General features: G+C 73.6%; 37 protein-coding genes, 1 pseudogene and 1 riboswitch (1 of these 39 running past the window's edge). Of the genes and pseudogenes, 23 read left to right on the top strand and 15 right to left on the bottom strand.

The window, feature by feature from the left end:
* The 3 genes from ACFVS6_RS34160 to rsgA all read left to right on the top strand — a co-directional run.
* Nucleotides 1-1,010: the end of a flotillin family protein gene (locus tag ACFVS6_RS34160; RefSeq protein ID WP_389710137.1), read on the top strand. The gene continues 1,090 nt to the left of window position 1, outside the view; only the last 1,010 of its 2,100 coding nucleotides appear in the window; its start codon lies off the left edge, out of view; it ends in the stop codon at nt 1,008-1,010.
* 254 nt (nt 1,011-1,264) lie between these two features.
* Nucleotides 1,265-6,085, top strand: a complete 4,821-nt coding sequence (locus tag ACFVS6_RS34155; protein WP_389710135.1) for a DNA repair ATPase — start codon at nt 1,265-1,267, stop codon at nt 6,083-6,085.
* Between the two features lie 292 nt (nt 6,086-6,377).
* Nucleotides 6,378-7,484, top strand: coding sequence for a ribosome small subunit-dependent GTPase A (rsgA, locus tag ACFVS6_RS34150; protein ID WP_389710133.1), 1,107 nt, complete (start codon nt 6,378-6,380; stop codon nt 7,482-7,484).
* A gap of 112 nt (nt 7,485-7,596) precedes the next feature.
* Here the strand turns inward: rsgA and ACFVS6_RS34145 are convergent, their stop codons facing one another.
* Nucleotides 7,597-8,076: a DUF456 domain-containing protein gene (locus ACFVS6_RS34145; RefSeq protein ID WP_389710131.1), complete on the bottom strand. Its 480-nt coding sequence runs from the start codon at nt 8,074-8,076 to the stop codon at nt 7,597-7,599.
* A 24-nt stretch (nt 8,077-8,100) separates the two neighbouring features.
* Nucleotides 8,101-9,078 (bottom strand): helix-turn-helix domain-containing protein, encoded by a 978-nt coding sequence (locus ACFVS6_RS34140; RefSeq protein WP_389710129.1) that lies wholly within the window; start codon nt 9,076-9,078, stop codon nt 8,101-8,103.
* 199 nt (nt 9,079-9,277) lie between these two features.
* Here ACFVS6_RS34140 and ACFVS6_RS34135 point away from each other — a divergent pair, with 199 nt between their 5' ends.
* From ACFVS6_RS34135 to ACFVS6_RS34120, 4 genes are all read left to right on the top strand, one after another.
* Nucleotides 9,278-13,036, top strand: coding sequence for a S8 family serine peptidase (locus ACFVS6_RS34135; protein ID WP_389710127.1), 3,759 nt, complete (start codon nt 9,278-9,280; stop codon nt 13,034-13,036).
* Between the two features lie 1,686 nt (nt 13,037-14,722).
* Nucleotides 14,723-16,228 carry a protein phosphatase 2C domain-containing protein gene (locus ACFVS6_RS34130; protein WP_389710125.1) on the top strand — a complete coding sequence of 502 codons (1,506 nt, stop codon included), beginning with the start codon at nt 14,723-14,725 and terminating at the stop codon, nt 16,226-16,228.
* A gap of 66 nt (nt 16,229-16,294) precedes the next feature.
* A complete protein-coding gene (locus ACFVS6_RS34125) occupies nt 16,295-18,037 on the top strand; it encodes a pyruvate dehydrogenase (RefSeq protein ID WP_389710123.1) in 1,743 nt (580 codons plus the stop codon).
* Nucleotides 18,038-18,169: 132 nt separating this feature from the next.
* Nucleotides 18,170-18,598 carry an ATP-binding protein gene (locus ACFVS6_RS34120; protein WP_389710122.1) on the top strand — a complete coding sequence of 143 codons (429 nt, stop codon included), beginning with the start codon at nt 18,170-18,172 and terminating at the stop codon, nt 18,596-18,598.
* A gap of 140 nt (nt 18,599-18,738) precedes the next feature.
* Here ACFVS6_RS34120 and ACFVS6_RS34115 read toward each other — a convergent pair whose 3' ends face one another.
* Nucleotides 18,739-19,797: a DUF2637 domain-containing protein gene (locus tag ACFVS6_RS34115; RefSeq protein ID WP_389710120.1), complete on the bottom strand. Its 1,059-nt coding sequence runs from the start codon at nt 19,795-19,797 to the stop codon at nt 18,739-18,741.
* A 192-nt stretch (nt 19,798-19,989) separates the two neighbouring features.
* Entirely contained in the window at nt 19,990-20,865 is an 876-nt protein-coding gene (locus ACFVS6_RS34110) for a (2Fe-2S)-binding protein (RefSeq protein ID WP_389710119.1), read from the bottom strand.
* A gap of 185 nt (nt 20,866-21,050) precedes the next feature.
* On the opposite strand from ACFVS6_RS34110, the gene ACFVS6_RS34105 reads away from it, so the two are divergent.
* Entirely contained in the window at nt 21,051-21,734 is a 684-nt protein-coding gene (locus tag ACFVS6_RS34105; RefSeq protein ID WP_389710117.1) for a GntR family transcriptional regulator, read from the top strand.
* A gap of 11 nt (nt 21,735-21,745) precedes the next feature.
* On the opposite strand, the gene ACFVS6_RS34100 is transcribed toward ACFVS6_RS34105, so the two are convergent.
* Both ACFVS6_RS34100 and ACFVS6_RS34095 read right to left on the bottom strand, forming a co-directional pair.
* On the bottom strand, nt 21,746-22,519 hold the full coding sequence (locus ACFVS6_RS34100) for a hypothetical protein (RefSeq protein WP_389710116.1): 774 nt from the start codon (nt 22,517-22,519) through the stop codon (nt 21,746-21,748).
* Between the two features lie 189 nt (nt 22,520-22,708).
* The gene (locus tag ACFVS6_RS34095; RefSeq protein WP_389710114.1) at nt 22,709-24,388 is read right to left on the bottom strand and encodes a PucR family transcriptional regulator; all 1,680 of its coding nucleotides are present in this window, start codon (nt 24,386-24,388) and stop codon (nt 22,709-22,711) included.
* A 254-nt stretch (nt 24,389-24,642) separates the two neighbouring features.
* Between ACFVS6_RS34095 and ACFVS6_RS34090 the strand changes: the two genes are divergently transcribed.
* The 7 genes from ACFVS6_RS34090 (at nt 24,643) to ACFVS6_RS34060 (ending at nt 34,393) form a co-directional block, all read left to right on the top strand.
* Nucleotides 24,643-25,536, top strand: coding sequence for an FAD binding domain-containing protein (locus ACFVS6_RS34090; protein WP_389710112.1), 894 nt, complete (start codon nt 24,643-24,645; stop codon nt 25,534-25,536).
* A 2-nt stretch (nt 25,537-25,538) separates the two neighbouring features.
* The gene (locus ACFVS6_RS34085) at nt 25,539-26,144 is read left to right on the top strand and encodes a (2Fe-2S)-binding protein (protein WP_281207619.1); all 606 of its coding nucleotides are present in this window, start codon (nt 25,539-25,541) and stop codon (nt 26,142-26,144) included.
* Between the two features lie 2 nt (nt 26,145-26,146).
* Complete coding sequence (locus ACFVS6_RS34080; RefSeq protein ID WP_389710110.1) at nt 26,147-28,552, top strand: xanthine dehydrogenase family protein molybdopterin-binding subunit; 2,406 nt, start codon at nt 26,147-26,149, stop codon at nt 28,550-28,552.
* Nucleotides 28,553-28,870: 318 nt separating this feature from the next.
* Nucleotides 28,871-30,331 (top strand): NCS2 family permease, encoded by a 1,461-nt coding sequence (locus tag ACFVS6_RS34075; RefSeq protein WP_389710108.1) that lies wholly within the window; start codon nt 28,871-28,873, stop codon nt 30,329-30,331.
* Nucleotides 30,332-30,409: 78 nt separating this feature from the next.
* Entirely contained in the window at nt 30,410-31,573 is a 1,164-nt protein-coding gene (locus ACFVS6_RS34070) for an XdhC family protein (protein ID WP_389710106.1), read from the top strand.
* Nucleotides 31,574-31,723: 150 nt separating this feature from the next.
* On the top strand, nt 31,724-33,013 hold the full coding sequence (locus ACFVS6_RS34065; RefSeq protein ID WP_389710104.1) for a YncE family protein: 1,290 nt from the start codon (nt 31,724-31,726) through the stop codon (nt 33,011-33,013).
* Nucleotides 33,014-33,157: 144 nt separating this feature from the next.
* On the top strand, nt 33,158-34,393 hold the full coding sequence (locus ACFVS6_RS34060; protein ID WP_389710102.1) for a GNAT family N-acetyltransferase: 1,236 nt from the start codon (nt 33,158-33,160) through the stop codon (nt 34,391-34,393).
* Nucleotides 34,394-34,497: 104 nt separating this feature from the next.
* Here the strand turns inward: ACFVS6_RS34060 and ACFVS6_RS34055 are convergent, their stop codons facing one another.
* A complete protein-coding gene (locus ACFVS6_RS34055) occupies nt 34,498-36,714 on the bottom strand; it encodes a germacradienol/geosmin synthase (protein WP_389710100.1) in 2,217 nt (738 codons plus the stop codon).
* A 287-nt stretch (nt 36,715-37,001) separates the two neighbouring features.
* Here ACFVS6_RS34055 and ACFVS6_RS34050 point away from each other — a divergent pair, with 287 nt between their 5' ends.
* Both ACFVS6_RS34050 and ACFVS6_RS34045 read left to right on the top strand, forming a co-directional pair.
* A complete protein-coding gene (locus tag ACFVS6_RS34050; protein ID WP_389710098.1) occupies nt 37,002-38,240 on the top strand; it encodes a hypothetical protein in 1,239 nt (412 codons plus the stop codon).
* Nucleotides 38,224-38,994, top strand: a complete 771-nt coding sequence (locus ACFVS6_RS34045) for a hypothetical protein (RefSeq protein ID WP_389710096.1) — start codon at nt 38,224-38,226, stop codon at nt 38,992-38,994. The genes ACFVS6_RS34050 and ACFVS6_RS34045 overlap by 17 nt, the downstream gene beginning before the upstream one ends.
* 62 nt (nt 38,995-39,056) lie before the next feature.
* Here the strand turns inward: ACFVS6_RS34045 and cobN are convergent, their stop codons facing one another.
* The gene (cobN, locus tag ACFVS6_RS34040; RefSeq protein ID WP_389710094.1) at nt 39,057-42,674 is read right to left on the bottom strand and encodes a cobaltochelatase subunit CobN; all 3,618 of its coding nucleotides are present in this window, start codon (nt 42,672-42,674) and stop codon (nt 39,057-39,059) included.
* Nucleotides 42,675-42,727: 53 nt separating this feature from the next.
* Nucleotides 42,728-42,806, bottom strand: a riboswitch (cobalamin riboswitch).
* A 386-nt stretch (nt 42,807-43,192) separates the two neighbouring features.
* On the opposite strand from cobN, the gene ACFVS6_RS34035 reads away from it, so the two are divergent.
* The 3 genes from ACFVS6_RS34035 to ACFVS6_RS34025 are packed head-to-tail and all read left to right on the top strand — an operon-like array spanning nt 43,193 to nt 46,690.
* Nucleotides 43,193-44,533, top strand: coding sequence for a cobalamin biosynthesis protein CobG (locus ACFVS6_RS34035; protein WP_389710092.1), 1,341 nt, complete (start codon nt 43,193-43,195; stop codon nt 44,531-44,533).
* Nucleotides 44,534-44,546: 13 nt separating this feature from the next.
* Complete coding sequence (locus ACFVS6_RS34030) at nt 44,547-45,194, top strand: precorrin-8X methylmutase (protein WP_362878441.1); 648 nt, start codon at nt 44,547-44,549, stop codon at nt 45,192-45,194.
* Nucleotides 45,191-46,690, top strand: a complete 1,500-nt coding sequence (locus ACFVS6_RS34025; RefSeq protein ID WP_389710090.1) for a precorrin-2 C(20)-methyltransferase — start codon at nt 45,191-45,193, stop codon at nt 46,688-46,690. Before ACFVS6_RS34030 ends, ACFVS6_RS34025 begins: the two co-directional genes overlap by 4 nt.
* An 88-nt stretch (nt 46,691-46,778) precedes the next feature.
* Here ACFVS6_RS34025 and ACFVS6_RS34020 read toward each other — a convergent pair whose 3' ends face one another.
* From ACFVS6_RS34020 to ACFVS6_RS34005, 4 genes are read right to left on the bottom strand one after another with little or no spacing between them, the layout of a single operon-like run.
* Nucleotides 46,779-47,627, bottom strand: a complete 849-nt coding sequence (locus ACFVS6_RS34020; RefSeq protein ID WP_389710089.1) for a cobalt-precorrin-6A reductase — start codon at nt 47,625-47,627, stop codon at nt 46,779-46,781.
* A complete protein-coding gene (gene cobM / locus ACFVS6_RS34015; RefSeq protein ID WP_389710087.1) occupies nt 47,617-48,366 on the bottom strand; it encodes a precorrin-4 C(11)-methyltransferase in 750 nt (249 codons plus the stop codon). The genes ACFVS6_RS34020 and cobM overlap by 11 nt, the downstream gene beginning before the upstream one ends.
* Complete coding sequence (gene cbiE / locus ACFVS6_RS34010; protein ID WP_389710085.1) at nt 48,363-49,682, bottom strand: precorrin-6y C5,15-methyltransferase (decarboxylating) subunit CbiE; 1,320 nt, start codon at nt 49,680-49,682, stop codon at nt 48,363-48,365. Before cbiE ends, cobM begins: the two co-directional genes overlap by 4 nt.
* On the bottom strand, nt 49,679-50,896 hold the full coding sequence (locus tag ACFVS6_RS34005) for an MFS transporter (RefSeq protein ID WP_389710083.1): 1,218 nt from the start codon (nt 50,894-50,896) through the stop codon (nt 49,679-49,681). Before ACFVS6_RS34005 ends, cbiE begins: the two co-directional genes overlap by 4 nt.
* 289 nt (nt 50,897-51,185) lie before the next feature.
* Here ACFVS6_RS34005 and ACFVS6_RS34000 point away from each other — a divergent pair.
* Both ACFVS6_RS34000 and ACFVS6_RS33995 read left to right on the top strand, forming a co-directional pair.
* Nucleotides 51,186-52,153 (top strand): annotated as a pseudogene (locus ACFVS6_RS34000) (transcriptional regulator).
* A 121-nt stretch (nt 52,154-52,274) separates the two neighbouring features.
* Entirely contained in the window at nt 52,275-53,678 is a 1,404-nt protein-coding gene (locus tag ACFVS6_RS33995) for an FAD-dependent oxidoreductase (protein ID WP_389710081.1), read from the top strand.
* Between the two features lie 58 nt (nt 53,679-53,736).
* On the opposite strand, the gene ACFVS6_RS33990 is transcribed toward ACFVS6_RS33995, so the two are convergent.
* Entirely contained in the window at nt 53,737-54,684 is a 948-nt protein-coding gene (locus ACFVS6_RS33990; protein ID WP_389710079.1) for a trypsin-like serine peptidase, read from the bottom strand.
* A 214-nt stretch (nt 54,685-54,898) separates the two neighbouring features.
* On the opposite strand from ACFVS6_RS33990, the gene ACFVS6_RS33985 reads away from it, so the two are divergent.
* Nucleotides 54,899-55,375 (top strand): hypothetical protein, encoded by a 477-nt coding sequence (locus tag ACFVS6_RS33985; RefSeq protein WP_389710077.1) that lies wholly within the window; start codon nt 54,899-54,901, stop codon nt 55,373-55,375.
* A gap of 70 nt (nt 55,376-55,445) precedes the next feature.
* Here the strand turns inward: ACFVS6_RS33985 and ACFVS6_RS33980 are convergent, their stop codons facing one another.
* Nucleotides 55,446-56,159, bottom strand: coding sequence for a 4'-phosphopantetheinyl transferase family protein (locus ACFVS6_RS33980; RefSeq protein ID WP_389710075.1), 714 nt, complete (start codon nt 56,157-56,159; stop codon nt 55,446-55,448).
* A 10-nt stretch (nt 56,160-56,169) separates the two neighbouring features.
* Complete coding sequence (locus tag ACFVS6_RS33975) at nt 56,170-57,441, bottom strand: MFS transporter (RefSeq protein WP_389710073.1); 1,272 nt, start codon at nt 57,439-57,441, stop codon at nt 56,170-56,172.
* Between the last annotated feature and the right edge of the window lie 230 nt (nt 57,442-57,671).

Raw genomic sequence — 57,671 nt, 5'->3', positions numbered from 1 at the left:
TCGCGGAGCAGGAGGAGTCCATCAAGCGGCTCCGCACGGTCGAGGAGGCCGAACGCACCCGGCAGGCCGTCGTCATCGCCGCCGAGGCCGAGGCCCAGGAACGCCTCGTCAAGGACATCAAGGCGGCGGAGGCCGCCGAGGCCGCGGCGGTGCACCGGGCCGCCGAGCAGCTGACGCTGGCCGAGGCGCGCGTCAAGGCGGCCGAACTCGACGCCCGGGCCGCCCTGCGGCACGCCGAAGGGGCGCAGGCCGAGGCGGCGGCGGCCGGACTGGCGGCCGTACAGGTCCGCGAGAAGGAGGCCGACGCGATCGAGAAGTCGGGGCTCGCGGAGGCGAACGCCACCGAGGCCAGGCTTCGGGCGCAGGCCGAGGGCACCCGGGCGCAGGCCCTGGCCGACGCGGAGGCCATCGGCGAGAAGCTGAAGGCGGAGGCGGCCGGACTGACCGAGAAGGCCGCCGCGCTGGCCGCGCTGGACGAGGCCTCCCGGGAGCACGAGGAGTACCGGCTGCGGCTGGCGGCCGACAAGGAGGTCCGCCTCGCCGGGCTGGAGGTGCAGCGGCAGGTCGCCGAGGCACAGGCCATGGTCGTCGCGGCCGGCCTGGAGAAGGCGGACATCAGCATCGTCGGCGGGGAGTCGGTCTTCTTCGACCGGCTCGTCTCCTCCATCTCGCTGGGCAAGGGCATCGACGGGTTCGTCGACCACTCGCGGACCGCACGGACCCTGGCGAAGCCGTGGCTGGACGGCTCGGCCGGCTTCACCGAGGACCTGACGCGGGTGCTCGGCGGCGTGTCGACGGCGGACGTACGGAACCTGACGGTGTCGGCCCTGCTGACGAAGCTGATGAAGGGCGCGGGGACCTCGGCCGCCCCGCTCGGTGAACTCCTCGCCCAAGCACAGCGGATGGGGCTGGCCGACCTGCCGCTGGCCGCCGTGACCGGCGGCGCGGTGAACGGGGCGCACCCGGTCAACGGGGCCGGCGCGGCCCCGGTGCCGCCGAACGGCGCCTAGGGCCTGTTCGAAGGTGGCGCCGGGCGCCCGAAGGGCGCGCCCCGCGTCGTCCGGCGCCGCGCCGCCTCGCCGCACTGCCGGTACACCCGAGTGCGTCCGGTGCGCGGGAGCCGCGACAGCGCGCCGAGCCGCGGCGCCGGACGACGCGGAACCGACCGACCCGATCCGAGAGAGCGACCCGGGCCCGGCCCGGCCCGCGTCGGGCCCCTCCCCCCAGGGCCCGCCGGTATTCGACACGACGTACAGGAGTGCAGGTGGCCACCGACATCGAGGCGGGGACCTACGAGGTCCTGCGGGACCGGCTCGCCGGCCAGGCGGCGGAGTTGGCGCGGCGCGCCTCGGCGCTCAACGCGCGGCGGGTCGAGGCCTTCGGGTCCACCGGCCTGTCCCTCACCGGCACGGCCCCGGCCCGCACGGACGGCCCCTGCGTGGCCCGGGACCTCGCCGCCGTGGGGGAGTGGCTGCTGCTCGGCCACGAGGTGCCCGTCGGCCACGCCGGTGAGGTCCGGCCCGGCGAGGTCTTCACGCTGTACGACCGGGACCTGGAGCCGGCCCCGCCGGGCTCGGTGCCCGGTCTGCTCGACGACCCCGACTTCGTCCGCGAGTTCGGCGCGCTGTTCCGCTACTACCGTCAGGCCCGGCTGCTGCGGCTGCGCCACGTCGACGGCAAGCTCCTCGCCGTCTTCCGCACCGGCGAGACGGAGGGCGACATCCGCGTCCTGCGCTGGCGCGTCGCCGGCGGCGGCGCCGAGTTCCTCGACGCGCAGGGCGAACGGGACCACCTGCGGCCCACCGCGCCGGACGACGTGCGGTGGACGCGGACCACCCGCGAGGACCAGGTCCCGGGCCGGCACCCGCACCTGGCGGTGGCCGGGGAACTGTACGTGTCCACCGTCGGCGGCAGCCTCACCGTCAAGACGGACGACGACACCGAGACCGCCGACGGCATCCACTCCGAGCCCGTCACCGACCCCCTCCAGGCCCTCGCCGACGCCGAGGTCGCGCACGCCCGCGTCGGGCCGCTGATCCTGCTGCGGGTCCGCCCGTACAAGGAGCCGCACGACCGGCACCTGGTCTTCAACACCATCACCCGGGACGTCGTGCGCCTCGACGGCATCGGCGGCGGCGTCCGCCGACTGCCCGGCGACCAGGGCATCGTCTTCCCCGGCGGTTACTGCCTGGCCGGCGGCGCCCACAAGACCTTCGACATCGACACCCGGGGCCTCCGTCACGAACGGACCGTGCGCTCCCCGAACGGCGAGGACGTCCTCCACGTCTTCTCTGGCACCGGCCGCACCCTGCTGCTGCCCTACAACCTGATCCGCAAGGAGGCGGCCACCCCGATCACCTGCCACGGCCACGCCCTCTTCGACGACGGCACGCTGACCGTGCTGCGCGGAGCGGACGGCGCCACCCGCGCCCACCCGCTCCAGGTCTGGCGGTCCCCCTACCGGTCCGACGCCCACGCCGCCGCCGAGACCGCGGCCGGCGACGGCGGCCCGCTCGCCCGGATCGGCAACGCCGACCTCGTCCGCGGCATCGCCGACTGCCTCGAACTGGCCGCCTCCGTACGGGACGTGACCGAGCCGACCAGCGAACTGCACACCGCGCTCAGCGCCGCCTGCGGACGCGCGGGCGACCGCTACCACTGGCTCGGCGACCCGGAGGTCGGCGACCTGCTGACCCCGCTGGCCGCCCTGCGCGAAACGGCCGAACAGGTCCTCGTCGAGTTCGAGACCGTACGGGAGCTCACCCTGCGGGCCGCCGGCGCCCTGGAGGAGGCCACGGCATCGGCCACCGGCCTGATCCGCCGGGCCCGGGGAGAGGCCCCGCGCAGCGCCGGAGACTGGGTGGACCTGCTCACCGCACTGCGCCGGGCCCGCGGCAGGATCCTCGCCCTGACCGAGCTGAGCCACGCCGACACGGCCGCCATCGCGGCGGCGGCCGACCGGGTCGCCGGCGAGCTCGACGCGGCCGGCCGGCGGGCCGTCGGCTTCCTGAGCCGCGAGGACGCCTTCGCCGACCACGGAGCGGCGATCGCCGCCCTGGCCGCCGAAGCCGCCCGGATCACCACCGCGGCCGAGGCCGTTCCGCTGGCCGAGCAGCTCGCGGACCGGGTCGAGGGGCTGCGTACGGTCACCGAGGTCGTCACGGGCCTCGACATCGCCGACGCGACCGTGCGCACCGGCGTCCTGGAGCGGGTCGCGGACGTCCTCGGCGCCTCCAACCGGGCCCGGGCCGTCCTCGACTCCCGGCGCCGCGAACTCGTCGAGGCGGAGGGTCGCTCCGCCTTCGCCGCCGAGTTCACCCTGCTCGGCCAGGCCGTCACGGCGGGCCTGGCCGCGGCAGCCACCCCGCAGGACTGCGAGGAGGAACTGGCCGGGCTGCTGTTGCGGGTCGAGGACCTGGAGGCCCGCTTCGGCGAGTCCGAGGAGTTCCTCACCAGGCTGGAGACCCGCCGCACCGAGGTGTACGAGGCCTTCACCAGTCGCAAGCAGACCCTCCAGGACGCCCGCGCCCGACACGCGGAACGCCTCGCCGCCTCCGCCGGCCGGATCCTGGACACCGTCGCCCGACGCCTGGTCGCCCTGCCCGACACCGGCGCCGTCCATACCTTCCTCACCTCCGACCCGATGGTCGCCAAGGTCCGACGGACCGTGGAGGAACTGCGGGGCCTCGGCGACCGGGTACGGGCCGAGGAACTCGACGGACGGCTCGCCGGCGCCCGTGAGGAAGCCGGGCGGGCCCTGCGCGACCGCCGCGACCTCTACACCGACGGCGGGGCCGTCGTCCGCCTCGGCCGGCACGCCTTCGCCGTCAACGCCCGGCCGCCCGAGCTCGGGCTCGTCCCGCACGGCGACGGGCTCGCCCTCGCCCTGTCCGGCACCGACCTCCGCTCCCCGGTCACCGACCCGGCCTTCGCGGCCACCCGGCCCTACTGGAACCAGTCGCTGCCCTCGGAGAACACCGAGGTCTACCGGGCCGAGTACCTGGCCGTGCGGCTCCTGGCCGAGCACGGCCCGGACGCCCGGCCGGAGGCCGAACTGCGGGCCCTCGTGCGGGCGGCGGCGGAAGCCGCCCACGACGAGGGGTACGAGCGCGGAGTCCACGACCACGACGCCGCGCTCCTGCTCGCCGCACTGCGCCGGCTGCACGCGAGCGCCGGCCTGCTGCGCCACCCGGCGTCCGCCCGGGCCGCAGCCCAACTGTTCTGGGCGTACGGGACGAGCGAGGAGGCCCGTACGGCCTGGACCCGGCGGGCCCGGTCGACCGCGCGGGCCCGCCGGGCCTTCGGGAACGCACCCGCGATCGGCGAGTTCCTGGCCGAACTGGCCTCGGAGATGGAGGTGTTCGGCGGCGACGGGGTGTCCGCCGAGTACCTCTTCGAGGAGCTGGCCGCCGACCCGGAGGGCTTCGTCGTCGACCCGGCCGTACGGGGCCTGCTCGACAAATTCAGCGCATGGGAAGGGAGTTCGGGCTGCCGGGAGGACCTGGCGGCACTCGGTGAGGACCTGCCCGCCCGGCGCCGGCTGGCCGCGACCTGGCTGGCCGGCTTCGCGGCGGCGCACGGCGAACCGGTCGGCGAGGGACAACTCGCCGAGGCGGTCGCCGTGGAACTGTGCGGGACCCTGACCCACCGCGACCCGGAGGCCGACGGCGCGACCACCGCCACGGTCACCGGTCTCCTCGGCGCGCACCCGCGCACCGGGGGCGGCAGCCTCCACCTCGATCTACCCGAACTGCTCTCCAGGGTCGGCGCGTTCGCGGAGACCGTGGCGCCGGGCCACCGGGCCTACCGCAGGCGGGCCGCCGAGCTGGTCGCCGCCGAACACGCCCGGCTGCGGTTGGACGAGTACCGACCCCGGCCACTGCCGGGCTTCGTCCGGGGCCGGCTCGTCGACGAGGTGTACCTGCCGCTGATTGGCGACAACCTGGCCCGCCAACTCGGCACGACCGGCGCCGACCGGCGGACCGACAGCAGCGGACTGCTGCTGCTCGTCTCCCCGCCGGGCTACGGCAAGACCACGCTCATGGAGTACGTCGCCGACCGCCTCGGCCTGATGCTGGTCAAGGTCGGCGGGCCCGCCCTCGGCCGGAACGTGACCTCGCTCGACCCCGCGCAGGCCCCGGACGCCACCTCCCGACAGGAGGTGGAGAAGATCAACTTCGCGTTGGCGGCGGGCAGCAACGTCCTCCTGCACCTCGACGACATCCAGCACACCTCCCCGGAACTCCTGCAGAAGTTCATCCCCCTCTGCGACGCCACCCGCCGCATCGAGGGCGTCCGTGACGGCGTCGCCCGCACCTACGACCTGCGGGGCAAACGCTTCGCCGTCTCCATGGCCGCGAACCCGTACACCGAGACCGGCGAACGCTTCCGCATCCCCGACATGCTCGCCAGCCGCGCCGACGTCCGGAACCTCGGTGACGTGCTGACCGGCAAGGAGGAGGCCTTCGCCTTCAGCTTCGTCGAGAACGCCCTCACCTCCCACCCCCTCCTCGCCCCGCTCGCGGGCCGCGACGGCGCCGACCTCGACCTGCTGGTCCGGCTCGCCGAGGGCGACACGAACGCCCGCCCCGACCGGTTGGCCCACCCGTACGCCCCCGCGGAACGCGAGCGGATCGTCGCGGTGCTGCGCCACCTGCTGACCGCCCGCGACACCGTGATCACCGTCAACCGGGCCTACGTCGCCTCGGCGGCCCGGACCGACGCCACCCGGACCGAACCGCCCTTCCGGCTGCAGGGCTCGTACCGCGACATGAACAAGATCGCCACGCGGATCGACCCCGTGATGAACGCCGCCGAACTCGACGCCCTCGTCGACGACCACTACCGGGCCGAAGCGCAGACGCTCACCAGCGCAGCGGAGGCCAATCTCCTCAAACTCGCCGAATTGAGAGGAGTTATGACGGCAGGTCAGGCAGTCCGTTGGGGTGAGGTGAAGGCCGCGTACGTACGCTCCCTGACGCCCGGCGGACCGGACGCCGAGCAGATGGCGCGCGCCGTCGGCGCCCTCGACCTCCTCGCGGAGCGGCTGGCCGCCGTGGAGACGGCGATCCGGGGGCGGGGCTGAGGGCGCCGACGGGCGGGCGGCGGGGGAGGCGGGAGGGGTGGGAGCGGTCCGCGGAAAAAGAGGTGGCGGGGTCGGAGGGACGCTTGTTACCGTGAACCCGTTCCCGCCGACCGGTGCGGAACCGCAGCGTGTGCACGATCCGGAGGTGAGTTCATTGATGACTGTCATTGCGCAGGGCCCTGCCCGCACTCAGAAGACCATCAATGTCACCTCCGTGGTCTCCGGCTGACCCCACACCACTTCACGCGCCGACGAGCGCACGCTGCCGGGACCACCCTGTGAAGGGTTCCCCTTGACTTCCTCTTCTTTCCCGCAGGCCTCCCTCGCGCACGCCCTCACCCCCTTCGGGTGGGACGACGCCTGGGCCGCCGCCTTCGCCCCGTACGCCGCCCAGGGACTCGTCCCCGGCCGCGTCGTCCGGGTCGACCGCGGCCAGTGCGACGTCGTCACGGCGGACGGCACCGTCCGCGCCGACACCGCCTTCGTCACCCCCCACGACCCGCTCCGGGTCATCTGCACCGGCGACTGGGCCGCCGTCGAGGCGGCCGGAAACCCGCGCTACGTGAAGGCGTACCTGCCGCGTCGGACCGCGTTCGTACGCTCCACCTCCTCACAGCGCTCCGAGGGCCAGATCCTCGCGGCCAACGTCGACCACGCGATCATCGCGGTGTCGCTCGCCGTCGAACTCGACCTGGGCCGCATCGAGCGGTTCCTCGCGCTCGCCTGGGAATCCGGCGCCCAGCCGTTGGTCGTCCTCACCAAGGCCGACCTCGTCCCGGACCCGGCCACCCTCGGTCACCTGGTCGAGGACGTGGAGACCACCGCCCCGGGCGTCCAGGTGCTCACCGTCTCCTCCCACACCGGGGACGGCACCGACGTCCTCGGCGCGATCGTCGCCGACGGCACGAGCGTGCTGCTCGGCGTCTCCGGCGCGGGCAAGTCCACGCTGGCGAACGCGCTGCTCGGCACGGACGTCATGGAGGTCCAGGCCACCCGTGACATCGACGGCAAGGGCCGACACACCACCACCACCCGCAACCTCCTCGCCCTGCCGGGAGGGGGCGTCCTCATCGACACCCCGGGGCTGCGCGGCGTCGGGCTCTTCGACGCGGAGGTTGGGGTCGGGCAGGTGTTCTCGGAGATCGAGGACTACGCCGCCGAATGCCGCTTCCACGACTGCGCGCACGAGGCGGAGCCCGGGTGCGGGGTGTTGGCCGCGCTGGAATCGGGGGCGCTGTCGGAGCGGCGGCTGGAGAGCTACCGCAAGCTGCTCCGCGAGAACCAGCGCATCGTCGCGAAGACGGACGCCCGTCTGCGCTCGGAGATCCGTCGGGACTGGCGGCTGAAGTCGGCCGAAGGCCGCGCCAACCACGCGGCGAAGCGGAACGGGCGCGCCTGACCCTCCCCCGGCCGGGGTTTCACGTGTGGGCCCCGGCCGGTGGGTTCGGGGTCGGGGGTGGGGGTGCGGGGGCTGCGGGTGGGTCGGGGCCGGTGCCGGGGTGGGGTGTGGGTTACGTCAGGGTGGTGGTCAGCCAGGCGGCTGTGATCAGGAGGCAGGCGAGGAGTTCCACCAGGACGCTCGTCCCCACCCCCCGCATCACGGTCCGGGTCGCCGCCCACGCCGCCCCATGCGTCCCGAGGCGGCGGCGCTCGCACAGGTAGATCCCGCCCATGAAACCCGGTACCGCTCCCACCACCGGGACGAGGACGAAGCCCAGGACCGCGCCGCCGCCCGCGGACGCCGCCATCCGGGGCGTGACGCCCAGCCCCTTGATCCGTCTCGGCGGCAGCAGCAACTTCACGGCCTGCACCAGCAGGAGCAGGCCCGTCGCGGAGGCCAGCAGCACCCACGAGACCCCCGACCGCACGTGCAGCGCCCACCACAGCACGCCCGCCCAGACCAGCCAGGTCCCCGGGACGCCCGGCACCATCACCCCCAGCACCCCGAGCAGGAGCACCAGCCCCACCAGGACCAGCTGAGGCAGCTCCATCTGCTCAGGGTGACCGACCTGGGGCTATCGGGCCACCCAGCCGCGTTCGTGGGCGTGCCAGCCGAGCTGGAGGCGGGTCGTGACGCCCGCCAGTTCCATGAGGCCCTTCACCCGCCGCTGCACGGTCCGCAGTCCCAGTTCCAGGTGCTTGGCGACGCTCGCGTCGGTCATCCCCGCCAGCAGCAGGGAGAGGATCTCCAGGTCGGTGGTGTCGGGGCCGCCGTCCCCCTCCTCCGCGAGCCCCGTCGACCCCAGCCGCAGCGGCAGCGACTCCCGCCACACCGCCTCGAACAGGCCGAGCAGGGACTCCAGCAACCCCGACGCGTGGACGACGAGGGCCGCCGGCTCCGCGCCCCGCGCGGTCAGCGGGACCATCGCCAGCGTCCGGTCGGCGATCACCAGTTTCGTCGGGACCTCGCCCGTCACCCGGATCCGCTCGCCGCGGGCCAGGGCCGTCGACGCCTCGCGGATCCCCGTCGGCAGCGTCAGCACCTGCCGCTCGATCACCACCCGGTACTCCACCCCGCGGACGGAGGCCCGTTCCTCGGCCTCGTTCTCCGTGCCCGTCACCACCTGCGGGCGGCCGCTGACGAGCGCGCACACCTCCTCCGTCGCCCCCAGCTGGAGCTGGTGGAAGCGGTGCGCCACCGCGCCGGCCCCCGTCACCACCTCCACCAGGTCGTGGACGGCCATCTCGCCGGCCTCGGCCCGGTACTCCTCCGCGAGGAGCACAGCCGCCAGCTCCGCCTGCTCCAGCTCGTGCCGCTGCTGGGTCAGGAGCGCGCCCAACGCGACCCCGGGCGGTGCGGCCACCCACCGTCCGGGCCGCGCCGAGGACTGGGCCGCGAGCCCCTGCTGCTCCAGATGCCGCAGCGCCCGCTCGGTCTGCGGCACCGGAAGCGTCAGCCGGTGCGCGAGGTCGGGCACCTCCGCCGCGCCCAGCGCCACCAGCGCGCGGTACGCCGACTCCTGCCCCTCGTCCAGACCTATCGCACCCAGCAACCCGTCCACCCCACTCTCAGTGCCGTTCCTGGCGGGAAGCGGCCACGGCGCGAACCCGCCGCCGACATCATCGCTGCACCTCCCGCCTCTCTGCCAAGGTGTCGCCACCGCAGCACCACCATCCACCGGCCAGAAGCCACGTGTACGTCAGCTATGCCGTGCAAGAGAGCAGTTGGCCGGAAATCACCTGGGGAGAGCGATGCGCCCGATATCGCGAACGGCAGTCGGGGCGGCCACAGCGGCCGTCCTCGCCGTCACCGCAGTCGGCCCGTCCGCGGCACAGCCGAGCGACGGACAGCCGGGACCGAGACCACTCGTCGGGAGCGGGGCGGCGGGCGCGCGGCCCGCGGCGCCCGTCACCGTCACCCTCGTCACCGGAGACCGCGTCCTGGTCTCCACGGACGCCGCCGGCCGCACCGCCGCCACCGCGATGCCCCGGGACGACGGCAGCCTGCCGGTCGTCCAGACCCGGCAGAGCGGCGAGGACGTCTACGTCTACCCCGAGAGCGCGGTCAAGGCGCTCGCCGCGGGCCGGGTCGACGAGGAACTCTTCAACGTCACCGGCCTGATCCGGCAGGGCTACGACGACGCCCACAGCAAGAAGCTGCCGCTGATCGCCGTGTACGACGGCTCCGTGAGCGTGGCGCGCAACACCCCGCCCGCGCCCCGCGGCGCCGACCGGTCGCTCGTCCTCGGCTCCATCGGGGCCGTCGCGCTCGCCGCCGACAAGCAACGGGCCGCCGACTTCTGGGCCGACGTCTCCGCCGGTGGCACCTCGCGCGCCGCGGGCGGACTGAAGAAGCTGTGGCTCGACGGCAAGGTCCGGGCGAACCTCGAACGCTCGACCCGACAGGTGAACGCCACCGCGGCCTGGGCCGCCGGACTCGACGGCGCCGGCACCAAGGTCGCCGTCCTCGACACGGGCACCGACCTCGAACACCCCGACCTCAAGGGCCGCGTCGCCGCGTCGAAGAACTTCACCGACTCCGACACGGACGCCGACCGGCAGGGCCACGGCACCCACACCATCTCCACCGTCGGCGGCTCCGGGGCCGAGAGCGGCGGCGCCAAGAAGGGCGTCGCGCCCGGCGCCGAACTCCTCAGCGGCAAAGTGCTCAACGACCAGGGCTACGGCCTCGACTCGTGGATCATCGCCGGGATGGAATGGGCCGCGGCGAGCAAGGCCGACGTGGTGTCCATGAGCCTCGGCGACCCCTCACGGACCGCATGCGACGACCCGCTCGCAGCGGCGGCCGAGCGACTCTCACAACAGGGACCCCTGTTCGTCGTGGCCGCCGGCAACGCAGGGCCCGGCAACAACACGGTCTCCTCGCCCGGTTGCGCCCCCAGCGTGCTGACCGTCGGCGCCGTCGACCGCGACGACACCACCGCCGGCTTCTCCAGCCGCGGCCCCGCGGGCCTCGCCCACACCCTCAAGCCCGAGATCGCCGCCCCCGGCGTCGGGATCTCCGCCGCCGCCGCGGGCGGCCGCGGCGTGTACGCGTACCAGTCGATGTCCGGCACCTCGATGGCCACCCCGCACGTCGCCGGAGCCGCCGCCATCGTCAAGCAACGCCACCCCGACTGGAACGCGCAGCAGCTCAAGGCCGCCCTCGTCGGCTCCGCGAACACCGCCGTCCCCGGGGACGTACGCGAGGTGGGAGGCGGTCGCCTCGACGTGAAGGCCGCCCTCGACGCCACCGTCACCGGCGCCCCCGCCGTACAGGGCGGAACGTACAACTGGCCGCAGGACCGCAGCGACCGCACCAACGTCGAGGTCCCGTACACCAACACCGGCAGCCGACCCGTCACCTTGACCCTCGGAGTCGAGAAGGTCACCGGCAACGACGGCTCCGCCGTCCGCTCCCGGGTCGCCCGCCTCGACCGGCGCACGGTCACCGTCCCCGCCGGCGCCACCGTCAAGGTGCCGCTCCACCTCGACCCGGCCGCCGAGCTGGAGCGCTCTCAGTACGGTGACGTCACCGGCCGCGTCGTCGCCACGGCCGCCGGCGTACGCGTCTCCACCCCCTTCTCCCTGTACGTGGAGCCCGAGACCGTCACCCTGCGGGTCAAGCTGATCGACCGCGCGGGCCGGCCCGCCGCCGGCCCCTCCTCGCTGGACGTCATCGGCACCGACGACGCCTCCGGCGAGCGCCGCTTCAACGAGGGCTCCGTCGACCAGGTCTACCGCGTACGCCCCGGCGCCTACTTCCTCTCCGCGTTCGTCGGCACCCCCGACACCGGTGAGGGCGCCGAACTGATCGACTCCCTCACCTACTTGGGCCGCCCACAGACCGAGGTGAAGAAGGACACGACCATCGTCCTCGACGCCCGGAAGGCCGGTCGCCTCACCATCGACGCCGACAGGCCGGTCGAGGCCCGCAGCACCACCCTCGGCTTCGCCCGCAGCTGGGACGACACCTGGCTGCACGCCGGCACCGCCATGGGCGGCCGAACCATCCGCGGCTACTACGCCTCCGTCGAAGGCCGCGCCATGGACGGGGAGTTCGAGTTCGCCGGCTACTGGCGGGCCGCCGCCCCGCTGATCTCCGCGCTCAAGGTCGTCGGCGGCCCGACGCTGCACCCGATCACCGCCTCCACGGGCAGCGACAACCTCGACGGAACGGGCCGCGCCCGACTGGTCGACGCGGGCGGCGGGACGCCCGAGGAACTCGCCGCCGCCGGCGTCAAGGACGCGATCGTCCTGGTGAAGGCCACGGACGGCGCCCTCCACGAGGTCGCGCGGGCCGCCAAGGACGCGGGCGCCAAGGCCGTCCTCGCCCACCGTGAGGGTCCCGGCCGCTGGATCGCCTCCACCGGCTACGCGGGCGGCGTCCTTCCGACCATGACCGTCGAGTCCACCGAGGGCCGGGCGCTGCTCGCCCGGCTCACGACCGGCCCCGTCACGCTGGAATGGAAGGGCACCGCGAGGAGCCCCTACCTCTACAACCTCGCCCTCCCCGAGAGCGGCGAGATCAGGTCGGACCGCACCTACCGGGTCCGCGACCGCGACCTCGGGCAGGTCGAATCCACCTACAACTCCATGGGAGTCGCCGCCGACTTCATCGACCTCTCCGGGGCCTACCGGCCGATCGGCAGCGCCGTGCACTTCGGCGGGTTCGAGACCGTCGCCGCGCCCGGCACGCGCACCGAGTTCTACACCGCCGGGGACACCGCCTGGGACCAACTGCTCTCCAGCAGCTTCCCCTGGGGCGAGTTCATGACCGGGGAACAGCGAACCCACACGAAGGGCCGCATCACGAAGGCGACGTGGTACGACGGGGTGATCGGCCCCGTCGCCCCCCGCGACCCGGCGGGCAGGGAGACCCTGGCCGCGGAGCGGCAGGGCAACCTGATCGGCTTCGCCCCCGCCATGTGGGGGGACACCGCGCACCACGCGCAGCCCGGTTCCTTCGGTGACATCGGCGGCCTGCAACTCGTGCGCGACGGACAGGTCATAGGGGACAGCCCGTATCCGTTCGGGGTGTTCGAGGTCCCGGCCGAGGCGGGTCGCTACGAACTCACCCAGTTCACCGAGAAGATCGGTCCGCCCACCCGCACCTGGCAGCGCTCGACCGCCGTACGCACGACCTGGGGCTTCACCTCGAAGCTCGATCCGTCGGCCCACTCGCAGGGCCTGCCCGTCCTCTTCCCGAGGTACGCGGCCCCGCTCGACGGCATGAAGACCCTCGCCGCGGCGGACGGCCAGAGCATCGGACTGGGCGTCACCGGGCACGCGGGCTACGCGCCGGGAGCGCTGAAGTCGGCGAAGCTGTCCTACTCCTACGACGGCGAGACCTGGACGGCGGCGAGGACCGCCGAACGGGGCGGCCGGTGGACGGCCGTCGTCGACCACGCGGGAGCCTCCGGCAAGGCGGTGTCGCTGAAGGTCGAACTGGCCGACGCGAACGGCGCCACGGTCACCCAGACGGTCATTCGGGCGTACGAAGTCCGCTAGCCCGTACGGGTGGAGGGGAAGGGGTCCACCGGGCGGCGGCCCGGTGGACCCTTTTCGCGCGTTCGGGGTTTTCCGTCGCCCGGGTGGGCCGACAATGAGGGCATGAGTCAGCAGGGCGCGGAGGACTGGTGGCAGAAGCTCTACGACGATCCGGAAACGGGACCCGAGCCTGATCCGGGGGACACCCTGGACCACCGGTTCCGCTCGGCGGCCGGCCTGGTGACCGACCCGCCCACGACCCCGCTGATCCCACCCCAGCACGGCCCACCGCCACCCCGGGACCCGGAACCGGCCACGGACCCACCGCCGGGTTGGGAGCCGGAGCCGGAGCCGGATCCGGCTCCGGGGACGTTCCGAGGTGCGGGCGCGGCGTCGCCGTCGGGTGCCTCCACGGGCCCGGGGCCGGAGCCCTCCTCCGGCACGTCACCCGGTCGGGGGCCGGTGAGGTCCTCGAACCCCCTGCCCGGCCGGGATTCGGCAGCACCGTCGGGCGCCTTCCCGGGCCGGGGGCCGCAGCCGTCCACGGACACGGCGCCGGGTGGGTACTCGGCAGCGCCTACGGGCACGGCCCCCGGGCAGGGGTCGCAACCGCCCCCGGGTTCGACGCCGGTCCATGGCGGGCCGGCGTCCCCGGGCGGGTCACCGGCCCACGGCGGGCCGGCGTTCTCGGGCGGGTCACCGGACCATGGCGGGCCGGCGTTCTCGGGCGGGTCACCGGACCATGGCGGGCCGGCGTTCTCGGCCTCGTCACCCGGGCACGAGCCACCGGCGGCGCCGGGCCCCGTGTCGGCGCAGGGTGCTTCGGCGACACCGAGTCCGTCGGGGCAGAACCCCCCGGCGCGGGGCATCCCGTCGGCGCAGGGTCCGGCGTCCGGCCTCGGCGTGCCGCCACCTCCGGCTCCGCCGTGGCCACCGATGCCGCCGGAACCCTCCGCGTCGCAGGATCCCGTCGCGCCGGTCCTGCCGCAGCAACCCCCGTCGCGGCCGGTCGCGCAGCCGCAGGAACGGTCGCCCGAGGGCGAGGGGCCGCTGCCTCGGATCCCGTCCGCGCCGCCCCCGACCTCGGCGCCGCAGACTCCGCTCGCGCGGGGACCGGTGCCGCGGACTGATGCGGCGCCGGAGGCCTTCGACCAGGTTCCGCTGCCGCAGGAACGGTCGCCGCAGGGGCCGTCCGCGCCGGTTTCCGGGCCGCCGCCCCCGCCGCCATTGCCGCCTTCGCCGCCGCAGGCTCCGGCCCCGCAGCAGCCGGCGCCCGAGGGTGCGCCCGGGCAGGGTGCCGGGTCGCCGGCCCCGGTACCGCCTTCGCCGCGACAGGGGCCGTCGGCGCCGATCCCGTTGACGGGGGCATCGTCGGCGGGGCAGGTTCCGCCGCCCGAGATTCCGTCGGGTCGGATCCCGTCGGCGCAGGCACCGACCGGTCAGGCATCGGCCGGTCAGGCATCGGCCGGTCCGGCATCGGCCGGCCCGGCACCGGCCGGCGCGGCACCGGCAGGTCGGGCATCGGGCGATCAACCACCGTCCGCCCCGGCACCGGCGCCGGGTCTTTCGGGGTCGGCGTCGGCGGAGGCGCTGCTGCCGGGACCCCGCCGGGGGTCGTCCGGGCCCCCGCCCCCACCCCCACCCCCGCCCCCATCGGCGCCGCGTGATCCCCGCCTGGCGGGGGAGACGGGGTACGCGCAGGGGGACGTGACGGTGCCGCCGGCCCTGCCGCCGGAGCCGACCGAGCCGCCCGTACCTTTCGGGTCGCCCCACGCGTCCGAACCGCCCACCCACCGGGCACCCGACGACCCGGCACCCGACGACCGGGCCCCCGGCCCCGGAGCAACGCCCGGACCGGCCCCCGCGTACGGTGCCTCCGCCGAGCTTCCGCCCTGGCTCTGGGGCGCGCCACCGGCCCGCACGACCGGCCCGGGGTTCGGCCAGGGCCCCCCGCAGGCCCCGTCCAACGGTCCCGCCGGGCCGGACCTCGGTCAGGACCCGCCCGCCAGGTCCGCCGCGCCGGCGTCCCCGCAGGGCCCGTCCACCCGTTCGGGCGGGCCCGATCTCCCACCGGCTCCCCCCGCTTCCGCCGGTCCGTCACACCGGCGGGACCCGTCCGTACGGGACGCGGGGGCCGGGGCGCCGCAGGCGCTCCCCGCACGGCCCGTCGGGCCGGGGATCCCGCAGGAGACCGCCGCGGGCGCGGGAGCCCCGGCCGCCGGACCGCCTCCGCCCGGCCGCCCCCCGCACGCCGCGCCGCCCGAGTCCGCCGGGGCTCCGCCGGGCAGGCCGCCCGCGCCGGGGCCCGAGCGGCCCACGGTCAGCCACCTCGGGGACCGGGCTCCGACGTACGCCGCGGAACCGGGGGCGCTGCCCGCGGCGGACCCCGCGGCGCTGGGCGACCTGACCCCCGACACGGTCCTGGAGGGTGCCCGCTACGGCACCTACACCCTGCGCGCCGCCTCGGTGCGCGGGGACTCCGCCCGCTACCGGGGCGAGGCGCGCCGGGACTGCCTGCTCACCGCCCGCTTCGGCAGCGGTGACGACGCCCTGGTGCTGGTGGTCCTGGCCGGCGGGGACCGGGCGGCCCCGGGGGTGGGGGAGGCCGCGGTCGAGCTGTGCCACACGGTCGCCGCGGCCGTCGGTCGCAGCCGGGAGCGGCTGGCCGACGACATCCGGGCGGGCCGGCGCGAGGCGCTGCGCTCGGGGCTGCAACGGCTCACCGACCGGGGGTACGGACGGCTCCGCACCCGCGCCGCCGAGCTCGGGCTCCCCGAGGACGCCCGCACGGCCGGTCTGCGCGGCCTGCTGCTGCCCCTGGACCCGCGGTGTCCCCACCGGGTGTGCTTCGGCGCGGGCCCGGGCGGGGTCTTCCGGCTGAGGGCGGGCGAGTGGCAGGACCTGGAGCCCGGCACCGGGTCGCCCACCGGCCCGGGAGCCGCCCCGGCCGTTCCCGAACCCGAACCGGTTACGGGCCCCGGCAACGGGGGCTTCCGGTTCCGGGCCTCCGTGGCCCGCCCCGGTGACACGCTCCTGCTGTGCTCGGGGGGCCTCGCCGAGCCCATGCGGGAGGAGGCCGTGCTGCCGGCGGAACTCGCGGCCCGCTGGTCGGAGGGCGAGCCGCCCGGCCTCGCGGCGTTCCTCGCCGACACCCAGCTCCGCCTCAAGGGGTACGCCGCCGACCGGACGGCGGCCGCGGTCTGGGAGGCGTAACGGCGGAGAACGTGCGTGGATGGGAGGCGCACCCGGCAGTGCCGAACCGGAAAGGGCGCCCCCTCCATGGCCAAGCAGAACGTGGCGGAGCAGTTCGTCGACATCCTCGTGCGCGCGGGCGTGCGGCGGATGTACGGAGTCGTCGGCGACAGCCTCAACCCTGTCGTCGACGCCATCCGCCGGACCGGTGACATCGAGTGGATCCAGGTCCGGCACGAGGAGACGGCCGCCTTCGCGGCGGGCGCCGAGGCGCAGATCACGGGCAGGCTGGCCGCCTGCGCCGGTTCCTGCGGCCCGGGCAACCTGCACCTGATCAACGGGCTGTACGACGCGCAGCGTTCGATGGCGCCCGTCCTCGCCCTCGCCTCGCACATCCCCTCCAGTGAGATCGGGCTCGGCTACTTCCAGGAGACCCATCCCGACCAGCTCTTCCGCGAGTGCAGCCACTACAGCGAGCTGATCTCCAACCCGCGGCAGATGCCCCGGCTGTTGCAGACCGCCGTGCAGCACGCCATCGGCCGCAGTGGGGTGAGCGTCGTCGCGCTGCCCGGTGACATCGCCTCCCAGCCCGCGCCCGAGAAGGCGGTCGAGCACGCGCTGGTGACCGCGCGGCCCACCGTGCGGCCCGGCGACGGGGAGATCGAGAAGCTGGTCCGGCTCGTCGACGAGGCGGAGCGGGTCACCCTCTTCTGCGGCAGCGGCACCGCCGGCGCGCACGCCGAGGTGATGGAGTTCGCGGGCCGGGTCAAGGCGCCGATCGGGCACGCCCTGCGGGGCAAGGAGTGGATCCAGTACGACAATCCGTACGACGTCGGCATGAGCGGGCTGCTCGGCTACGGTGCGGCGTACGAGGCCACGCACGAGTGCGACCTGCTGATCCTGCTGGGCACGGACTTCCCGTACAACGCCTTCCTCCCGGACGACGTGAAGATCGTCCAGGTGGACATCCGCCCCGAACACCTGGGCCGTCGCTCGCAGTTGGACCTGGCGGTCTGGGGGGACGTGCGGGAGACCCTGCGCGCGCTGAACACCCGGGTCAAGGCCAAGGCGGACCGCCGCTTCCTGGACCGGATGCTGAAGAAGCACGCGGACGCCCTGGAGGGGGTGGTGAAGGCCTATACGCGGAAGGTGGAGAAGCACACGCCGATCCATCCCGAGTACGTGGCGTCGGTCCTCGACGAACTCGCCGACGAGGACGCGGTGTTCACCGTCGACACCGGCATGTGCAACGTGTGGGCGGCGCGCTATCTTTCCCCGAACGGAAAGCGGCGCATCATCGGCTCGTTCAGCCACGGTTCCATGGCCAATGCACTTCCCCAGGCGATCGGGGCGCAGTTCACCGACCGGAGCCGTCAAGTGGTCTCGATGTCGGGTGACGGCGGCTTCTCGATGCTGATGGGAGATTTCCTCACCCTGGTGCAGTACGACCTGCCCGTCAAAGTGGTCCTCTTCAACAACTCATCGCTCGGAATGGTCGAGTTGGAGATGTTGGTTTCCGGCCTGCCCTCGTACGGAACCACGAACCGGAACCCGGACTTCGCCGCCATCGCCCGCGCGGCGGGCGCCTACGGGGTTCGCGTGGAGAAGCCCAAGCAGCTCACGGGGGCCCTCAAGGACGCTTTCCGGCACAAGGGGCCCGCTCTGGTGGACGTGGTGACCGACCCCAACGCCCTGTCGATTCCACCGAGGATCAGCGCCGAGATGGTGACCGGTTTCGCACTATCCGCCAGCAAGATCGTGCTGGACGGAGGGGTGGGCAGGATGATCCAGATGGCTCGATCCAACCTCCGCAACGTTCCGCGCCCGTAAGTCCGCAGGAGTGCGAATTGCCCCGGGGGGCATGCATTCCGTAGACCAGTTCGAGCAGTGTGGATGCGGGGGAGGTACATCGCCGTGCGGGTGGGGGCGAATACCGGAAAGCTGTGGAAGAGAGGCCGGCCGGTGCCGCGCGAACCGTCCGCCGGGGGCGGCGGCAGCGCGGCGGACGTGGTGCGGATCAGGCGGAGCGTGGACCGGGCCGACCTGAAGGCCGTGGGCGAGGTCCGACGCGCGCTGCGGGAACTGCTGCGCCACCGGTGCCGGACGGACGCGGCCGACGTCGCGGAGCTGCTGATCACCGAACTCGTCACGAACGCACTCGTCCACACCGAGCACGGCGCGGAGGTGTCCGCGAGCCTCGCCGCCGCCACGCTGCGGGTCGAGGTCCGCGACTACACGGCCCGCCGCCCCCGCCCGTACGTACCGTCCGCCGACGACGGTACGCACGGCCGGGGGCTGGTGTTGGTGCAGGCGCTCGCCGATGCCTGGGGCGTGGACCCGGTGGCGCTGGGGCGCGGCAAGGTCGTCTGGTTCGAGCTGCGCGCGGGCTGAGGCACGTCGACCGTCCCTTCCGGATCTCGCCGGGTCCGTGCCGCTCGGTGCCGCGCGGACCGCGATACGACGGCGGGGCGGCTGCCCCCGGGGAGTTCCCGGGCGGCAACCGCCCCGCCGTGTCGTACGAGCGGTCCGGATCAGCCGAACTGCTGCTCCAGGTCCTTCAGTTTGCGCTCCAGTGAGTCGAGCCGGGGAATCGTCTGGGTGTCGTCCTCGGCGGTGAGGTCGACCGTCCGGGCACCGGACGGATCAAGGGGTTCGGTTCCGTTGACGGCCTGCAGGGAGGGCCGGCGGCGCAGGGGCAGCTGTCCCGCTTCCGATATGGCCGGCTCCGCGCCGACCGGCGCGGAGCCCGTTCCGGGGTTCAGCCCCGGCATGTCGACCTGCCGGGCCCGGGCCCTGCCGAACGCCCGGTTCTGCCGACCGAGGGCCTTGATGTGGGCCCGGTCCAGGCGGTGTTGCTCCCGCCTGCGGTGACGGTCCTGTTCCTTCTCCTTCTTGTCCTCGCGCACCTCGTCCACGGCCTCGTCGAGGGTGCGGACGCCCTCCAGCAGCATGAGCGACCACGCGCCGAAGGTCTCGCGCGGGGCCCGCAGCCAGCGGACCATCCGGATCTGCGGCAACGGCCTCGGGATCAGGCCCTGTTCGCGCAGCGCGGCCCGCCGCGTCTGCTTGAGGGCGCGGTCGAACAGCACGGCCGCCGACAGCGACATCCCCGCGAAGAACTGCGGGGCGCCGTCGTGTCCGAGGCCGCGGGGCGCGTGCACCCAGTTGAACCAGGCGGCCGCGCCCGCGAACATCCAGACCAGCAGGCGGGACCCGAGGGCCGCGTCGCCGTGACTGGCCTCGCGCACGGCCAGCACCGAACAGAACATGGCGGCGCCGTCGAGGCCGAAGGGGACCAGGTACTCCCAGCCCCCGGACAGGTTCAGGTTCTGTCGGCCGAAACCGACGAGTCCGTGGAAGGAGAGCGCCGCGGCCACCGCCGCACAGCAGAAGAGCAGGACGTACGAGGCGGTCCCGTAGACGGCTTCCTTGCGCCGTCGCCGTTCCTCGCTGCGTTCCCAACTGTCCTCGGTCGCGGCCTTCTCGCCCTCCCGCTTGCCCCGGGCCAGTACCGCCACTGCCGCAAGTACGCCCAGGATCAACAGGCTGCCGGGCAGCAGCCAGTCCAGCGATATGTCGGTCAGTCTCATGCGGATGTCCCTTGCCTCGCGTATGCGGCTTTCCGGGCGCCATAGTGACGCAGCCGGTCCGTGGTGCACGCGGGTTTCGGGGCAAGTGGACGCCATCGGGGGGCGGGGCCCGTCGGATAGGGTGTTGTGGCTCGAACTGTCGCTCGTATCAACGGGGTTGAGTTCGAACTCACTTCATCCCTGCGGGTGGGTTCAGTCGGTGGCGGCCTCCGCCACGAGCCGGGCGACGCGGTCCGCGTCGCAGGTGCGCGGACAGGTCGTACAGGTGTCCTCCGGTCGGATCGTGTAGAAGAAGCAGCAGCCGGCCCGGTCGCGGGTCGGCAGCTCCTGGCCGTCGGGCCCGCGCAGGGTGCGGAAGCCCGCCCCGCCCGCGTACGGGGCGGTCGAGCCGGGCAGCAGCAGTTCCAGCTCCCGCATCGCCCGCGGCTCCTCGCCCAGCAACTGCCCGAGGTACCACAGGCTCTCGACGAGGTCGTCGGTCGCCATCGCCCACAGGGCCCGCCGGCCGCGTCGTGTCCGCGGGCCGAAACCTTCCAGCAGCGGGGTGAGGTGCTGGGACACCGCTGCCCGCACCTCGCTCCGCAGTGACTCCTCGTCGGGCACGACACGGGCCCCGGGGAGGGCGGCCGCCGGATCGTCCGGCAGGCACGCGAAGGTCTCGACCCGTACGGCCATCTCGCCGCGGGTCCGGTGGTACGCCACCCGGGACACCGGCAGCCGGGGAACCCGGCGGTCCAGGAACCAGGGGACCGTGATCAGCAGGACGGCGGGCCAGGCGTACCGGTGCAACCCGAATCCGGCCACCACGTCGGGCCGCCCGGGGGTGCCGTAGTCGCGCAGCACCTGGGCGTGGTCCCAGGCGAGGAAGGCGTCGACCGCCTCCCCGCCCGCCGCGAGCTCGTCCGCGCCGACCCATCCCACACCGCGAGGGAGGGGCTCGTGCGCGTCGTGCTCCGTGATCCTCAGTCCGGGGTAGGCCGCCGTCAGGCGCTCGTACGCGTCCGCCACCGGAGAGCCGGCCGGGGCGAGTGCGGGCGGGAGCAGGACGTCAACAGCCAAGCCGGTCATGACGGACCACCGAATCACGCGATCGTTAGAAGGTTAGCCTTACCTTATCTGACCTTCGGGGGGATGCGTCCACCCCCCGCCGCCGGGATTTCCCCCGACCTCGGCGAATCCGGCGCGCCCGGCCCCTTCCACCCCGCTGACCTTGGCCTATTCTCGGAGCCGGTCGAGACCCGGAGGAGGGCCGAATGCACGCTGCGGACCACTCCGCGGCATCGACGAACCCGTCGATTCCCGTACAGAACGCACATAAGGTACTGCGCCATTCGGTGCGCGCGCAGGTGCTGGAGGCCCTGCGGGCCGCCCTCGTGGAGGGCGAGCTGGCGCCGGGGGAGATCTACTCCGGCCCTGCGCTCGGCGAACGGTTCGGGGTCTCCGCGACCCCCGTGCGGGAGGCGATGCAGCAGCTCGCCCTGGAAGGGGCGGTGGAATGCCTGCCCAACCGCGGGTTCCGGGTCCTGACCCGCACTCCCCGCTCGCTGGCGGAACTGGCCGAGGTCAGGGCCTTGCTGGAAGTCCCCGTGATGCTCCGCCTCGCCCGCACCGTCGCGGTCGAGACCTGGGAATCCCTGCGCCCCGGCGCCCTCGCCACGGCCGAGGCGGCCGCCGCGGGCGACCTGCCCGGCTACGCGGCCGCCGACCGGGCCTTCCACCGGGCCGTGCTCTCCCTCGCGGACAACGCCGAGCTCGTACGGCTCGCGGAGGAACTCCACCGGCGCGCCCAGTGGCCCCTGCCGGGAGCCCCCCGCGTCCGCCGCGCCGACCTCGTCGCCGACGCGGCCGAGCACTCCGCCCTCCTGGAGGCCCTGATCGCGGGGGACCTCCCGGTGGTGGAATCACTCGTACGGGAGCACTTCGCCGGCGCCCGCTGAACCGCGGGGGGTTACGCGGGCGACGGGTGGAGCTGGTCGGCCAACCAGGTCGGGATGCCGCCCAGCAGGTGGAACAGGCGACGGGCCTCCGCGCGCAGCCGGGTGGCCTCGGGCTCGGGCTCGGCCTCGGCCAGGGCCGCCAGGGCGGGGGCCGTACCGACCAGGAACCCCAGCTCCTCCCGGATCCGCAGGGACTCCGTGAAGCCCTTGCGGGCCTCCGCGACCTCCCCGTCCCGCAGGGCCAGCGCGGCCAGGTGCCGCCAGGTGAAGGACAGCAGCAGGGTGTCCCCGTGGGTCACCGCGCCGGCATGGGCGCGCCGGTAGGCCGGCAGGGCCGCCTGCGGGGAGTCCGACAGGTGCTCCGCGACCAGCCCCCGCCGGAAGTCCAGCAGCGGCCGGGTCCGGGACCCGGCGGACAACAGGGCCGCCGAGCGGCCGAGGGCCGAGCGGGCCTCGTCGGCCCGGTCGCGGACCCCGAGCACGGTCGCGGCGTAGGCCAGCTGGCCCCGTTCGCACGCAGCGGCGCCCCGTTCGTCGTCGTCCCGGGCCACGGCCTCCGCCACCCGCAGCGCGTCCTCCGCCTCGGCCCACCCCTGGCCGGTGAACAGGCACCGCTCCACCAGGAGCGCGGTGCGCTGCACGGCGGCGCCCGCGTTGTGCGCGTGGGGCGTCAGGAGGGCCGCCGCGTCGCTCCAACAGCCGCGCGAGCGCAGCCGCCATATCGCTCGCTGGAGGGGGTCGTCGCCCCCAGTTGATCCCGCACCGGACATGGCGGTATCCGCCACATTGCCCTCCCCGAAGCAACCAAGCAGCACGTCGTTGAGCCCTGGGGCGAAATGAGAGCACGGATCGGCTGCATCGGCCAAGGGGTCGGGTGAACTCTTTCACAAAGTCCGGACGACGTGTCAGCGGCCCCGGCACGCAAGGCCGTCCCCGCGCACCGCCCCCGGGAGGCGGGGCGGGGCGGTCTTTCCTCAGCTCATCCGCAGTGCGAGGAAGAAGTCGAGCTTGTCCTCGAGCCGGGACAGGTCCCGCGCCGTCAGCTGCTCGATTCGCCCGACCCGGTAGCGCAGCGTGTTGACGTGGAGGTGCAGTCGGGTCGCGCAGCGGGTCCAGGAGCCGTCGCAGTCCAGGAACGCCTCCAGGGTCGGGATGAGCTCCGCCCGGTGTCGCCGGTCGTAGTCGCGCAGCGGGTCCAGCAGGCGGGCCGTGAAGGCCCTGCGCACGTCGTCCGGGACGAACGGCAGCAGCAGGACGTGCGAGGCCAGCTCGTGGTGCCCGGCCGCGCAGACCCGGCCCGGACGGGCGGCGGCGACCCGGCGGGCGTGCCGGGCCTCCTCCAGGGCCCCGCGCAACCCCTCGGCGGAGTGCACGGCGGCGCTGACGCCGAGGGTGAGCCGTCCGTCGTCGGCCAGGCCGGCCGCCAGGGGCTCCCGTACGGAGGCCAGGAGCACGTCGGCGTGCAGGGCGGAATCGGGGCCGCCCTTGTCCTCCCCGGGCTCCCCGGGGAGCGAGGGCAGCGGCACGAGCGCGATGGCCTCGTCACCCGCGTGGGCCACCGCGATCCGGTCGGAGGGCTCGGGTCCCGCGATCGACGGGTCGACCAGGATCTCCTCCAGCAGCGACTGGGCCACCGGCCCGCCGGGGATGTCCCCGCCGTCCCAGTCGACCCGCGCCACCACGACCTGCCAGTGCGGGGCGCCGCCCAGTCCGGGCAGCAGCACCGGCGCGGCCACCCGCAGGCGGGCCGCGATCTCGGCGGGCGCGGCACCCGTCTGGACCAGCTCCAGCACCTCCTGGGCCAGCCGGCGGCGCACCGTACGGGCCGCGTCCCGGCGGTCCCGCTCGACCGCGATCAGCTGGGTGACGCCCTGGAGCAGATCCAGCCGTTCGGCGGGCCAGTCGCCCGCGTCCGCCTCGACGGCCAGCAGCCAGTCCGACAGCACGCTCTCGCGCACGTCACGGGCGGCGGGACCCGGGCCCCGGCCGTGTCCCCTGATCGGGAACAGCGAGTAGGTAATACCCTGGATGGACAACCGGTGCGGGCCCCTGCGGCCGGTCCGGACCGCCGCGAGGTGTTCGCTCGCCAGCGTCGCGCAGACGCCCGGAGCCAGCGGCTCGCCGGCGCCGGCGATCTGCCGGCCCGTGGGCGAGAGCACCCAGGCCCGCAGATCGAGGTCCGTGGTGAGCAGATCCAGCACCACATCGGGTCCCCCTCCCGCCGGGCCCGACGTCATGAGCCGCCGGTGGCGGTCCACGACCGCCGCGAGGTCGCCCGCACGCTCCCCGGAGACCTGCCGCACCACGTATTCCGTGATGGTGGCGAATGCAACGTCCTCGTTCACGGCGAACAGCGGGAGCCGGTTGCGCCGACAGGCTGAAACGAGATCATCGGGGATGTCGCCGAGCTCGGCCTCGCCGGCCGCGAGGCCCGCGACGCCCGCGCTCGCAAGGATTCGTACGAACGGCTCGGAATCGGCTGAATTTCTTCGCCATGCCAGGCCGGTGAGGACGAGTTCTCCTCCCGACAGGTATCGGCTCGGGTCCCGTAGGTCGGTCGTCATGACCCCGCGGACCGTCCGGTCGAGTTCGTCCTCGCCGCCCAGCAGCCGCAGCCCCAGCGCCTCGGTTTCCAGCAGTGCGCGCAGCCGCATGATGTCGCCGCCGATCTGTCTCGAATGTTGCCGTTGGAAATCGGGCAGGTCGTCGCATCCTGCCTTTCATACGAATCTACAAGACGAGGGAGGCCCCCAGCCAACTCCTTCATGGTTTCGGTGACTGCACCCGGGGGACGCGTGGCTTGTGTACTGACTCCACACCGCATTAACAGCACGTGAACGACCAGTCGAGGGCCCTTCGGCCTCCTGGCTTGAAGTGAACGACACGATGAAGAAGAAGAGAGCCGCACATGGACTTCCTTCGCCCCGCCAGCTGGGAGGAGGCGCTCGCCGCTAAGGCCGAGTACCCCACAGCTGTGCCGATTGCGGGTGGCACCGACATCATGGTCGAGATCAATTTCGACCACCGCCGTCCGGAGTACCTCCTCGACCTCAACCGCATCGGTCTGCTGCGGGAGTGGGAGGTAGGCGAGGAGGTCACCAAGCTGGGCGCCTCCGTCCCGTACACCCAGATCATGGAGAACCTGCGCGGTACGCTGCCGGGTCTCGCGCTCGCCTCGCACACGGTCGCGTCCCCGCAGATCCGCAACCGCGGCGGTGTCGGCGGCAACCTCGGTTGCGCCTCGCCGGCCGGTGACTCCCACCCCGCCCTCCTCGCGGCAGGCGCGGAGGTCGAGGTCGAGTCGGTCCGCGGCGCGCGACTGATCCCGATCGACGAGTTCTACACGGGCGTCAAGCGCAACGCGCTGGCTCCCGACGAGCTCATCAAGACGATCCACATCAAGAACGCCTCCGGTCCGCAGCAGTACTCGAAGGTCGGCTCCCGCAACGCGATGGTCATCGCGGTGTGCGCCTTCGGTCTGGCGCTGCACCCCGACTCCCGCACGGTCCGCACCGGCATCGGGTCGGCCGCGCCGACCCCGATCCGGGCGAAGGCCGCCGAGGAGTTCCTGAACGCCGCGCTCGAAGAGGGCGGCTTCTGGGAGTCGGGCAAGGTCATCACCCCGTCGATCGCCAAGCAGTTCGGTGACCTCGCCTCCGGCGCGGCCAACCCGATCGACGACGTCCGCGGCACGGCGAAGTACCGCCGCCACGCGGTAGGCATCATGGCTCGCCGTCAGCTCGTCTGGACGTGGGAGCAGTACCGCGGCACCAACGGCCGCTCGCTCGAAGGGGCTGCGTAACCATGCGCGTCAATTTCACTGTCAACGGTCGTCAGCAGGAAGCCGACGACGTGTGGGAGGGCGAGTCCCTCCTCTACGTCCTGCGCGAGCGCATGGGCCTGCCGGGCTCGAAGAACGCTTGCGAGCAGGGTGAGTGCGGTTCGTGCACCGTCCGTCTGGACGGCGTGCCGGTCTGCTCCTGTCTGGTGGCCGCCGGTCAGGTCGAGGGTCGCGACGTCGTGACCGTCGAGGGCCTGGCGGACTTCGCCAAGCAGCGCGAGGAGCACGGCCACGGCGGTGCCTGCGGCACCGGCGGCGGCTGCGGAAGCAAGGGCGTGACCACCGACGAGGCGAAGCGCTGGGCGGCCAAGCCCGGTGACTCCCAGACCGGTGAGGGCATCGAGCTCTCCAACATCCAGCAGGCGTTCATCGACGCCGGCGCCGTCCAGTGCGGTTTCTGCACCCCGGGTCTGCTCGTCCAGGCGGACGCGCTGCTGGAGGAGAACTCCGACCCGTCCGACCAGGACATCCGTGAGGCCCTGTCCGGCAACCTCTGCCGCTGCACGGGCTACGAGAAGATCCTCGACGCGGTCCGCCTCGCGGCCGCCCGTCAGGGAGAGGCGGTCTGACCATGGCTCAGAACACCCGCACCGTGCCCGCCGGTACGCCGACGAACGTCACCCAGAAGCACAACAAGGGCGGCATCGGCGAGTCCATCCTCCGTCCGGACGGCACCCTCAAGGTCACCGGCGAGTTCGCGTACTCCTCGGACATGTGGCACGAGGACATGCTGTGGGGCCAGACGCTGCGCAGCACCGTCGCCCACGCCGAGATCGTCTCCATCGACATCTCCGAGGCGCTCGCCATGCCCGGCGTGTACTCGGTGCTGACGTACGACGACCTGCCGGCCGAGATGAAGAACTACGGCCTGGAGATCCAGGACACCCCGGTTCTCGCCAACGGCCGAGTACGTCACCACGGTGAGCCGGTCGCCCTCGTGGCCGCCGACCACCCGGAGACCGCCCGCCGCGCGGCCGCCAAGATCAAGATCGACTACCGTGAGCTGCCGCTCGTCACGGACGAGGCCTCCGCCCTCGCCGAGGGCGCGCCGCTGATCCACGAGGGCCGCGACGACCACCACATCGGTCACGTCCCGCACCCGAACATCGTGCACCGCCAGCCGATCATCCGCGGCAACGTGGAAGAGGCCCGCAAGCGCGCCGACGTCATCGTCGAGGGCGAGTACACGTTCGGCATGCAGGACCAGGCCTTCCTCGGCCCGGAGTCCGGCCTGGCCGTGCCGTCCGAGGACGGCGGCGTCGAGCTGTACGTCGCCACCCAGTGGCTGCACTCGGACCTCCAGCAGATCGCCCCGGTCCTCGGCCTGCCGCCGGAGAAGGTCCGCATGACGCTCTCGGGCGTCGGCGGTGCCTTCGGTGGCCGCGAGGACATCTCGATGCAGATCCACGCCTGCCTCCTGGCCCTGGCCACGAACAAGCCGGTCAAGATCGTCTACAACCGCTTCGAGTCCTTCTTCGGTCACGTGCACCGCCACCCGGCGAAGCTCTACTACGAGCACGGCGCCACCAAGGACGGCAAGCTCACGCACATGAAGTGCAAGATCGTCCTGGACGGCGGCGCGTACGCGTCCGCCTCCCCGGCGGTCGTGGGCAACGCCTCCTCCCTCTCGGTCGGTCCCTACGTCCTGGAGGACGTGGACATCGAGGCGATCGCGCTTTACACGAACAACCCGCCGTGCGGCGCGATGCGCGGCTTCGGCGCCGTCCAGGCCTGCTTCGCCTACGAGGCCCAGATGGACAAGCTCGCGGAGAAGCTGGGCATGGACCCGGTCGAGTTCCGCCAGCTCAACGCCATGGAGCAGGGCACGATCATGCCCACCGGCCAGGTCGTGGACGCCCCGGCGCCCGTCGCCGAGCTGCTGCGCCGGGTCAAGGCCCGCCCGCTGCCGCCCGAGCGTCAGTGGGAGTCGGCCGGCGAGGGCGCGGACGTCCGCGCGCTGCCCGGCGGCCTCTCCAACACCACCCACGGCGAGGGCGTCGTCCGCGGCGTCGGCTACGCGGTCGGCATCAAGAACGTCGGCTTCTCCGAGGGCTTCGACGACTACTCCACCGCCCGCGTGCGCCTGGAGGTCATCAACGGCGAGCCCGTCGCGATGGTCCACACGGCCATGGCGGAGGTCGGCCAGGGCGGCATCACCGTCCACACGCAGATCGCCCGTACCGAGCTGGGCGTCACGCAGGTGACGATCCACCCGGCCGACACGCAGGTCGGCTCCGCCGGTTCCACGTCCGCCTCCCGGCAGACGTACATGACCGGTGGCGCCGTGAAGAACACCTGTGAGGCGGTCCGCGAGGCCCTGCTGGAGATCGGCCGTCGCAAGAAGGGCTCGTACCACCCGGCGTGGGCCACGGCCGAGCTGCTCCTCGAAGGCGGAAAGGTCGTCACCGACGGCGGCGAGGTCCTCGCGGACATCGCGGACGTCCTGGAGGGCGAGGACGCGATCGACCTCGAACTCGAATTCCGTCACGCGGCGACCGAGCCCTTCGACCTGGTCACCGGCCAGGGCAACGGGCACGTCCAGTACACCTTCGCCGCGCACCGCGCGGTCGTCGAGGTGGACACCGAGCTGGGCCTGGTCAAGGTCGTCGAGCTGGCGACCGCCCAGGACGTCGGCAAGGCGCTGAACATGCTCTCCGTGGTCGGCCAGATCCAGGGTGGTACCACCCAGGGCCTGGGCGTCGCGATCATGGAAGAGATCATCGTGGACCCGAAGACCGCGAAGGTGCGCAACCCCTCCTTCACGGACTACCTGATCCCGACCATCCTCGACACCCCGACCATCCCGGTCGACGTCCTGGAGCTCGCCGACCCGAAGGCCCCGTACGGCCTGCGCGGCATGGGCGAGGCCCCGACCCTCTCGTCCACCCCGGCCGTCATCGCGGCGATCCGGCAGGCGACCGGTCTGGAGATCAACAAGACGCCGATCCGTCCGGAAGCCCTCACCGGCACCCTCTAGGACGGCGTGGTCCGGGGGCTCCGGCCCCCGGACCCACCCCCGGATTTCCGGGCGGCGGTACAGGGAACGTCACACTTTCGGTCCCGCCGCCCGGAGCACGAAGTACCGCACCGCTCGCGGTCCTCGCACCTGGCAGTACCCCTGCAGAAACCCCCACGTAGTACCAGCGGTCACCCCCGCACTACCCGCAGTAAACGCAGTGAACATTCGCGTCGCCTCGGGCCGTCACCCCGGGTCGTGCAGCCAAACGCAGTTTCCCAAATCCCGTGTCTCCAATCTTTATGCGGGTGCCCCTTTGAACCTTGGGAGTTAGGCACCATGACCCAGTCATCAGTGGAGCCCAAGACCACCGCGGAAGAGGCCGGCGACGGCACTCTGAATCCCGCGGGCCGTTCTTGGCTCGACCGGTATTTCCATATAACGCACAGAGGATCCAACGTCGGCAACGAGGTTCGTGGCGGTATCACGACCTTCATGGCCATGGCGTACATCCTGCTGCTCAACCCGCTCATCCTTTCCGGCAAGGACGTCGCCGGGAACACCATGTCGCCGGCGGCGCTGATCACGGCCACCGCGTTCGCGGCTGCCCTGACCACGCTCCTCATGGGCTTCGTCGGCAAGGTGCCGCTCGCACTCGCCGCCGGACTCTCCGTCTCGGGCGTGCTGGCCTCGCAGGTGGCACCGCAGATGACCTGGCCGCAGGCCATGGGCATGTGCGTGATGTACGGCGTCGTGATCTGTCTCCTGGTCGTCACCGGCCTCCGAGAGATGATCATGAACGCGATCCCCCTCGCGCTCAAGCACGCCATCACCATGGGCATCGGCCTCTTCGTCGCCCTCATCGGCCTCGTGAAGGCCGGATTCGTGCACGGTTCCCAGGTCGGCGGGCCGGTCACCCTCGGCCCCGCCGGTGAGCTCGCCGGCTGGCCCGTCCTGCTCTTCTGCATCACCCTGCTCGCCATCTTCATGCTGCAGGCCCGCAAGGTCCCCGGCGCGATCCTGATCGGCATCGTCGGCGGCACCATCCTGGCCGCGATCCTGAACGCCGTCGTCGACATCGACCCGAAGGCCTGGAAGAACGGCCCGCCGGAGCTCTCCGGCTCCGCGGTCTCGATGCCCGACTTCTCGCTCTTCGGCAAGGTCGAGTTCGGCGGCTGGGGCGACGTCGGCGTCATGACGATCGGCATGATCGTCTTCACCCTGGTGCTCGCCGGCTTCTTCGACGCGATGGCCACCATCATCGGCGTCGGCACCGAGGCCAAGCTGGCCGACGACAAGGGCCGCATGCCGGGCCTGTCCAAGGCCCTGTTCATCGACGGCGCCGGTGGCGCCATCGGTGGTGTCGCGGGCGGCTCCGGCCAGACCGTGTTCGTCGAGTCCGCCACCGGCGTCGGTGAGGGTGCCCGCACGGGTCTCGCCTCCGTCGTCACCGGCCTCTTCTTCGCCGCCTGCCTCTTCTTCACCCCGATCACCCAGGTGGTTCCGGGCGAGGTCGCCTCCGCGGCCCTGGTCGTCATCGGCGCGATGATGATGCAGAACGCCCGCCACGTGGACTGGGCCGACAGCGCGACCGCGATCCCGGTCTTCCTGACCGTCGTGATCATGCCGTTCACCTACCAGATCACCGCCGGCGTCGCGGCCGGTGTCATCTCCTACGTGGCCATCAAGGTCGCGCAGGGCAAGGCCCGCGAGATCGGCGCCTTCATGTGGGTCCTGACGGGCATCTTCCTGGTGTTCTTCGCCCTCAACCCGATCGAGGGCTGGCTCGGGGTCCACTGACCCGGCTCCACTCCGTAAGAGAACCGCACCCTCCACGTATTCGATACTGGAAACCGAACCCCTCCGAGGAGGCCGCACATGCTGGACATCGCCGAAGAACTGAACCGGTGGGTCGAGCAGGGACGTGACTTCGCCGTCGCCACGGTCGTGGCGGTCGGCGGGAGCGCACCCCGGCAACCCGGTGCCGCGCTCGCCGTCGACGGCGAGGGCACCGCGATCGGTTCGGTTTCCGGTGGATGCGTGGAGGGTGCGGTCTACGAGCTGTGCCAGCAGGCGCTGGAGGACGGCGAGACCGTCCAGGAGCGCTTCGGGTACAGCGACGACGATGCTTTCGCCGTGGGTCTGACCTGCGGCGGAATCATCGACATCCTGGTCACCCCGGTCCCCGTGGGCTCGCCCCTGCGCCCGGTACTGGCCGCCGCCCTGGCCGCCGCCGCCCGCGGCGAGGCCGCCGCGGTGGCCCGGATCGCCGAAGGCCCGGCCGAGCTCATGGGCCGCGCCGTCACCGTCCGTGCCGACGGCTCCTACGAGGGCGGCTTCGGGGGACACCCCGAGCTGGACCGCACCCTCGCCGAGGAGGCCCGCGCCATGCTGGACGCCGGGAAGACCGGCGTACTGGAGATAGGCGCCGACGGGCGGCTCTGCGGCGAGCCCCTCAAGGTGCTCGTCGAGTCCAGCGTGCCGCCGCCCCGGATGATCGTCTTCGGTGCCATCGACTTCGCCTCCGCCCTGGTGCGGATCGGCAAGTTCCTCGGCTATCACGTGACCCTCTGCGACGCCCGGCCCGTGTTCGCCACGAAGAACCGTTTCCCCGAGGCGGACGACATCGTGGTCGACTGGCCGCACCGTTACCTGGAGGCCCAGGCCGAAGCGGGCGCCGTCGACGCCCGGACCGTCCTGTGCGTCCTCACCCACGACGCCAAGTTCGACGTCCCGCTCCTCGAACTGGCCCTCAAGCTTCCCGTCGCCTACGTCGGCGCCATGGGCTCCCGCCGCACCCACGAGGACCGCAACAAGCGGCTCCGCGACGTCGGCGTGACCGAGCTCGAACTGGCCCGACTGCGCTCCCCGATCGGCCTGGACCTCGGCGCCCGCTCCCCGGAGGAGACCGCGCTGTCCATCGCCGCCGAGATCGTCGCGAACCGCCGCGGCGGCACCGGGGCCGCGCTCACCGGCGCGCACATCCCGATCCACCACGACACCTCGAACTCCGTGATCGGCAGGATCGGATCCGTCGCTTGAAGCGGTGAGTGACGGCCGGGAGCGGGTGCCGGCCGGAAGCGGACGAAGGGCGCGACCCATTGGGTTGCGCCCTTTTGACGTTCCCCCTATCTTACCGGCCGGTAAGGAGAGGCGACCTCTCCGTCCCCTCGGAACACCGGAGTTGACCGGATGTTACGTACCGTGCGAAATCCGCGAGCGCTGTTGGCGCGGCGCCCCCTGCGGACCCTGGCCGTGCTCACCACGGCGGCCCTGCTGACAGCCCTCGCGCCGGCGTCCGCCGCGCCGGCGCCCCCGGCCGCCCCCGGCGACGGCCTGCGCGAGGTGTTCTTCGTCGGGAACAACTGGGAGGGGACCGCCGACGTCCTCGCCTCCACCGGCGACCTCGCCAGGATCGGCAGGATCGACGTGATCCCCGACAAGGCCGACCGGCTGTGGGAGATCCACCTCAACCCGCTGAAGCTCGCGTTCTTCCTCGGCATCCGCGAGAGCGCCGGCGAGGGCCACGACCAGTTCGTCGACGACATGTACACCACCCCGGACGGCTCGGCCGTCGTCGTCTCCCGGCCGAGCTTCGCCGACGTCGTGTCCATCGACGTGCGCTCCGGTCGGATCAACTGGCGCTTCCCCGTCGCGGGCTTCCGGTCCGACCACATGGCGGTCTCGCCGGACGGCACCCGCGTCGCCGTCTCCGCCTCCACGGCCAACACCGTGCACGTGCTGGACATCGCCACCGGGCGACAGGTCGGCTCGTTCCGCACCGGTGACAAACCGCACGAGAACACCTACACCCGCGACGGCCGCTTCCTGTGGAACAGCTCGATCGGCGAGGTGAACACCGCCCTCGACGCGCCCTGGCTGGACTGGACGAAGGGCGACCGGAAGATCACCGTGGTGGACACGCAGACCTTCCGCACCGTGCGCGTCATCGACATGCGCGAACGCCTCGACGCCTTCGGCCGCCCCGACCTCTCCGACTCCGTACGCCCGGTCGCCTTCAGTCCCGACGAGTCGAAGTTCTACTTCCAGGTGTCGTTCTTCAACGGTTTCCTGGAATACGACGTGCCCACCGACCGGATCACCCGCCTCAAGACCCTCCCGACGAACCCGGACACGAGCTCCGACCGGACCACCTGGGTCAACGACTCCCGCCACCACGGCATGTCCATGAGCCCGGACGGATCCAAGCTCTGCATCGCGGGAACCATGGACGACTACGCCACCGTCGTGGACCGCGCCACCCTCGCGGAAGGACCGCTGGTGCCCGCGGCCAAGCCCTACTGGGCCACCGTCGACGGGGACGGCAAGGGCTGCGTCATCTCGGAGAGCGGCGCCGACCGGGTCACGGCCATCGACTTCGCCACCGGCGCCAAGCGGGTGTCCGTGCCCGTCGGCGACCACCCGCAGCGCGTCCGGCTCGGCCACGTCCCGACGGACTGGACGGGGCCTGCCGCACGCTGACGCATGAACGGCGCCGGCGGGGGCGCCGCCGAGGAGGTGGGCGGCGCTGCGGGGCCGGGCGGCGCGGGCGCTGGAACTGGCCATTCCGTCAAATGAGGCCCATATCGGGTGACCGGTCCACGATGACCGATTAGTCTCGCGATCATGGTGGACATCCGCGAGGTACCCGAGGCCGACATCGACCGCGCCCAGGAGCTCGCCTACCTGGTCTTCCACGACCGCCCCGAACCCGAAGGGCGCGAGCGGCACCACGCCCTGCTCGGTCGCTGCTCGCGCCTGGGCGCCTACGACGGCGCCGCGCTGGTCGGCTTCATGGCCGCGCACGACTTCCGGCTCTCCGTCCCCGGCGGCGAACTCCGCTGCCCCGGGCTCACCTTCGTGTCCGTGGCCCCCACCCACCGCCGCCGGGGCGTCCTGACCGCCCTCATGGACGAGCACCTGCGCCGCGCCGCCGAGGCGGGCAGTCCGCTCGCCGCCCTGTGGGCCTCCGAATCCGCCATCTACGGGCGCTTCGGCTACGGCGCCGCCACCCAGGGCCTCACCATCGAGATCGACTCCAGCCGGCCGCTGGCCCTGCGCATCGCCCCCGACCCCCGCCCGCTGCGCCTCGTCGCACCGGAGGACGCCCTCGCCGTGATCGGCCCCCGCCACGAGGCGGCCCGGAAGGAACGGGCGGGCCGCCCGAGCCGCAGCCCGGAGCGCTGGGCCGAGGAGTGGCTCTGCGAACAGGACGAGGAGGACGAGGAGTTGGGGCCGCCCAGGATCATCGTCCTGGGCGATCCAGGTGAGCCCGTCGCGGGATACGTCCTCTTCCGCACGAAGCCGGAGGACGACGCGGCCGGTCCCGGCCGCACCCCGGGACTGGTGCGCGTCGACGAACTGGAGGCGGACACCCCGGCCGTGGCCGCCGCCCTGTGGGACTGCGTGGCCTCCCTGGACCTGACCGGCCGGGTCCGGGCCTGGGGCCGCCCCGCCGACGACCCGCTCCTGCACTTCGCCGCCGACCGCGACCAGGTCAGGGTCACCGCCCAGTTCCCCGCGCTCTGGCTGCGCCTGATCGACGTACGGTCCGCCCTGGCCGCCCGGGACTGGGCCGCGCCCGTGGAACTCGTCCTGGACCTGTCCGACGTGCGCAGGCCCGCGAACGCGGGGCGGTTCCGGCTCAAGGCCGGCCCGGACGGCACGGCGTACGAACCGGCCCGGGCGGAGCCCGACCTGGTGCTCGACGTACGGGAGTTGGCCGCCTGCTACCTCGGTGGGACCCGGATGTCCGAGCTGGTGGCCGCCGGGCTCGTCGCAGAACGCACGCCCGGCGCGGCGGCCGCACTGGACGCCGCCCTGCGCACCGACGTACTGCCCCACACGGCCGACGAGTTCTGACGGCCGACGAGTTCCGGTCCCGGTCGGGGGCGGGGGAGCGGTCCGCCCCCGACCCGCCGCCGGTCCGCCCCCGCCCTCGTCGCCGGGCCGCCGGTCCGGAGGGCTCAGGCGGGCAGTGAGATCCGTGCCGCCGACATGCCGAAGCCGGACCGCAGGACCCCCGTGGACAGGGCGTCCGCCGGTCGGTGCAGGTCCTCCTCGCGGTAACGGCGGCACTTCTCGTGCCAGTTGAGGATCCCCGCCAGCCAGTCCCCGAGCTCGCCGACGTACGCGTCGAGACCGGCCCTGGCGTCTGCGTCCAACTTCCAGTCGGAGTACAGCAACGGCAGCTGGTTCGCCGCGATGTGCTGGAACTCCTCGACGCGTTGCCGCATCAGCGAGTGGCAGATCCGCAGCGCCTCCGGATAGCCGATGTCGAAGAAGTTGCGGGTGACGAGGAGGTGGTTGTGCACCTCGCCCTCGACCTCCAACTCCTTCTGGTAGGAGTAGATGTCGTTGATCAGGCAGCCCACGTCCGCCGCCGCGTTCTCCAGGGACCGGATCGTTCCCGAGGCGTAGATGTCGTCGGGGATGCCCCGTCCCGTGAGGCCCAGCCGGCACAGGTACATCGTCAGGTGGGAGCCGAACGTGCTGCGGCGCATCTCCGCGTAGTCCACCGGGTCCGGGATGCGGTTCAGGATCTGGTTCTCGATCTCCCAGACCCAGCTCTCCAGCATGCTCACCAGCGTGGCCCGGAACTCGGCGCGGACGCCCGGCGTCATGTCCGAGCTGGTACGAACCCACAGGTCGGCGAGCGAACGTTCCATCGCGGTGACCGGCGGAGGCTGCTCGGCGTGGTCGACGGGGATCATCGAGACGAGCCGGGCCGTGGTGGCCTTGGCCGCCGAAAGGTTCTTCGCCCCGCCGAACACCACGGGGTAGTAGTCGTCCCCGTACGTTCCCCAGGTCAGCCAGCAGGAGTTGAGCAGCAGCGCCTCGGGCGTGGCGTCGGGGTCGATGCCGGCGGAGCAGAGCGCGAAGTCGTAGCCGCGCAGCTTGTCCTCCGTCCAGATCGCGGAGCCGGGATCGCCGGGCTGCGGGTCGAGCAGGCCCATGCGGCGCGCCCAGGCGACGGACCCCTCGCGGGCGTGGTCGAGGTGGGGGCTCAGCGAGAGCGGGAACGGCAGGGACAGGTCCGGGATCACGGACGGCCCGGTGCGTTCGAAGGGGACGTGGGTGAAGGAGCGTCGGCGCAGCTCCGTCGAGCGGCGGGTGAAGAGGGATCCGAGGTCGAGGGCGGTGGTGCCCAGGCCGGAGGGGAGGAAGGGGAGGGTGAGCGGGGCGGTGGGTTTGGCCTCCTTGTTCATGTAGCGGCTGGAGACCATGTGCCATTCGTGGCCACCGGACTGCCAGTCCTGGAGGCCCTTGGTGTAGGCGAGGACCGCGGCGATCTCGGTCGGGTCCATGGCGCGGTCGACGAAGAGCTGGGGGAGTTCGACGAGCGCCGTCTGCTCGAACTGGTGGAGGCGGGAGGTGAGCAGGTCGTTGGAGGCCTCGGCCGCCTCCTGGGTCGTGCAGTCGAGGAAGGTCTCCAACACCAGGATCGCGTTGGAGAGTTCGCCCTCGTCGGTGACCTCGCGCTGGTAGGAGAAGATGTCGTTCCTGATGTGCACGGCGTCGGAGAAGGCGTCGCGCAGCACGCCGAGCGGCCGCGAGTGCGCGACGCGCGCCGGGACCTCGGCGGAGACGTACTCGATCAGGCCCGCCGACCAGGGGGCGCCGCCCACCTTGCGGCGCATCTCGATGTATTCGAGGGGGTTCGCCACCCGCCCGATGTTGATGTTGGCGAGTTCCCACATCGACTCGTCGAGGAGGTTCTTCGTCGACAGGGAGAAGCGTTCCCGCCAGTCCATCGACATCGCCGGGACGGTACGGGCCCACAGGTCGGCGAGGCCGGCCTCGACGGGATTGGTGGGCTCGGGGAACCCGCCGGCCAGGTCCATCGGCATGAAGGCGGCGAGCCGGTCCAGGTAGGCCTTGGCCCCGTCGCGGTCCTGGGAGCGCTTGTACATCTCCAGGAAGTGGTCGTCGAAGAAGAAGACCCACACGTACCAGTCGGTGACCAGGGAGAGCGCGGCGGAGTCGCAGTCGGGGTGGGTGTACGAGCAGAGCAGGGCGTAGTCGTGCGAGTCGAGGTCCTTCTCCTCCCACACGCCGGAACCCTCCAGCATCCCGAAGTCGCGGGCCCACTTCTTGGTGTGGGTCCTGGCGTCCTCCAGGTGTGGGTTCAGTCGCGCCGGATGGGGCACGTAGAAATCCGGCAGTTGGAACGGCTGCGTCACGACGGGGTCGGCCTTTCGTCCACGGGTGCGGGGAGCCGGCGTTCCGTCCCCCCGGCACGAGATCAGCAGGGCCCTACCCCTGATGCCGCCGGGATAAGGGGGAGTTCACCGCTTCAGGTGACGCGGACCCTTTCCCGGGGCGGCGCGACACCGGGGGAGCTAGGGACGGCCCGGGCGGCCCGGGTCCGCACGCCGCCGACCGGGTCCGTTGCCCGGTGTCGGGCCGCGTGAGAGCATCGATGTTCAATACCGGTGTCATGTTCACGGTTTTCACTGGCAGGTAAGGCTTGTCGCACACAGCAGGACCGACGCAGGCCCGCATCCACGATGCGGGCAACATCCTGATCGCGCCTTCGGCGTTGCGGGGAAATGGTGCGATCCGGCATTTCCTCGGTCCCGTGATCACGCCCGAGGACCTTGCCTCCGGTGCGCACGACCTCGCGCGGCGGACCGTCTACCTGTGCGGCGACGCGGCCGAACTCGATGCTCACCAACTACGTTCGGCGGAGCGGGTGTTCCTCATCCGGGAGCTGTCGCACGGATACCGTGAGGACCTCGACGAACCCTGGACCCCCGTCGAACTCGGTCGGGTCCCCCTCCGCGTGCACGGTGTCGGCGTGTACTACCCCCGCTTCTTCGCGCTCGACGCCGATCACTTCGGACGGATCCGCGCGGAGCACGCGTTCCAGTCCCTGACGGAGTCCACCAAGCCCGGAACGGCGCACCGCAGGGGAATCTACTTGACGCCCGTCACACGGAACGACGACGAACTGCGGTTCCGTCTGCTCCGGTGCTCCACGAACTTCTCGGGGCCGACCGAGAACTTTCGCCCGACCGACACGCACATCGTCGAGGAACTGAACCGCGAGGCCGCCGCCGTCTTTCGGGACCAGGCGCCGCTGAACCACGTCCTCGCGCAGATCTACCACAACACCGCCGCCACGGCCGAGCGCAAGCAGTCCAAGGCCAGGATCTCCGCCCACGCCGACAAGACCAAGGACATGCCGGTCAACGGCATCATGGCGTTCTGCACCTTCTACGACGGGATCGGGACCGACGCGCCACGACCCCCGGCCGAGGACCCCTTCGGGCAGGACGCGAAGGGCGACGGCGGGCTGACCCGACTCCGGTTCCGCCTCAAGGAGCCGGTCGAGGAACACGACGGCGTCGCCCTGCCGAAGCAGTTCACCCTGACCCTCCACCCCGGCTCCGTCCTCCTCATGCCGCTGTCCACGAACCGCCTGTACACGCACGAGATCCGGCCCTCGACGTGGGACGCGGCCCTGCTCCCGACCCGTCTGGGATACGTGGTGCGCTGTTCGAACGCCGAAGCCGTTCACAAGGGAGGCCGCACGTTCCTCGAAGTCGGCGGGGAACCGGTGGAACTGGGACCGCCCACACCGGACGGAATGGACGAGCTGCGCAGGCTGTACGCCGAGGAGAACAGGACCTCGTCGTTCATCGACTACGGCGACGGACTGCTCTTCAGCATGAACGCGGGAGACTACGTTGCCCCCCGAATCTAGGATCTCGGACGCGGTCCTCCTGTGGTCCCTGCCGGCCGAGGAGGACCTCTTCGCGGAACTGTCCGCGTCGGCCGGTTCGGAGGACGTGGGAAAGGGCCGGCGCGGCGCGGTGCTCACCCGGGTCGACGACGCGGGTGATGTGCCCCTCGTACGGACCACCACCCGGTACGGCAACCCACCGCAGCGTTTCCGGCCGGTGCACGAGCGGCTGGCACGAAGGATCCAGGAGGGCGCCGGGCTGTCGATCGGCTTCAACAACGCTCTCGTCGAGAACTACACGAACGCCTACCGCACCATGGGCGGCCATTGCGACCAGGCCCTCGATCTTGCCGACGACTCGTTCGTCGCCGTCTTCTCCTGCTATCGACACCCCGAGGCGGGCCCGCCGAGGAAGCTGATCTTCGAATCGAAGGGGTCGGACGGGGAGAGGTTCGAGGTCCCCCTCACCCACAACGGTGTCGTCGCGTTCTCCGTCGCCTCGAACCGCCTGCTCAAGCACCGGATCGTGTTGGACGCGCCCGTCGGGACGGCGGACAACCAATGGTTGGGCGTGACCTTCCGAACGTCGAAGACCCTCGTTCGGTTCCGCGACGGACACGCCTACCTCCCGCAGGGCGAGCGCCTCACGTCGGCCGACGAGGAGCAGCGGCGCGAGTTCTACCGACTGCGGCGCCGCGAGAACGACGAAACGGATTTCCGCTACCCTCCGCTGGCCTACACCATCAGTGACAGCGATCTGATGCCGCCGGTCTGACCCGCGGGCCCGGAGGTTCCGGCGGCACGCGCGCGAGGGCGCATGCCGCCGGAGCGGGGCCGTTACTCCGCCTCGCCCTCCAGGTTGCCCTCCGTGTCCAGGTAGACCTGGCGCAGGGATTCCAGGATCTGCGGGTCCGGCTTCTCCCACATGCCGCGGGACTCCGCCTCCAGCAGGCGCTCGGCGATGCCGTGCAGGGCCCAGGGGTTGGCCTCCTCCAGGAAGGCCCGGTTCGTCGGGTCCAGGACGTACGTCTCCGTCAGCTTGTCGTACATCCAGTCGGCGACCACCCCGGTCGTGGCGTCGTAGCCGAAGAGGTAGTCGACGGTCGCCGCGAGCTCGAAGGCGCCCTTGTAGCCGTGGCGACGCATCGCCTCGATCCACTTGGGGTTGACGACGCGGGCGCGGAAGACGCGGGAGGTCTCCTCCACCAGGGTGCGGGTCTTGACCGTCTCCGGGCGGGTGGAGTCGCCGATGTACGCCTCCGGGGCCGTGCCGCGCAGGGCGCGGACCGTGGCCACCATGCCGCCGTGGTACTGGAAGTAGTCGTCGGAGTCGGCGATGTCGTGCTCGCGGGTGTCCGTGTTCTTCGCCGCGACGGTGATCCGCTTGTAGGCGGTCTCCATCTCGTCCCGGGCCGGGCGGCCTTCGAGACCGCGGCCGTACGCGTACCCGCCCCACACCGTGTAGACCTCCGCGAGGTCGGCGTCCGTGCGCCAGTCGCGGGAGTCGATCAGCTGGAGGATGCCCGCGCCGTACGTACCCGGACGGGACCCGAAGATGCGGGTCGTCGCGCGGCGCTCGTCACCGTGCTCGGCCAGGTCCGCCTGGGCGTGGGCGCGCACGAAGTTCGACTCCGCGGGCTCGTCCAGGGACGCGGCCAACCGCACCGCGTCGTCGAGGAGGCCGATCACGTGCGGGAACGCGTCGCGGAAGAAGCCCGAGATGCGAAGCGTCACGTCGATGCGGGGCCGGCCCAGCTCGGCGAGGGGGATCGCCTCGATGCCCGTGACGCGGCGCGAGGCCTCGTCCCACACCGGCCGGACGCCCAACAGCGACAGGGCCTCGGCGATGTCGTCGCCCGCCGTGCGCATCGCGCTGGTGCCCCACAGGGACAGGCCGACCGAGGCCGGCCACTCGCCGTTGTCGGTGCGGTAGCGGGTCAGCAGCGACTCGGCGAGCGCCTGACCGGTCTCCCACGCGAGGCGGGACGGGACGGCCTTCGGGTCGACCGAGTAGAAGTTGCGGCCGGTCGGCAGGACGTTGACCAGACCGCGCAGCGGCGAGCCCGACGGGCCGGCGGGGACGAAGGAGCCGTCCAGCGCCGACACCACGTGGGCGATCTCGTCGGTCGTGCCCGCCAGGCGCGGTACGACCTCGCGCGCGGCGAAGTCCAGCACGGCCGCCACGTCCGCGGAGTGGCCGGCCGCGACCCCGGCTACCGCGTCCGCGGACCAGCCGGCGTCCTCCATCGCCTGCACGAGCGCGCGGGCCTGCTCCTCGACGGCGTCGGCCGAGGTGCGCGTCGCCGCGGACTCGTCCAGACCGAGGGCCTCGCGCAGACCCGGCAGGGCCGTCGTGCCGCCCCAGATCTGGCGGGCGCGCAGGATCGCGAGGACCAGGTTCACCCGGGCCGCACCGGTCGGCGCGCCGCCCAGCACGTGCAGGCCGTCACGGATCTGGGCGTCCTTGACCTCGCACAGCCAGCCGTCGACGTGCAGCAGGAAGTCGTCGAAGCCGTCGTCGTCCGGACGCTCCTCCAGACCCAGGTCGTGGTCCAGCTTCGCCGCCTGGATCAGGGTCCAGATCTGCGCCCGGATCGCCGGGAGCTTCGACGGGTCCATCGCCGAGATCTGCGCGTACTCGTCCAGGTGCTGTTCCAGCCGGGCGATGTCGCCGTACGACTCCGCGCGCGCCATCGGCGGCACCAGGTGGTCGACCAGGGTGGCGTGCACGCGGCGCTTGGCCTGCGTGCCCTCGCCCGGGTCGTTGACCAGGAACGGGTAGATCAGCGGCAGGTCACCGAGCGCGGCGTCGGGCGCGCAGGACGCGGACAGGCCCGCGTTCTTGCCGGGCAGCCACTCCAGGTTCCCGTGCTTGCCCAGGTGGATCATCGCGTCGGCGCCGAAGCCGCCGTCCTGCTCGCGGGCCTGGATCCAGCGGTACGCCGCCAGGTAGTGGTGCGACGGGGGCAGGTCCGGGTCGTGGTAGATCGCGATCGGGTTCTCGCCGAAACCGCGCGGCGGCTGGATGAGGATCAGCAGGTTCCCGCGGCGCAGCGCCGCGAGGACGATGTCCCCCTCCGGGTTCGCCGAGTGGTCGACGAACATGTTGCCGGGGGCCTCGCCCCAGTGCTGCTCCACGCTCTCGCGCAGCTCGGCCGGCAGCTCCGCGAACCAGCGGCGGTAGTCGGCGGCCGGGATGCGGACCGGGTTGCGGGCCAGTTGCTCCTCGGTCAGCCAGTCCTGGTCGTGGCCGCCCGCCTCGATCAGCGCGCGGATCAGCTCGTCGCCGTCGCCGGAGACCAGACCCGGGATGCCGTCCGCCGGACCGAAGTCGTAGCCGCCGGCGATCAGGGTGCGCAGCAGCTCCACGGCGCTGGCCGGGGTGTCCAGGCCGACCGCGTTGCCGATGCGGGAGTGCTTGGTGGGGTACGCGGAGAGGACCAGGGCGATCTTCTTGTCGCGCCGGTCGATGTGCCGCAGCCGGGCGTGACGCACGGCGATACCGGCCACGCGGGCGGCGCGCTCCGGGTCGGCGACGTAGGCGGGAAGGCCGTCCTCGTCGATCTCCTTGAAGGAGAACGGGACGGTGATCAGTCGGCCGTCGAACTCGGGGACGGCGACCTGCGTCGCGGCGTCCAGCGGCGACAGGCCCTCGTCGTTCTCCTCCCAGGTGCCGCGCGACCCGGTCAGGCACAGGGCCTGCAGGATCGGCACGCCGAGCGAGGCGAGGGCGCCCGCGTCCCAGGACTCGTCGTCGCCGCCCGCGGAGGCGGTCGCGGGGCGGGTGCCGCCGGCCGCGAGGACCGTGGTGACGACCGCGTCCGCCGACTCCAGGGCGGCGATCAGCTCCGGCTCGGGGGTGCGCAGGGAGGACACGTACAGCGGCAGCACCTGCGCGTCGTGGGCCTCGACGGCCTCGCACAGGGCGTGCACGAAAGCGGTGTTGCCGCTCATCTGGTGCGCGCGGTAGTACAGCACGGCGACGAGCGGGCCGGTGGTGCGGCCCGGGGTGCGCTCCAGGGGCCCCCAGGTCGCGGAGGCGGCGGGCGGCTCGAAGCCGTGCCCCGTCAGCAGGACGGTGTCCGAGAGGAAGCGGGCGAGCTGGTCCAGGTTGGCCGGGCCGCCGTGCGCGAGGTAGCCGTGCGCCTCCGCGGCGATGCCGATCGGGACGGTGGAGGCCTCCATCAGCTGCGCGTCCGGGGCCTGTTCGCCGGTCAGCACGACCACCGGACGGGTCTGGCCCGGAGCCAGCAGCAGGTCGAGGCCCTCCTGCCAGGCGCGCAGGCCGCCGAGGAGGCGTACGACGACCAGGTCGACGCCGTCGAGGAGCCCGGGGAGATCGTCCAGCGGGAGACGGGAGGGGTTCGCGAACCGGTACGGGACGGGGCCGTCCGCCGTGTTCGCCGCGCGGGCGCTCAGCAGATCGGTGTCGGACGTCGACAGCAGCAGGATCATGCGGCGGCAGGCCTTCCTCGGGGTTTCCGCGCCCCGGGCAGTGAGGACAGCGGGAGTTCCTGACTCACCCCGCCGATCGCTCCGCGGGGTTCACAGTGGCGGGACCGCGCCGGATTCGCACCGGGCTTCCTCCCATGTCGCCGTCCTCGGCGATGACGGGCCGAACGGTCCGTCGGAAGGTCATCCTAGGCGGCCGGGTCCGTGGCCGGGAGGCTCGGGGTGGTCGGGTGCGGGGGAGGGGGCCGGCGCGGGGTGCGGGCGGGGCTTCGGGGCGGGGCCCGCGCGGTCGATCGCCGGTGGGGTCGGAGGGGCTGGAGGGGGCCGGGGTGGGATCGGTCGGGTGCGGGTGCGGGTGCGCTGCCGGGGCTCTGCCCCGGGCCCCGCGCCCGGAACGCCGGCGGGGCCGGATCGAGCGGGGTCGGTCGGAACGGTGTCGGTGGAGGTCGTGGCTGGTCCGGGGGGTGGGGGTGGCGACGGACACAGGTCGGGGCCGGGGAATCGTGGGTATGCTCGCGGCCATGCCCCAGCCCCCTTCCGCCGCATCGCGGGACGAACCCGTCGTGCGGGATCGCGGTGACGCCTGCCCCGGCGCGCTGCGCCTGCACGCAGCGGACGACGGGCTGCTGGCGCGGGTCCGGATCCCCGGCGGGTTGCTCACGGTGGAGCAGGCGTCCGTGCTCGGGCTCGCGGCGGACCGCTTCGGGGACGGGCACCTGGAACTCACCTCGCGCGGAAACGTCCAGCTCCGGGGTCTGACGGAGGACTGCGGCGCGGAACCGGCGAAACTGCTGACGGCGGCGGGTCTGCTGCCCGCGCCCACCCACGAACGCGTGCGCAACATCGTGGCCACCCCGGTGTCCGGGCTCTTCGACGACGGACGGCCCGACATCACGCCGTGGGTCGGGGAACTGGACCGGCTGCTGTGCGCGAGCAGCCGCGCGGCAGCCCTGTCGGGGCGGTTCCTGTTCGCCCTCGACGACGGCCGCGGCGACGTCGCCGCGCTCGACCCCGACGTGACCGCCCTCGCCCTGCCCGCGGGCCGGGCGCTGATCCGCCTCGGCGCGGCCGACGGAGCCCTCGAAGTGGCCGCCGCCGACGCCCCCCGAGCGGCCCTGTTGGCCGCCGAACACTTCCTGGACGCGGCCGATTCCGCCGGCACCCGCGCCTGGCGCGTCGCCGAACTGCCCGTCCCGCACGAACCGGACGTCGCCGAGTCGGTGCGACGCCTGACCGCCGCCGGGATCGACGCCACCCCCGTGCCCGACGTGCGGTGGCCGTACGCGCCGCCGCCGCGCCCCTGGGGCGCCGGTACGGGAGACCTGACCCCGCTGTGCGTGCTGCCACCTCTGGGCCGGATCGACCGCGACCAGTGGAAGGTGCTCGTGCAGGTCGCCTCCCGGGGCAGGGGCGGGCTGCGGATCACCCCCTGGCGGACCGTCATCCTGCCTCTGGCGAGCACCCGTAGGCCCATCAACGGCGCCGACCGGATCGAGTCCGCCGGTCTGGTCATCCACCCCGACGATCCCTGGCAGTCCGTCACCGCCTGTACCGGGCGGCCCGGTTGTGCCAAATCCCTGGCCGACGTACGGGCCGACGCGCGCGCGGTCGTCGCCGAGTCGACCGGGGCGCTGCCCGTGCACTGGTCCGGCTGCGAGCGCCGGTGCGGACATCCGCGCGGCACCGCCTGGGTGGACCTCGTCGCCACCGGGGACGCGTACGCGCTCTCCGTGCACGGGCGGGACCCCGTACCGGCCGACCGTGAAGGCCTGGCCGCCGCACTCAAGGCCGCGCGCGACAGCGACGACGACGAGAGCGGCGACGCCGGCACCACCAGCACGTCCACCTCACCGCCGCAGTGAAGACAGTGAAGAAATGAGCGAGTACACCGTGTTCGAGTACGAGAAGGACGGCGCGGCCATCTACCGCCAGTCCTTTGCCACGATCCGCGCCGAGGCGGACCTCTCCGGGCTGCCCGCCTCCGTCGCCCAGGTCGCGGTGCGCATGATTCACGCCTGCGGCATGACCGACCTCCCCCAGGACCTCGGCTGGACCCCCGAGGTCGTCCTGCGGGCCCGAGCCGCCCTGGAGGCCGGCGCGCCGATCCTCTGCGACGTCCAGATGGTCGCCAGCGGCGTCACCCGCAAGCGGCTGCCCGCCGACAACGAGGTGATCTGCACCCTCTCCGACCCGGCCGTACCGGAACTCGCCGCGAGGATGGGCACGACGCGCAGCGCCGCCGCCCTCGAAGTCTGGCGCGACCGGGGCCTGTTGGAAGGCTCCGTGATCGCCGTCGGCAACGCGCCGACCGCCCTGTTCCGGCTGCTGGAGATGATCGAGGAGGGCGCGCCGCGCCCCGCCGCCGTCATCGGCGTGCCCGTCGGCTTCATCGGCGCCGCCGAGTCCAAGGACGCCCTCGCCGCGCACCCCTCGGGCCTCGACCACCTGATCGTGCGGGGTCGGCGCGGTGGCAGCGCCATCGCGGCCGCCGCCGTCAACGCCATCGCGAGCGTGGCCGAATGAGCACCGCACCGGCCAAGGGACGCCTCTACGGCGTCGGGCTCGGCCCCGGCGACCCGTCCCTGATGACGCTGCGCGCCGTCGAGGTGATCGACCGAGCCGACGTGATCGCCTACCACAGCGCCCGCCACGGCCGCTCCATCGCCCGTTCGATCGCCGCGAAGCACCTGCGCGACGACCACGTCGAGGAGCCGCTGGTCTACCCGGTCACCACGGAGACCACCGACCACCCCGGCGGCTACCAGGGCGCGATGGAGGAGTTCTACGAGGCCTCCGCCGCTCGCCTCGCCGCCCACCTGGACGCCGGCCGCACCGTCGCGGTGCTCGCGGAGGGCGACCCGCTCTTCTACGGCTCCTACATGCACATGCACAAGCGCCTCGCCGACCGGTACGAGGCCGAGGTGATCCCCGGGGTGACCTCGGTGAGCGCCGCCGCCGCCCGTCTCGGCACCCCCCTCGTCGAGGGCGAGGAGGTGCTGACGATCCTGCCCGGCACCCTGTCGGAGGACGAGCTGACGGCCCGGCTCGCCGCCACCGACTCCGCCGTCGTGATGAAGCTCGGCCGGACCTTCCCCACGGTCCGGCGGGCCATGGAGAACAGCGGTCGGCTCGCCGAGGCCCGCTACGTGGAGCGCGCCACGATGGAGGGCGAACGCACCGGGCTCCTGGCGGACACGGACCCGGAGTCGGTGCCGTACTTCGCCGTCGCCGTCGTGCCCAGCCGGATCGGCAACCCGGGCAGCGTGCCCTCCGGCCCCGGCGAGGTCGCCGTCGTCGGCACCGGCCCGGCCGGGCCGCTGTGGATCACCGCCGAGACCCGGCGGGCGCTCGCCGACGCCGAGGTGCTCGTCGGCTACACGACCTACCTCGACCGGGTCCCCGCCAGGCCGGGCCAGGTCCGACACGGCTCCGACAACAAGGTGGAGTCCGAGCGGGCCGAGTTCGCCCTCGACCTCGCGCGGCGCGGCAAGCGGGTGGCCGTGGTCTCCGGGGGCGACCCCGGGGTCTTCGCCATGGCCACCGCCGTCCTGGAGGTGGCCGCGCAGCCCGAGTACGCGGACGTGCCCGTACGGGTCCTCCCCGGGGTGACCGCGGCCAACGCGGCGGCCGCCGCTGCCGGGGCCCCCCTCGGCCACGACTACGCGACGGTCTCGCTGTCCGACCGGCTCAAGCCCTGGGAGGTCATCGCCGAGCGGCTGCGCGCCGCGGCCGCAGCCGACCTGGTGCTCGCCCTGTACAACCCGGGCTCCCGCAGCCGCACGTGGCAGGTGGCGCAGGCCCGGGAGCTGCTGCTGGAGCTGCGGCCGCCGCAGACCCCGGTGGTCGTCGCGCGGGACGTGGGCGGTCCGGAGCAGTCGGTGCGGATCGTCACGCTGGCCGAACTGGAACCGGCCGAGGTGGACATGCGCACCATCCTGCTGATCGGTTCCTCGCAGACCCGGGTCACCGAGCGGCCCGACGGGTCGAGGGTCACCTGGACGCCGCGCCGCTATCCCTGAGCCGGCCCGCCGGCCGACCACCCGCGAAGCACGGTGGGGGCGGGGCGGCGCGGGTCTCTCCTTCCCGTCCCGCCCCGTTCCGTCCGGGTCAGCGGTCGCCCGGGTGCGCGGGGCGTGCGTCCGCGTCCCCCGGGTCGTAGCCGGCGTCGGGGGTGCCCAGCCGGCGCAGCGCCGCCCCGACCGATCCGACCTCGGTGACCCCTTCGGGCACCGGGGGGCGGCGCACGACGAGGACCGGGATCCCGGCCTCGCGGGCGGCCGTCAGCTTCGGGGCGGTGGCCGCACCGCCGCTGTCCTTCGTCACCAGCACGTCGATCCGGTGCCGGGCCAGCAGTTCCCGCTCCTCGTCGAGGCCGAACGGGCCCCGTGCCAGCAGCACTTCGAGCCGCGGCGGCACGGCTCCGGCCGGTGGATCCACCGAACGCACCAGGAACCAGGTGTCGGCGAGCTCCGCGAAGGCGTGCAGTCCCGTCCGGCCGGTCGTCAGGAAGGCCCGTCCGCCCAACGACGGCAGGGCGGCGGCGGCCCCGGCGAGGGAGTCCGTGAAGTGCCAGTCGTCGCCGGGTTCCGGAGTCCAACCCGGACGGCGCAGCGCGAGCAGTTGTACGCCCGAAAGGGCCGCCGCCGCGGCCGCGTTGAAGCTCATCCGTTCCGCGAACGGGTGCGTGGCGTCGATCAGGTGCGTCACCCCGTGGGCGGCGATCCAGTCCGCCAGACCGGCGGGCCCGCCGAAACCGCCGATCCGGATCCCGCCCGGTGGCAGCACGGGCGCGGCGACCCGGCCCGCCAGCGAGGTCGTCACCCGGTACGAGGCCTGCCGCGCCAGCGCCTCCGCGAGGCGGCGGGCCTCCGTGGTGCCGCCCAGCAGCAGGACGTGCCCGAGCGGCGCCCGGGCAGGCGCCGGCCCGCCCGGGGCGGGACCCGCTTCAGCAGGCATGCCGGTCGCGCTCGGCGGAGTACAGGTGGCTGTCGCGGAACTGCTCGGCACCCAGGGTGCGACCGACCAGGATCACCGCGGTGCGCACCAGGCCCGCCTCCTTCACCTGGCCGGCGATGTCGGCGAGGGTCCCGCGCAGGACCAGCTCGTCGGGTCGGCTGGCCATCGCGACCACGGCCGCCGGACAGTCCGCCCCGTAGTGCGGCAGCAGTTCCTCGACGACGCGGTCCGCGTACCGGGTGGCCAGGTGCAGCACCAGCAGGGCGCCGCTGCGGCCGAGCGTGGCCAGGTCCTCGCCGGGCGGCATCGGAGTGGCCTGCTGGGCGATCCGGGTCAGGATCACGGTCTGGCCGACGGTGGGCACCGTCAGCTCCCGCTTCAGCGCCGCCGCGGCGGCGGCGAAGGCCGGCACGCCGGGCACGACCTCGTAGGGGATGCCCACCGCGTCGAGGCGCCGCATCTGCTCGGCGACCGCGCTGAACACCGACGGGTCGCCCGAGTGCAGCCGGGCCACGTCGTGGCCCGCGTCGTGGGCCCGTACGAACTCGGCGACGATCTCGTCCAGGTTCAACCGCGAGGTGTCGACGAGCCGGGCGTCCGCCGGGCATTCGGCGAGGAGCTCGCGCGGTACGAGGCTGCCCGCGTAGAGGCACACGGGCGCGGCGGCCAGCCGCCGGGCACCGCGCACGGTGATCAGGTCGGCGGCGCCGGGGCCCGCCCCGATGAAGTACACGGTCATGTCCGGTCCACCTCTGCCTCGTTCGCGCCGTCGGCGCCGTTCGCCTCGTGTGCTGTACGGGCGGCGTCCGCCGCCTTCGCGGAGGGCTTCGTCACCGACCACTGGGTGACCGCCATCGCCTGCCGCCAGCCCGTGAAACCGCCGACCGGCACGGCGTGCGCGACGGCCAGTTTCACCAGGTCACCGCCGTGCCGACGGTAGCGGTCGGTGAGGACCGCCTCCGATTCCAGGGTGACGGTGTTGACGACGAGCCGGCCGCCGGGGGCCAGCGCGTCCCAGGCCGCGTCGAGCAGGCCCGGAGCGGTCAGACCGCCGCCGATGAACACCGCGTCGGGCACGGGCAGCCCGTCCAGGGCGCCGGGCGCCGCACCGGTGACCACGCGCAGTCCCGGAACCCCGAGGGCGTCCGCGTTGCGGGTGATGCGGGCGGCCCGCTCCGGTACGCGCTCCACCGCCACCGCCCGGCAGGACGGGTGCGTGCGCATCCACTCGATGCCGAGCGAACCGGAGCCGCCGCCGATGTCCCACAGCAGTTCGCCGGGGGCCGGCGCCAGCGCGCACAGGGTCGCGGCGCGCACGTGCCGCTTGGTGAGCTGCCCGTCGTGCTCGTACGCGACGTCCGGCAGGCCGGGGGTCGCGCCCAGGCGCGGGGTCGGGTGCGCGGGGTCGCGGCGGCAGTCCACGGCGACGACGTTGAGGGCGTCACCGGGCGGGTGCTCCCACTGCTCCGCGGTCCCGTCGAGGAGGTCCTCCCGTTCGGAACCGAGCTGTTCCAGCACCCGCATACGGCTCGGGCCGAAGCCCCGCTCCCGCAGCAGCGCGGCGATCTCGCCGGGGGAGGCGGCGCCCGCGCTCAGCACCAGTACCCGACGGCCGTCGAAGAGGGCGGCCGTGAGCCGGGCCACGGGACGGCCGACGACGGTGACCACCTCGGTGTCCTCGACGGGCCAGCCCAGGCGGGCGCACGCGTACGACACGGAGGAGGGGTGGGGGTGGACCAGCAACCGCTCCGGACCCAGCTCCTCACCGAGGGCGCGGCCGATCCCGTAGAACATGGGGTCCCCGCTGGCCAGTACGGCGATCCGGCGGCCCGCGTGCTCGGCGGTCAGCTTCGGCACGGCCGGTCGCAGCGGGCTCGGCCAGGCGACGCGCAGGCCGGGGCAGGCGTCGGCGGGCAGCAGGGCCAGTTGGCGGGGCCCGCCGATCAGCACCTCCGCCGAGGACAGCGCGGACCGCGCGGCGGCGGTGAGCCCGGCCCAGCCGTCGGCGCCGAGGCCGACGACCGTCACCGGGGCGGGGGGTGCTGGGGAGCTCACTGCGCGGTACCTCGGGCAACGGGAGAAGGAGCGTGCGGGGGACGGACCCGCAGCTTACTGGGGTGGAGGCCCGGCTCCAGTGCCAGGGTGACCGCCACCGAGGCGGCGGCCAGGGCGGTGATCGCGACGGCCGGCGAGGTGTACTGGGCGACGGCCCCGGCGAGCGCCGCGCAGACGCCCTGCATCGTCAGCATTCCGGCCGAGTGGAGTCCGAGGGCCTGGCCCTGGGTGCCCTCGGGGAGCAGCGGAACGAGGCGCTCCTGCATCAGCAGACCGGCCGAATAGCCGACGGAGGCGACGGCGACGGTCGCGGCGGCGACGACGGGGCCGGGCTCCAGCAGGAAGACCAGGTAGGGGAGGGCGAGCAGCAGCCGGAGCGGGGCCGCGAGCCGGATCCGCAGCCGGGCGGGCAGCCACCGCCCGGCGACGATGTCCCCGGCGAGCATGCCGGCGGCGGCGCAGCCGAACAGCAGGCCGGCGTGCGCGGGGTCGTAGGGGACGAACAGGGACTCGCAGCCGACGATGAGCCCGTTGGGCACCCACAGGGCGAGGTAGAGGTGGCGTCGTGCCGGGTCGGAGAGGAGCAGGACGTTGATCCGCCAGGTCTCGCCCGCGGAGGGACGCCCGCCGGCGCGGGCGGGGCGGCGGCTCAGGCCCAGCCGGACGGTGACGGCCGCGGCCAGCCCCAGCCCGGCGGCCACCAGGAGGGCGCCGCGCGGGGACAGGACGGCGAGCAGCAGCCCGCCGAGCGCGAACCCGGCGATCTGCGTCACGCCCGCGCAGACGGCGAGCAGGGACCGGCCCGTCAGGTAGTCGCCGGCGGGGAGGATCTCGGTGAGCAGTCCGTACCGGACCCCGCCCGCGAGGGAGTCGGCGAGGCCTTGGCCGAGGAGCACGGCGAACACCGCCCACCAGGGCAGACCGGGCACGGCGAGCACGGCGGCGCCGGCCGCGGCGAGGGCCGCCAGGGAGCAGAGGGCGGCCCGCGGGGGCAACCGGTCGGCGGCGGAGAGCAGGAGCGTCGCACCGAGCACCTGGGCCAGGGAGGGGCCGAACATCGCGAGGGCCGCGAGGAGCGGGCTGCGGGTGCGGTCGTAGACGAGCACGCCGAGGGCGAGCCCGCCGACGGTGGCGGCGCCGACGCGCAGCGCGGCGGCGGCGAAGAACGGGGCGAACTCGGGGACACGGGCGAGCGAGCGGTAGGAGCGGGGCATGCGGGGAGTCTCGGGGCGGGTGGGGGAGCCGCCCCAATGTTTCGCGTGGGGGCGAAACCTGGGTGGGGGTGAACCCCTGGGACCGGTGGGCGGCGCGGGCCCGTGGACGGGGGACCGGTGGGCGGCGCGCGGACCCGTGTGCGGTGTGCGCCGGGTGGCGCGGGGCGGGTCGGTGGGTGCCGGGTCGCGCGGGTCCGGCCGTCCGGGGGTGGGGCCGGCGGAGCGGGTGGGGCGGTGCGGGGGAGACTGGGCCGTCCGGGTGGTGGGTGGGGAGCGGGAGGCGGGGCGCATGGGCTGGTGGCGGATCGACACGGACGCGTTGGCGCGGAGCCGGTTCGTGGTGTCCGCGCTCGCGGAGACCACGGCCTCCCTGATGGCACTGCACCGGCGGACCGCGACGCACCCGGCGGAGCGGGCCTGGCTGGAGGACCGGCTCCCGCACTACCGGGCCCACCTGGCGGCCGAACCGCTGACGGCGGACCTGGTACGGGCGGCCTTCGGCCGGCTGTGGATCGCCGGGTACCTCACCCCGCCGCCCGACGGGCGCCCGTTCGAGGAGGAGCTGGCCTCCGTGCGGGCCACCCGGACGCGGTCGTGCGCACGGACCTCCGCGCCGCCTCCGGCCTCCCCGACTCCCTCGCCCGCGCCCGGGGGCTGGGCCCGAGGACGGCGGAGCTGCTGGAGTGGGTGTGGGAGGAGACCGTGCGCCCGGACTGGGAGCGCCGCCGCCGGGTGGCGGAGGCCGACGTCCTCGTCCGTACCCGGCACCTCGGCCGGGGCGGCCTCGCCGAGGCACTGGCCGGGATGCGGCCGGACATGGCCTGGCTCGGCGAGGGGCGGCTGCGGATCAACCTCCAGCGGCGGCGGCCGCGCGAGCTGTCGGGGGAGGCCGGGCTGGTCTTCGTCCCCGTGACCCCGGGGCACGGGTGGGTCAGCTGGACTGGGACCCGTCGGCACGCGCTGGTCTACCCGTGCGCGGGCCAACTCACCCAGGGCGCCGCGCGACCGGCCCCGCAGGCCCTGGTCGGACTGCTGGGGCCGGTACGGGCGAAGGTGCTGGTCCTGCTGGACGGTCCGAAGTCCACGACGCAGCTGGTGGCGTTGACCGGGTACAGCCTCGGGGCGGTCGCCGGACAGCTGAAGGTCCTGCTCGCCGCGGGGCTGGTCCTGCGCCGGCGCACGGGCCGCACGGTGCTCTACAGCAGGGTCGCGGCCGGTGACGTCCTCGTCGCGGCGGCGACCCCGGACGGCTCCTGACCCCGACCCCGGGAGGGGAGGGGCGGCCGCCCGCGAGCGCCCCCTGGCGCCCCCCGGACGCCTCCGGGCGCCCCGGGCCGGGGCCTGACCGAGGCGCGCGGCCCGCCCGACAATCGGGAGCATGGACGACACTCCGGACAACCACCCAGAAGCCCGGGACGACCACGCGGTGGTCCTCGGGGCCGGCTTCGCCGGGCTGTTGGCGGCGCGGGTGCTCGCGGAGCGGTTCGCCCGCGTCACCGTGGTCGAGCGGGACGAACTGCCCGCGGAGGGGCCGAGGTTCCGTCCGGGAGTGCCGCAGTCCCGGCACGCGCACGTGCTGTGGTCGCGGGGCGTGGACGTGATGGAGCGACTGTTGCCGGGAATCACCGCCGCGTTGCGGGAGGGCGGATCGGCCCTGCTGGAATCGCCGCGCGACTTCCTGTGGCTGAGCCCCGCCGACTGGTTCCGCCCGGTACCGGGCGCCCCCGTGCTCGTCGGCAGCCGCGAGCTGATCGACTGGTGCGTGCGCCGCGCCGTGCTGCGGGACCCGCGGATCCGGATCCTCGACGGCCGCCCCGCGAGCGGGCTCCTCGCCGGGGAGGACGGCCGCTCGGTGGTCGGGGTGACCCTGCGCGGCGGCGAACCGTTGGCCGCCCGCCTCGTCGTGGACGCCACCGGACGCACCTCCAGGGCCCCGGCATGGTTGGCGGCCCTCGGCCACGCCTGCCCGGCCGTCACGCGCTACGACTCGCACCTCGGCTACTCCAGCCGCCTCTACGCCCTGCGACCCGACCCGGACCGACGCTGGCACGGCATGTACGTGCAGGGCCGCCCCGACAGTCCGCGCGGCGGCGTGCTGGTGCCGCAGGGCGGGGACCGCTGGCTCGTGACCCTCGTCGGCAACGGCGAGCACGCCCCCTCCACGAAGGAGGAGGAGTTCCTCGGCTTCGCGCGGAGCCTGCGCAGCCCCGCCCTGCACGACGCCATCCGGGGCGCGACCCCGCTGTCGGACCCCACCGGATTCCGCAACACCGCCAACGAGCGGCGCCACTACGAGCGCATGGACCGCCCGCCCGACGGATTCCTGGTCGTCGGTGACGCGGCCTGCCGCTTCAACCCGGTCTACGGGCACGGGATGACGGTCGCCGCGCTCGCGGCGCAGGCCCTGGACGAGGCCCTCACCGGGCTCGCCCCCGAGCGGATCCCGGGGGCCGTCCAGCGGATCCAGCGGGCCACGGCGGACGCCGCGTCCGTCGCCTGGCAGATCGCCACCGGCGAGGACATGCGCTACCCGCAGACGGAGGGGCCGCCGCCCGACCGGGCCACGAAGGTCCTACAGCGCTACATGTCACGCGTCGTGGTCGGCGCCAACGCGGATCCGGCGCTCTCGTCCCGCTTCTTCGGGGTGCTGTCGCTGTCCACCCCGCCCAACACCCTGCTCGGCCCCGCGACGATGCTGCGGGTGCTGTCGAAGTGGCGCCTGCCGACCACCCCGGCGACCCCCGCCTACCCGCCCCACCACCCGCCGCCCACGGGCCCGTAGAGCTACCGGCGGGGCCGTGGGCCGACCACCGGGCCCGTGGGACCACCGGCGGGGTCGGTCAGTCGGCCGGAGCCGTGATCGTGGCCGTGGTCGTGCGCTCGTACAGGGCGCGGGCGTCCGCACCGAGGTAGCTGCTGTACGAGGTCGCCTCGTCGCCGCCCCCGTCGCGGCCGCCGATCACCCCGATCAGGGTCCGGCCCCCGGTCAGGACGGGACCGCCACTCGTGCCGTTGGGCACGTCCGCGCAGTCCAGCCGCAACTGGGTCGGCCCGGCGGCGACGGCCGTGTTCGCGCAGCCCAGCGGCTCCTCGTCGTCGTTCGGGTAGCCCACCAACCTCGCCGGCAACGGCAGTTCGGGTCCGAAGCCGGGCGACAGCGCCCCGGTGACCTCCTCCACCCGGGCCCCGGGCGCACCGGCGCGGCGCACCCGCAGGAAGGCCACGTCGTGGTCCGGATCGGCCGAGCGGATCCAGCGCGGGTCGACCTCGATGCGGGTGGGCACCCAGACGCCGTACGGGGCGACCCCGTCCCGGTAGCCCGGGACGAAGGCGAGGTTGGTGCGGAAACCGCCCTGGTGCACGCAGTGCGCGGCGGTCACGACGAGGTCGCCGCCGGGGGAGTGGAGCACGCTCCCGGAGCAGTGGTGGTCGCCGTCCCAGTCCGGGCCGGGGGAGAACAGCGCCCCGATCGCGGGATCGGTGGGCACGGGACGGGCTTCCAAGGGGTCGGAGGGCCGCCACCCGGCAGCCGGGTCCTGCCCGGTCGCGGCGAGCGACCGCGCGTCCGACGCCGCGCCCTCGCGCAGGGTCGCCCGTACGTCCGCGCCTGCCCGGTCCGCGAGCCCCGGATCCTGCACGTAGCTTCCGCGCGCGGAGTCGCCCCCCTCGACGGGACCGAACAGCGCGAACAGTTCCACCCGGTGGGCGAAGCCTCCCACCACCAGGGCGCAGCAGGCGACGGCCGGCAGGAGGATCCGTACGGCGCGCCCCGTGGTCCTGCCCGTCATCAGGTGCTCCCGCCCTCGTCGATGGTTCGCCGCACTGTTCGACGGGTGCCGTGCCGGCAGAGGTTCCCGCACCGGGGCGTGTCCGCCCTCACAGCCGGCCCCGCCGTCCTCGGCCGGTCATCCGTCATCCTTTCGCACGCAACCCAACTCCCTTACCTTCCAGGCGACCTGGACACCGCCGCCCGGGCCGGGGCCTGGCCCGGCCCGGGCGGCCATGGCCGGGAAGTTCCTCGTCGAGCTGATACCCGGCACGCTGAAGGAGGGCAACGGCGCCGACACACTGTGGACGGACCGCGAGTACGCCCAGCACCTGCGTTCCCTGGCCGCCGCCGGCCGGCTCGACCGGGCCGCGGCGTTCCCGGCCGTGCACCGGGCCGAGGCGGGCGACCCGCGCGGCCACTACGCCGACGCCACGCTGTGCCCGTGGTTCGTCGTCTTCGACGGCGACGCGGGCGCGTACGCCGGCGGCGCCTTCGACACCGGCTGGTACGCCCGCAACAACTACCTGCTGATCGCCACCTCCGCGCACGCGGTCGCCCCCGCCATCGACGGCGTCCGCCCCACCGAGGCCCAGGCCCGCGACCGCGTCGCCCTATTGGCCGGCCGGCAAGCCACCATCGTCTCGGCGGACTGGTACCCGCTGCCCGCCGTCCTCGCCACGATCCTGCCCCGCGGCCGGGGCGTGTTCTGAGGCGGCCTGTCGTGGCCCCGGGGGGCCTCGGCGCCCGGCGCGCGCGCCGCCGGCCGGGGGCGGGGTCCGGTCACCGGCGCAGGGCCACCGCCGCGCGGTGTCCCTCCGGGACCCGTACGTCCGTCAGCGACCACCCCGGCGGCTGGGCCGGGGCGTGGCCCGAACCCACGTAGTCCGCCGCCGGGTTCTCCGACAGCCCCACGCCCAGCCCCTTGAGGTACGCCTCCTTGCGGGTCCACACCCGCGTGAAGGCCACCGGCCGCTCCTCGGCCGGGAGGGCGGCGAGCTCCGCCGCCTCCCTCGGGTGCAGGACGTCGGCGGTGTCCGCGATCAGGCCCGGGGCCACGAGTTCCTCCACGTCCACGCCGACCGGCGCGTCCGCGAAGGCCAGCAGGCTGAGCCCGGTGCAGTGCGACAGCGAGAAGTGCAGGGCCCCGCCCGGCAGTACGGGCCTGCCGTGCGGCTCGTCGCAGTGCGAGCAGGGCGCCCGCTCGACGGTCACCTCGCGCGGGGCCAGGCCCAGGTACGCTCCGAGCAGCCGGCGCAGGGCGACGTGCGCGCAGACGTAGCCGTCCCGGTCGGCGGCCCGTGCGAACTCGGCGGCCCGCGCGAGTTCCTGGGCGTCCAGTGTGCCCGGCGCGTGTCGGGCGGCGTGCGCCCGGTAGGCGCTGGTGTCCACGAGCCACAGCTGCGGACTCGCGGGCACCACCACCGCCCGGGCGGGACCGGGGTCGGTCAGTCGGCGCGGAACCAGAAGCCGGCCGTCGGCGGTCGCGGTGACCATGGCGTCCCCCTCACACCGAGGCCGCGACGGGCGCCGGAGCCGCGGCCGGTTCCTCGGCGTGCACGGGGTGGCGCAGCGCGAGGACGGCGGCGACCGGTGACACGAAGGCGATGGCACCGCACACCAGCCAGGTCGTCTGGACGCCGATGACCAGCGACAACGAGCTGAAGACGGCGATGGAGATCGGGGCGGTGCCGATCCCGGCGAGGGACAGGGTGGACATCGCGGCGCCCATCCGGTCCTCCGGCGCGGACTGCTGGTAGAGGGTGACGATGGCCGGGCCGTTCAGCCCCGAGAGCAGGCCGACCCCGGCCGCGACGGCCGTCAGCGAGAGCACCGAGGGCATCAGCGCCATCACGAGGATCCCGGCGGCGAGTCCGACGCCGGTCACCACGAGACGTACGAACATGGGGATGCGGTGCGCGAGCGCCGCGCCGACCGCGCTGGAGCCCAGGGCTCCCACGCTGAAGGCGGCGAGGACGATGCCCACCGCGCTCACGCCCCAGCCGCGCTCGGAGACCAGCAGCGGCAGGGCCACCTCGGCGGGCCAGCTGAACGCCAGGTCCAGGCAGAGGGCGGCGACGAACATCCAGCGCAGCCGCGGGTGCCGGGCCAACAACCGGAACCCGTCCCCCGACCGCTTGACCAGGGACACCCCGGGTTCCGGCTTCGGGCGGACGAACCCGTGGGTGACGTGCAGCAGGCAGCCGAGCCAGACGGCGCCGGTGACCGCGCCGACCAACATCGCCACCCACAGTTCCCCGACGGTGATCAGGAACGCGCCGGCGGGGGCGCCGAGGATGGGTGCCACGCGCAGCACCATCGCGTACAGGGAGTTGGCGCGGGCCAGCTGGTCGCCCCGGGCGAACATGGGCAGCAGGACCCCGGACGCCGGGCCGGCCAGCCCCAGCAGGACCCCCTCGATCAGGGCGATCACGACCAGCGGCCACAGTTCTCGGGTGGTGGCCGTCACGACCGCGCCGACGGCGAGCAGCGCCACCCTGGCCGCGGTGGTGCGCAGCAGGACGAAGCGGGGTCCGAGGGTGTCGGCGACCGCCCCGCCGAAGATCAGCATGAGGGCGCGGGGCACGGTGGCGGCGAGCATCAGCAGCGTCACGGCCCGGGTGCCGCCGAGCTCGACCGCCGTCCAGTTCATGGCGATCAGCAGGGCGAAGCTGCCGAGTTGGACGGCGGCCTGGCCGCCGACGAGGGAACTGACGCGGCCCCACTGCACCCGCTCGTGGTCGGGGGGCCGGACGGGCTGCGGTACGGGGGTGTCCATGGGGAACCTTCTCTGCGAGGGCGTACGGGGGAGGTGGGACCGGGGGCTTGCGGATCGTGCCGCCGCGGGTGGGCGGGGTCGGGACTCGGCGTCGGTCCTGGTGCGGGTCGGGGCCGGGCCGCGACGGGCCGCCGGGGCGGCGTCCGGGGGTGGGGCGAGCGGTCAGGGTCGGGGCCGGGCCGCCAGGGCGCGGGCCACGGCCCGGCGGCCGGCCCGGGCCAGGTCGGCGG

The sequence above is a fragment of the Streptomyces sp. NPDC057939 genome (genome assembly GCF_042887545.1).
Taxonomy (GTDB): domain Bacteria; phylum Actinomycetota; class Actinomycetes; order Streptomycetales; family Streptomycetaceae; genus Streptomyces.
The sequence above is the reverse complement of the archived record's forward strand: the minus strand, read 5'-3'. Positions and strand labels throughout refer to the sequence as shown.

Coding starts and splice junctions, on each gene's coding strand:
- cobN (WP_389710094.1), bottom strand. CDS start 42,674: ATGATCCTGCTGCTGTCGACGTCCGACACCGATCTGCTGAGCGCCCGC.
- ACFVS6_RS34065 (WP_389710104.1), top strand. CDS start 31,724: ATGTTACGTACCGTGCGAAATCCGCGAGCGCTGTTGGCGCGGCGCCCC.
- ACFVS6_RS34020 (WP_389710089.1), bottom strand. CDS start 47,627: ATGCCTGCTGAAGCGGGTCCCGCCCCGGGCGGGCCGGCGCCTGCCCGG.
- ACFVS6_RS34075 (WP_389710108.1), top strand. CDS start 28,871: ATGACCCAGTCATCAGTGGAGCCCAAGACCACCGCGGAAGAGGCCGGC.
- ACFVS6_RS33995 (WP_389710081.1), top strand. CDS start 52,275: ATGGACGACACTCCGGACAACCACCCAGAAGCCCGGGACGACCACGCG.
- ACFVS6_RS34115 (WP_389710120.1), bottom strand. CDS start 19,797: ATGAGACTGACCGACATATCGCTGGACTGGCTGCTGCCCGGCAGCCTG.
- ACFVS6_RS34060 (WP_389710102.1), top strand. CDS start 33,158: ATGGTGGACATCCGCGAGGTACCCGAGGCCGACATCGACCGCGCCCAG.
- ACFVS6_RS34080 (WP_389710110.1), top strand. CDS start 26,147: ATGGCTCAGAACACCCGCACCGTGCCCGCCGGTACGCCGACGAACGTC.
- cobM (WP_389710087.1), bottom strand. CDS start 48,366: ATGACCGTGTACTTCATCGGGGCGGGCCCCGGCGCCGCCGACCTGATC.
- ACFVS6_RS34125 (WP_389710123.1), top strand. CDS start 16,295: ATGGCCAAGCAGAACGTGGCGGAGCAGTTCGTCGACATCCTCGTGCGC.
- ACFVS6_RS34145 (WP_389710131.1), bottom strand. CDS start 8,076: ATGGAGCTGCCTCAGCTGGTCCTGGTGGGGCTGGTGCTCCTGCTCGGG.
- ACFVS6_RS33985 (WP_389710077.1), top strand. CDS start 54,899: ATGGCCGGGAAGTTCCTCGTCGAGCTGATACCCGGCACGCTGAAGGAG.
- ACFVS6_RS34085 (WP_281207619.1), top strand. CDS start 25,539: ATGCGCGTCAATTTCACTGTCAACGGTCGTCAGCAGGAAGCCGACGAC.
- ACFVS6_RS34030 (WP_362878441.1), top strand. CDS start 44,547: ATGAGCGAGTACACCGTGTTCGAGTACGAGAAGGACGGCGCGGCCATC.
- ACFVS6_RS34135 (WP_389710127.1), top strand. CDS start 9,278: ATGCGCCCGATATCGCGAACGGCAGTCGGGGCGGCCACAGCGGCCGTC.
- ACFVS6_RS34035 (WP_389710092.1), top strand. CDS start 43,193: ATGCCCCAGCCCCCTTCCGCCGCATCGCGGGACGAACCCGTCGTGCGG.
- ACFVS6_RS34025 (WP_389710090.1), top strand. CDS start 45,191: ATGAGCACCGCACCGGCCAAGGGACGCCTCTACGGCGTCGGGCTCGGC.
- ACFVS6_RS34095 (WP_389710114.1), bottom strand. CDS start 24,388: ATGCGGCTGCGCGCACTGCTGGAAACCGAGGCGCTGGGGCTGCGGCTG.
- ACFVS6_RS33980 (WP_389710075.1), bottom strand. CDS start 56,159: ATGGTCACCGCGACCGCCGACGGCCGGCTTCTGGTTCCGCGCCGACTG.
- ACFVS6_RS34105 (WP_389710117.1), top strand. CDS start 21,051: ATGCACGCTGCGGACCACTCCGCGGCATCGACGAACCCGTCGATTCCC.
- ACFVS6_RS34070 (WP_389710106.1), top strand. CDS start 30,410: ATGCTGGACATCGCCGAAGAACTGAACCGGTGGGTCGAGCAGGGACGT.
- ACFVS6_RS34090 (WP_389710112.1), top strand. CDS start 24,643: ATGGACTTCCTTCGCCCCGCCAGCTGGGAGGAGGCGCTCGCCGCTAAG.
- ACFVS6_RS33975 (WP_389710073.1), bottom strand. CDS start 57,441: ATGGACACCCCCGTACCGCAGCCCGTCCGGCCCCCCGACCACGAGCGG.
- ACFVS6_RS33990 (WP_389710079.1), bottom strand. CDS start 54,684: ATGACGGGCAGGACCACGGGGCGCGCCGTACGGATCCTCCTGCCGGCC.
- ACFVS6_RS34005 (WP_389710083.1), bottom strand. CDS start 50,896: ATGCCCCGCTCCTACCGCTCGCTCGCCCGTGTCCCCGAGTTCGCCCCG.
- ACFVS6_RS34110 (WP_389710119.1), bottom strand. CDS start 20,865: ATGACCGGCTTGGCTGTTGACGTCCTGCTCCCGCCCGCACTCGCCCCG.